Annotated in this window: 52 protein-coding genes and 2 tRNA genes (2 of these 54 running past the window's edge); 26 read left to right on the plus strand and 28 right to left on the minus strand. The window is 40.0% G+C overall.

What is annotated here, in order from left to right:
* Positions 1-252: the final stretch of an HD domain-containing protein gene (locus NU887_RS08755; protein WP_258422983.1), read on the plus strand. Its footprint begins 333 nt before the window's first position; only the last 252 of its 585 coding nucleotides appear in the window; its start codon lies beyond the left edge, outside the window; its stop codon occupies positions 250-252.
* Here the strand turns inward: NU887_RS08755 and rodA are convergent.
* Genes rodA through NU887_RS08780 form a run of 5 tightly spaced genes read right to left on the minus strand, consistent with a single transcriptional unit; the run spans position 249 to position 5707 of the window.
* Positions 249-1523 carry a rod shape-determining protein RodA gene (gene rodA / locus NU887_RS08760; RefSeq protein WP_258422984.1) on the minus strand — a complete coding sequence of 425 codons (1275 nt, stop codon included), beginning with the start codon at positions 1521-1523 and terminating at the stop codon, positions 249-251. The genes NU887_RS08755 and rodA overlap by 4 nt on opposite strands.
* A 1-nt stretch (position 1524) precedes the next feature.
* Complete coding sequence (gene mrdA / locus NU887_RS08765; RefSeq protein ID WP_258422985.1) at positions 1525-3324, minus strand: penicillin-binding protein 2; 1800 nt, start codon at positions 3322-3324, stop codon at positions 1525-1527.
* A complete protein-coding gene (locus tag NU887_RS08770) occupies positions 3324-3845 on the minus strand; it encodes a rod shape-determining protein MreD (RefSeq protein ID WP_258422986.1) in 522 nt (173 codons plus the stop codon). The genes mrdA and NU887_RS08770 overlap by 1 nt, the downstream gene beginning before the upstream one ends.
* A complete protein-coding gene (mreC, locus tag NU887_RS08775; RefSeq protein ID WP_258422987.1) occupies positions 3838-4671 on the minus strand; it encodes a rod shape-determining protein MreC in 834 nt (277 codons plus the stop codon). The genes NU887_RS08770 and mreC overlap by 8 nt, the downstream gene beginning before the upstream one ends.
* A 7-nt stretch (positions 4672-4678) precedes the next feature.
* Positions 4679-5707 (minus strand): rod shape-determining protein, encoded by a 1029-nt coding sequence (locus NU887_RS08780; RefSeq protein WP_084118681.1) that lies wholly within the window; start codon positions 5705-5707, stop codon positions 4679-4681.
* A gap of 212 nt (positions 5708-5919) precedes the next feature.
* Here NU887_RS08780 and NU887_RS08785 point away from each other — a divergent pair, with 212 nt between their 5' ends.
* The 6 genes from NU887_RS08785 to NU887_RS08810 all read left to right on the plus strand — a co-directional run bounded on the left by NU887_RS08785 (position 5920) and on the right by NU887_RS08810 (position 14247).
* The gene (locus NU887_RS08785; RefSeq protein ID WP_258422988.1) at positions 5920-6390 is read left to right on the plus strand and encodes a ribosome maturation factor RimP; all 471 of its coding nucleotides are present in this window, start codon (positions 5920-5922) and stop codon (positions 6388-6390) included.
* 5 nt (positions 6391-6395) lie between these two features.
* The gene (gene nusA / locus NU887_RS08790) at positions 6396-7640 is read left to right on the plus strand and encodes a transcription termination factor NusA (protein WP_258422989.1); all 1245 of its coding nucleotides are present in this window, start codon (positions 6396-6398) and stop codon (positions 7638-7640) included.
* Between the two features lie 65 nt (positions 7641-7705).
* A complete protein-coding gene (gene infB / locus NU887_RS08795) occupies positions 7706-10666 on the plus strand; it encodes a translation initiation factor IF-2 (protein WP_258422990.1) in 2961 nt (986 codons plus the stop codon).
* A 350-nt stretch (positions 10667-11016) separates the two neighbouring features.
* A complete protein-coding gene (locus NU887_RS08800) occupies positions 11017-11565 on the plus strand; it encodes a hypothetical protein (protein ID WP_258422991.1) in 549 nt (182 codons plus the stop codon).
* 206 nt (positions 11566-11771) lie between these two features.
* Positions 11772-12692 carry a transporter gene (locus NU887_RS08805; RefSeq protein ID WP_258422992.1) on the plus strand — a complete coding sequence of 307 codons (921 nt, stop codon included), beginning with the start codon at positions 11772-11774 and terminating at the stop codon, positions 12690-12692.
* 13 nt (positions 12693-12705) lie between these two features.
* Complete coding sequence (locus NU887_RS08810; protein WP_258422993.1) at positions 12706-14247, plus strand: vanadium-dependent haloperoxidase; 1542 nt, start codon at positions 12706-12708, stop codon at positions 14245-14247.
* A 71-nt stretch (positions 14248-14318) separates the two neighbouring features.
* Here NU887_RS08810 and NU887_RS08815 read toward each other — a convergent pair whose 3' ends face one another.
* Entirely contained in the window at positions 14319-15953 is a 1635-nt protein-coding gene (locus NU887_RS08815; protein WP_258422994.1) for a carbon starvation CstA family protein, read from the minus strand.
* A gap of 227 nt (positions 15954-16180) precedes the next feature.
* Between NU887_RS08815 and accD the strand changes: the two genes are divergently transcribed.
* The 8 genes from accD (at position 16181) to NU887_RS08855 (ending at position 23702) form a co-directional block, all read left to right on the plus strand.
* Positions 16181-17023, plus strand: a complete 843-nt coding sequence (accD, locus tag NU887_RS08820) for an acetyl-CoA carboxylase, carboxyltransferase subunit beta (protein ID WP_258422995.1) — start codon at positions 16181-16183, stop codon at positions 17021-17023.
* Positions 17024-17160: 137 nt separating this feature from the next.
* On the plus strand, positions 17161-18465 hold the full coding sequence (nqrF, locus tag NU887_RS08825) for an NADH:ubiquinone reductase (Na(+)-transporting) subunit F (RefSeq protein ID WP_258422996.1): 1305 nt from the start codon (positions 17161-17163) through the stop codon (positions 18463-18465).
* An 89-nt stretch (positions 18466-18554) separates the two neighbouring features.
* Entirely contained in the window at positions 18555-19706 is a 1152-nt protein-coding gene (locus NU887_RS08830; protein WP_258422997.1) for a formimidoylglutamase, read from the plus strand.
* A complete protein-coding gene (locus NU887_RS08835; RefSeq protein WP_258422998.1) occupies positions 19706-19936 on the plus strand; it encodes a cytochrome b5 domain-containing protein in 231 nt (76 codons plus the stop codon). The genes NU887_RS08830 and NU887_RS08835 overlap by 1 nt, the downstream gene beginning before the upstream one ends.
* A 1-nt stretch (position 19937) precedes the next feature.
* On the plus strand, positions 19938-20780 hold the full coding sequence (locus NU887_RS08840; RefSeq protein WP_258422999.1) for an N-acetylglucosamine kinase: 843 nt from the start codon (positions 19938-19940) through the stop codon (positions 20778-20780).
* Positions 20777-21598 (plus strand): N-acetylmuramic acid 6-phosphate etherase, encoded by an 822-nt coding sequence (murQ, locus tag NU887_RS08845; protein ID WP_258423000.1) that lies wholly within the window; start codon positions 20777-20779, stop codon positions 21596-21598. Before NU887_RS08840 ends, murQ begins: the two co-directional genes overlap by 4 nt.
* Positions 21599-21701: 103 nt before the next feature.
* Positions 21702-21998 (plus strand): hypothetical protein, encoded by a 297-nt coding sequence (locus tag NU887_RS08850; protein WP_258423001.1) that lies wholly within the window; start codon positions 21702-21704, stop codon positions 21996-21998.
* A 411-nt stretch (positions 21999-22409) separates the two neighbouring features.
* A complete protein-coding gene (locus NU887_RS08855; RefSeq protein WP_420839735.1) occupies positions 22410-23702 on the plus strand; it encodes a pseudouridine synthase in 1293 nt (430 codons plus the stop codon).
* A 77-nt stretch (positions 23703-23779) separates the two neighbouring features.
* Here the strand turns inward: NU887_RS08855 and NU887_RS08860 are convergent, their stop codons facing one another.
* The 6 genes from NU887_RS08860 to NU887_RS08885 form a co-directional block, all read right to left on the minus strand.
* Entirely contained in the window at positions 23780-24373 is a 594-nt protein-coding gene (locus NU887_RS08860) for a hypothetical protein (RefSeq protein WP_258423002.1), read from the minus strand.
* Between the two features lie 429 nt (positions 24374-24802).
* The gene (locus NU887_RS08865; protein WP_258423004.1) at positions 24803-25282 is read right to left on the minus strand and encodes a DUF4252 domain-containing protein; all 480 of its coding nucleotides are present in this window, start codon (positions 25280-25282) and stop codon (positions 24803-24805) included.
* A gap of 15 nt (positions 25283-25297) precedes the next feature.
* The gene (locus tag NU887_RS08870; RefSeq protein ID WP_258423082.1) at positions 25298-25831 is read right to left on the minus strand and encodes a DUF4252 domain-containing protein; all 534 of its coding nucleotides are present in this window, start codon (positions 25829-25831) and stop codon (positions 25298-25300) included.
* On the minus strand, positions 25831-26262 hold the full coding sequence (locus NU887_RS08875) for a hypothetical protein (RefSeq protein WP_258423005.1): 432 nt from the start codon (positions 26260-26262) through the stop codon (positions 25831-25833). The genes NU887_RS08870 and NU887_RS08875 overlap by 1 nt, the downstream gene beginning before the upstream one ends.
* Positions 26252-26740 (minus strand): RNA polymerase sigma factor, encoded by a 489-nt coding sequence (locus NU887_RS08880; RefSeq protein ID WP_258423006.1) that lies wholly within the window; start codon positions 26738-26740, stop codon positions 26252-26254. The genes NU887_RS08875 and NU887_RS08880 overlap by 11 nt, the downstream gene beginning before the upstream one ends.
* A gap of 208 nt (positions 26741-26948) precedes the next feature.
* Positions 26949-27021: transfer RNA gene (locus NU887_RS08885), tRNA-Phe, on the minus strand.
* A 105-nt stretch (positions 27022-27126) separates the two neighbouring features.
* On the opposite strand from NU887_RS08885, the gene NU887_RS08890 reads away from it, so the two are divergent.
* From NU887_RS08890 to NU887_RS08905, 4 genes are all read left to right on the plus strand, one after another.
* On the plus strand, positions 27127-28467 hold the full coding sequence (locus NU887_RS08890; RefSeq protein WP_258423007.1) for a 4Fe-4S dicluster domain-containing protein: 1341 nt from the start codon (positions 27127-27129) through the stop codon (positions 28465-28467).
* A gap of 228 nt (positions 28468-28695) precedes the next feature.
* Positions 28696-29487: a (Fe-S)-binding protein gene (locus NU887_RS08895; protein WP_258423008.1), complete on the plus strand. Its 792-nt coding sequence runs from the start codon at positions 28696-28698 to the stop codon at positions 29485-29487.
* Positions 29488-29646: 159 nt separating this feature from the next.
* A complete protein-coding gene (locus NU887_RS08900) occupies positions 29647-30138 on the plus strand; it encodes a hypothetical protein (RefSeq protein WP_258423009.1) in 492 nt (163 codons plus the stop codon).
* A gap of 51 nt (positions 30139-30189) precedes the next feature.
* Positions 30190-32115 carry a CHU_0125 family OmpA-like outer membrane integrity protein gene (locus tag NU887_RS08905; protein ID WP_258423010.1) on the plus strand — a complete coding sequence of 642 codons (1926 nt, stop codon included), beginning with the start codon at positions 30190-30192 and terminating at the stop codon, positions 32113-32115.
* Between the two features lie 113 nt (positions 32116-32228).
* Here the strand turns inward: NU887_RS08905 and NU887_RS08910 are convergent, their stop codons facing one another.
* The 3 genes from NU887_RS08910 to NU887_RS08920 are packed head-to-tail and all read right to left on the minus strand — an operon-like array spanning position 32229 to position 34065.
* A complete protein-coding gene (locus tag NU887_RS08910; RefSeq protein WP_258423011.1) occupies positions 32229-32684 on the minus strand; it encodes a nuclear transport factor 2 family protein in 456 nt (151 codons plus the stop codon).
* Positions 32681-33361: a head GIN domain-containing protein gene (locus NU887_RS08915; protein ID WP_258423012.1), complete on the minus strand. Its 681-nt coding sequence runs from the start codon at positions 33359-33361 to the stop codon at positions 32681-32683. The genes NU887_RS08910 and NU887_RS08915 overlap by 4 nt, the downstream gene beginning before the upstream one ends.
* 26 nt (positions 33362-33387) lie before the next feature.
* The gene (locus tag NU887_RS08920) at positions 33388-34065 is read right to left on the minus strand and encodes an SDR family NAD(P)-dependent oxidoreductase (protein ID WP_258423013.1); all 678 of its coding nucleotides are present in this window, start codon (positions 34063-34065) and stop codon (positions 33388-33390) included.
* 61 nt (positions 34066-34126) lie between these two features.
* Here NU887_RS08920 and NU887_RS08925 point away from each other — a divergent pair, with 61 nt between their 5' ends.
* The 3 genes from NU887_RS08925 to NU887_RS08935 all read left to right on the plus strand — a co-directional run bounded on the left by NU887_RS08925 (position 34127) and on the right by NU887_RS08935 (position 35810).
* Positions 34127-35002: a mechanosensitive ion channel family protein gene (locus tag NU887_RS08925; protein ID WP_258423014.1), complete on the plus strand. Its 876-nt coding sequence runs from the start codon at positions 34127-34129 to the stop codon at positions 35000-35002.
* Positions 34992-35333 (plus strand): MGMT family protein, encoded by a 342-nt coding sequence (locus NU887_RS08930; protein ID WP_258423015.1) that lies wholly within the window; start codon positions 34992-34994, stop codon positions 35331-35333. Before NU887_RS08925 ends, NU887_RS08930 begins: the two co-directional genes overlap by 11 nt.
* A 111-nt stretch (positions 35334-35444) precedes the next feature.
* Positions 35445-35810, plus strand: coding sequence for a helix-turn-helix domain-containing protein (locus tag NU887_RS08935; RefSeq protein ID WP_258423016.1), 366 nt, complete (start codon positions 35445-35447; stop codon positions 35808-35810).
* Here NU887_RS08935 and NU887_RS08940 read toward each other — a convergent pair whose 3' ends face one another.
* Complete coding sequence (locus tag NU887_RS08940; RefSeq protein WP_258423017.1) at positions 35811-37253, minus strand: sodium:solute symporter; 1443 nt, start codon at positions 37251-37253, stop codon at positions 35811-35813.
* Between the two features lie 53 nt (positions 37254-37306).
* Here NU887_RS08940 and NU887_RS08945 point away from each other — a divergent pair, with 53 nt between their 5' ends.
* The 3 genes from NU887_RS08945 (at position 37307) to NU887_RS08955 (ending at position 38364) form a co-directional block, all read left to right on the plus strand.
* Positions 37307-37600, plus strand: a complete 294-nt coding sequence (locus NU887_RS08945) for an ATP-dependent Clp protease adaptor ClpS (protein ID WP_258423018.1) — start codon at positions 37307-37309, stop codon at positions 37598-37600.
* Between the two features lie 13 nt (positions 37601-37613).
* Positions 37614-38234 carry a recombination mediator RecR gene (gene recR / locus NU887_RS08950; RefSeq protein ID WP_258423083.1) on the plus strand — a complete coding sequence of 207 codons (621 nt, stop codon included), beginning with the start codon at positions 37614-37616 and terminating at the stop codon, positions 38232-38234.
* Positions 38235-38290: 56 nt separating this feature from the next.
* Positions 38291-38364: transfer RNA gene (locus NU887_RS08955), tRNA-Ala, on the plus strand.
* A 124-nt stretch (positions 38365-38488) separates the two neighbouring features.
* Here the strand turns inward: NU887_RS08955 and NU887_RS08960 are convergent.
* The 5 genes from NU887_RS08960 to clpB form a co-directional block, all read right to left on the minus strand.
* Complete coding sequence (locus NU887_RS08960) at positions 38489-38875, minus strand: DUF805 domain-containing protein (protein ID WP_258423019.1); 387 nt, start codon at positions 38873-38875, stop codon at positions 38489-38491.
* A 338-nt stretch (positions 38876-39213) separates the two neighbouring features.
* A complete protein-coding gene (locus NU887_RS08965; RefSeq protein WP_258423020.1) occupies positions 39214-40305 on the minus strand; it encodes a hypothetical protein in 1092 nt (363 codons plus the stop codon).
* A 59-nt stretch (positions 40306-40364) separates the two neighbouring features.
* A complete protein-coding gene (locus NU887_RS08970) occupies positions 40365-40940 on the minus strand; it encodes a Pycsar system effector family protein (protein WP_258423021.1) in 576 nt (191 codons plus the stop codon).
* Between the two features lie 75 nt (positions 40941-41015).
* Positions 41016-41588 (minus strand): pyridoxamine 5'-phosphate oxidase family protein, encoded by a 573-nt coding sequence (locus NU887_RS08975; RefSeq protein ID WP_258423022.1) that lies wholly within the window; start codon positions 41586-41588, stop codon positions 41016-41018.
* Positions 41589-41719: 131 nt separating this feature from the next.
* On the minus strand, positions 41720-44335 hold the full coding sequence (clpB, locus tag NU887_RS08980) for an ATP-dependent chaperone ClpB (protein WP_258423023.1): 2616 nt from the start codon (positions 44333-44335) through the stop codon (positions 41720-41722).
* 487 nt (positions 44336-44822) lie between these two features.
* On the opposite strand from clpB, the gene NU887_RS08985 reads away from it, so the two are divergent.
* On the plus strand, positions 44823-47996 hold the full coding sequence (locus tag NU887_RS08985) for a histidine kinase N-terminal 7TM domain-containing protein (RefSeq protein ID WP_258423024.1): 3174 nt from the start codon (positions 44823-44825) through the stop codon (positions 47994-47996).
* A gap of 24 nt (positions 47997-48020) precedes the next feature.
* Here the strand turns inward: NU887_RS08985 and NU887_RS08990 are convergent, their stop codons facing one another.
* From NU887_RS08990 to NU887_RS09020, 7 genes are all read right to left on the minus strand, one after another.
* Positions 48021-48278, minus strand: a complete 258-nt coding sequence (locus tag NU887_RS08990) for a DUF4834 family protein (RefSeq protein WP_258423025.1) — start codon at positions 48276-48278, stop codon at positions 48021-48023.
* A 72-nt stretch (positions 48279-48350) separates the two neighbouring features.
* A complete protein-coding gene (gene carB / locus NU887_RS08995; protein WP_258423026.1) occupies positions 48351-51170 on the minus strand; it encodes a carbamoyl-phosphate synthase large subunit in 2820 nt (939 codons plus the stop codon).
* A 282-nt stretch (positions 51171-51452) separates the two neighbouring features.
* Positions 51453-51938 (minus strand): peptide deformylase, encoded by a 486-nt coding sequence (locus NU887_RS09000; RefSeq protein ID WP_258423027.1) that lies wholly within the window; start codon positions 51936-51938, stop codon positions 51453-51455.
* Positions 51939-52364: 426 nt separating this feature from the next.
* Positions 52365-53762 carry a dihydrolipoyl dehydrogenase gene (gene lpdA / locus NU887_RS09005; RefSeq protein WP_258423028.1) on the minus strand — a complete coding sequence of 466 codons (1398 nt, stop codon included), beginning with the start codon at positions 53760-53762 and terminating at the stop codon, positions 52365-52367.
* 271 nt (positions 53763-54033) lie between these two features.
* Positions 54034-54270 (minus strand): four helix bundle protein, encoded by a 237-nt coding sequence (locus NU887_RS09010; RefSeq protein ID WP_338080990.1) that lies wholly within the window; start codon positions 54268-54270, stop codon positions 54034-54036.
* Between the two features lie 164 nt (positions 54271-54434).
* Complete coding sequence (odhB, locus tag NU887_RS09015; protein ID WP_258423029.1) at positions 54435-55967, minus strand: 2-oxoglutarate dehydrogenase complex dihydrolipoyllysine-residue succinyltransferase; 1533 nt, start codon at positions 55965-55967, stop codon at positions 54435-54437.
* 55 nt (positions 55968-56022) lie between these two features.
* Positions 56023-57671, minus strand: the 3' portion of a protein-coding gene (locus NU887_RS09020; protein ID WP_258423030.1) for a 2-oxoglutarate dehydrogenase E1 component. It continues 1150 nt past the right edge of the window; the window shows 1649 of its 2799 coding nt (coding positions 1151-2799); its start codon lies beyond the right edge, outside the window; its stop codon occupies positions 56023-56025.

The raw sequence follows: 57671 nt of genomic DNA on the forward strand, positions 1-57671 counted from the left end.
AAAACCGATTTGCAAAAGATAATCTGTGATTCAGATCTTGATTATCTTGGGAGAAAAGATTATGTGGAAATCAGTGGCAAGCTTTATCAAGAATTAAAATCTACCAATGTGATCAAAACCAGAGAAGATTGGGTGGAGCTTCAGATCAGATTCTTGAACAGCCACACTTTCCATACTGAATTTGCAAGAAAAAACCGTGAGCCAAAAAAGCAGTTTTGGCTTAATTATATCTTAAAAAACGAAAATTATTAACCTATCCTACTAAGTAACTGAATCCTGTGAGAATCAAGTTTAATAAAAATGAAAAGTAGAATGGTGAAAGACCAAAGGGACGAACCTCCATAGCTAAAGAAAGGCAGAGGTATCCCTACAACAGGAAATAACCCCACTGTCATCGCAATATTGATCATAAAGTGAAACAGCAAAATTGAAATCACACAATACCCATAAATTCTTGAAAATCTATTTTTTTGCCTCTCTGCTAGCATAACCAGCCTTATCAATAAGGCGCAAAATAATCCAATAACCACAAAGCTGCCAAGCCAACCAAATTCCTCTCCTAGCGTACAAAAAATGAAATCCGTATGCTGCTCAGGTACAAAATCAAATTTGGTTTGGGTACCTTCCAAATACCCTTTTCCGAAAAATCCTCCTGACCCGATGGCTATTTTCGATTGTGTTACATTCCATCCAACACCAAGGGGGTCAAGGTTAGGATTGAACAATACCATGATTCTATTTTGCTGATGCTCCGGAAGCTTAGATACTACATAGTCAATACTGTAGGAATACCCTACAATCAATATCCCTATTCCAATTAGGCTAAGAATTCTTGGGATCTTCTTTTTCCCAAGTAAGATCAGGATCAAAATGATCACTCCTACTGCAATTGCGAGGTACAAATTATTTTCAATACCAAGAGAAAGTAAAGTAATTGCTACAAAAGATAATCCCAAAACATAATACCACTGAGGCATTCCTTCTCTGTAAAGCATGATAAAAAATGCAAAATAAACCATCGCTGTTCCCGTGTCAGGCTGAAGCATGATCAATATGACTGGAACCATAATCACTGCAATGGCTTGAATCTGGTATTTTATTTGGCCTAAATCAAAAATCGGCCTTTCCATAACTTTAGCAAGTGCTAATGCAGTAGCAAATTTAGCGAACTCCGCAGGCTGGATACGGAAATTACCGAATCCGACTGAGAGTATCTGCCCATTAACTTCCTTTCCTATAAATGGGGTAATAATGAGAAGGATGATAAAAAACCCATATAAAATCAAAGCAAGATTTTCAAAAAGGCGGTAATCAGCCACCATAATGACTGTTATCAAAAGGACAGCAGTACCAATCCAAACCAATTGCTTTCCTGAATTGATCGAAAAATCAAAAATGCTCTTTATGGATTGCTCGTCGTAGACTGCCGCATAGATATTGATCCATCCAATAATAACCAAAACGGCATATATGGCTATCGAAATCCAGTCAATTTTGTTGATGTAAAGGTCGTCTTGTCTCACGTTACATAAATTTCCCTACCAAGACATATTCCTCCAGAGCGAGTCTTTTCACTTCTCTTCTGATATACTTTTCTATCATCAAACTTGCAGTGCTCGCCGCTGCTCTTCCTCCCCAACCGGCATTTTCGACATATACAGCGATGGCTATCTGGGGATTTTCTTTGGGTGCAAATGCTATAAAAACAGAATGATCCTCTCCTTGGGGATTTTGGGCAGTACCAGTTTTGCCTGCAATAGTAATATCCGGGATAGCAGCTCTTGCAGCAGTACCGTATATGGCTTCTGCCATAGCATCCTGAATCATGTCAAAATGATGGGCATCCACACCTACATCTTTTCGGGTACGGAATTCTTCAGGAATTTTGTTTGGATCTCCATCAATGGCTTTGATCATATGCGGAGGATAATAATAGCCTTTATTAGCAAATATCGCGGCTAGGTTGGCCATCTGAAGTGGAGTAACCAGCATTTCCCCTTGGCCTATCGAAAGTGAATAAATTGTAGAATATTTCCATCTTCCCTCTCCATATTTCTTATCATATAAAACTGAGGAAGGTATTGATCCCCCTTTTTCATTTTTCATATCAATACCTAAAGGTGATCCCAATCCAAATTTCAACACAGATTCTCTCCAGGTATTTAAGCCAAGTTCTGTGTCTTTGAAGGTGTTGGAGGACACTTCCCTGTTTATCATTGCCCTGTATGCTTGGTGATAATACGGATTACAGGAATTTCTGATGGCTCCAAATAAATTTACCGGACTAGGGTGATTGTGGCAAGCCACAAGAGACCTGTTACAACTGTAGGTAGTATTTGGAGTCAATACACCCATCTGAAGGCCGACTAAAGATTGAACAATTTTGAATATGGATCCGGGAGGATACATGGCCATTATTGGCCTGTTGAACAATGGCTTGCTTTCATCCCTGTTCAATTCCATATAATTATTACCAAAAAGGGCTCCTGTTAACAAATTAGGATCATATGTCGGAGCTGAAATCATGGCAAGCACTTCACCTGTTTTTGGCTCTATTGCCACCACAGATCCTCTTTTGCCTGCCATAAGCATCTCTCCATATTGTTGCAGTTCAAGATCAATAGTTGAGACAAGGTTTTTTCCTGCAACAGAAGCTGTATCAAATTCTCCGTCTTTGAAAGATCCTTTGTCTACACCCCTGACATTTACAAGTTTGTATTTTACGCCCTTTACTCCACGGAGCTCATTTTCATAATAGCCTTCGATACCGCTCAATCCAACATAGTCTCCTTGTTTATAATACTTTGAAGAATCTTTCTCAAGTTGATTTGAGCTTATTTCACCGATATATCCCAAGGCGTTGGCAGCGCTTTGCTGAGGATATGACCTCACAGAACGGGTCATGACAAACAAGCCGGGGTAATCAATCAAAAAATCCTGAATTCTCGCAAAATCCGTAGTCGAAATCTGTTTGATCAAAGGTGAAGGTTTGACTGAAGAATATTTCTTAGCAGCAGTGTAGGTCTCAACAAGGTATTCCTTACTTATCTTAAAAATCTCACAAAACCTTGTAGTATCACCTACTTGAAATTCTCTCGGTATGACCATAAGGTCAAAAATCGGATAGTTGTATACCAATATTTTGCCTGTACGGTCATACACCAAACCTCTGTAGGGATGGTCTACCACTCTTTGAATCGCGTTACTTTCTGCCTTTTTTAAAAAACTATCGTCAACAACCTGTATCAAAAATAATTTTGTAAGGAGCACCGCTCCAATAATGATGATGATGATGATAATTGTAATCGGCCTTTGCTCGTTCATTAAATCCCTCTCCTTCTCCTGTAAAATAACAGTTGAACAATAATACTCATTACCAGCACAAAAATAACACTAGCAATTACTTTTTGAAGAGATGTGAGGAATAAATCTGTACCCAAACTTTCGATATAAAAAAACAAAACATGGTGAATAAGTATCAATGGCACGCTGTAAGACAGGAACCAACCTAAGCCCATATTCAACATGCTTGGCTGAAGGTCATCTTCATACCCTCCTGTAGGCACCAATACCAGAAGCCATCTGTGCCTGATAAAAGCTATAACCAATAAGGCAGCGGTATGAATCCCCAAAGTATCATAAAACAGATCTACACCTATCCCCAAGAAAAAGCTGATTAATAACACAGGGATGGTTTTAATGTCGAGAGGGAGTAAGATAATATAGGTTACATATAGAAAACAAAAAGCCGTTCCGAAAAGGACAAGATTTTTGAGTACCAATATTTGAAACAACAGATAAAGGAATCCGGAAAGCAAGATTGAAATTACCCTGATACTATTCATTACTTATTCCAGTTGATTGGTAAAGAGAGTCAAGCTCTTTCTGTTGAAAACTTTCCACCAAATAGACATAAGATATTTTTGAAAAATCTGTGTCTAGCTTTAAAGTTATATCAAGGTAGTTGGTATCAGTTCCGGGCTTTACTTCAATCACTGTTCCAATCGGAATCCCCTCCGGAAATATTGAATTGTATCCTGAAGTGACAACCTGATCTCCAATCTCTACCACGACATGTCGAGGAACATACATGAGTTTGGCTTGCTGTGGATTTAGACCATCCCATTTTGTGGAGCCGAATACATCATTTGTTTGAATTTTGGAGGATACCAATAACTCGGTGTGTAAGAGGGATATGATTGTAGAAAAATTGCGACTCACGCTTTTAACCCTTCCCACTACTCCTTGTTCATTGATGACGCCCATACCTGTCCTGACCCCATGATTGGATCCTTTATTGATGGTAAGGTGATTTTGAGATAGTCTTAATGAGTTATTGATTACTTTAGCGCCTTTAAACTGCATTGTGGCATACATTGCAGTATCGAGAGGAATAAAAATGGAATCCGCGGGTTTTCTGAGCGCTTCTAATTCGCTTAACAACTGTGCGTTTTTTTCCATCAGGCTTTTGTTCACAGAAGAAAGTGAAAAATAATCAACTATATTGCTCTGAGTCTGAAAAACAGATCCGCTCAATTCATTGGAACTATTAAAGAAAGCGGAACCTTGTTGAGTATTATTTGAGACGATCAGCGAAATGGCTATGGCCTCCAATAATACAAACAACAAAAACGCCCTTATTCGGTATAAAAATAGGAATATCCGCTGCATCCAATCATTAAGTCATCAGAACTGTTCTGAAATTATTGATGTTTTTCAGTGCTGTACCTGTCCCTCTGACTACAGCCCTAAGTGGGTCTTCTGCAATGTGAATCGGCAATTTAGTTTTTTGGTGAAGCCTTTTATCAAGACCTTTCAGAAGTGCCCCTCCACCAGTAAGATGGATTCCATTATCATAGATATCAGCAGAAAGTTCCGGAGGGGCAATTTCCAATGCTTTCAATACTGCCTCTTCTATCTTAGAAACTGATTTGTCCAAGGCAAAAGCGATTTCGGAATAGGAAACCTTAATTACCTTTGGAATTCCTGTCATCAAATCCCTTCCCCTGATTTCATAATCCTCGGGAGCATCATCAAGTTCAGTCAATGCGGATCCAATAGCGATTTTTACTTTTTCAGCTGAACGCTCACCTATCAACAAATTGTGCTGCCTTCTCATATAATCCAGGATATCCTTGGTAAAGGTATCACCTGCTACCCTGATTGATTGGTCCGCCACTATGCCTGACAAGGCGATAAGCGCAATTTCAGTAGTACCTCCTCCGATATCCACAATCATTGAACCCATCGGCTTTTCAATATCAATCCCAATACCTATGGCTGCCGCAATAGGTTCATAAATCATATATACTTCTTTTGCCCCTGCATGCTCTGCAGAGTCCCTGACGGCTCTTTTTTCAACTTCAGTAATTCCAGAAGGGATGCAAATTACCATTCTGTGGGATTTGGGAAACATTCCTTTTTTGTGCCCAGGGATCATTTTGATCAATCCACGGATCATTTGCTCTGCAGCATAGAAGTCTGCAATCACACCATCTTTAAGAGGTCTGATCGTCCTGATATTTTCATGCGTTTTTTCATGCATGTTCATTGCGTCCTTTCCCACTGCAAGGACCCTGTTATTTGTCCTGTCAATTGCAATGATTGATGGTTCATCAACCACAATTTTATCCTTGTGTATAATTAGGGTATTTGCAGTACCTAAATCTATAGCGATATCACTTGAAAAAAAATCGAATAATCCCATTATTTTTTGATTGAGTTGATGATAGATAATCTTATAAATTTAGCAATGAAGCGCAGAACTTCTAACGTGGGTGGGCAAAATTATTATCTAATTCCCAATTTATTACAAGAATCCAATTTTTTTTTGTGGGAATAAATTTATTACCTTTGCATTGTATTACCAGAATTGAGGGGGGACACAAGTCCCCTCTTTTATTTCATATACCTGAACAAATGAGCTTAAAAAGTACACTTGAAGAGATTGTTTCTAAACATCTTCCGGATGAGTCCTACTATTTAGTAGACGTCCAACTGGTAGAGAAAGGTCCAAAATCTCAACTGACAATCCTCATAGATGCCGACCACGGTGTCAGTATCGAGGCTTGTGCCAAGGTAAGCAGACAGGTAGCTGAGGAAATCGAAGCAAAGGAACTTTTGTCTGATGCCTACATTTTGGAAGTTTCCTCCCCGGGTTTGGACTTTCCGCTGTCTTCCAAAAGACAATATACCAAAAATGTGGGAAGAAAATTGAAGTTGACCTTAAATGACGGAAAAGAGCTGGAAGGGCAACTCGAGGAAGTAGGGAATTCAGAAGTAAAAATTCTTTGCAAAATAAAGGAAAAAGGAAAAAAAGCTGAGGACAGGATTATCAACATCCCCCTCGATGAAATAAAAAAATCAATCGTGTTAGTCTCTTTCAAATAAACAAAATGGATGCTAAAGTACTCATAGAATCATTTGCAGAATTTGCAAAGTCTAAAAATGTGGACCGTCCCACCATGATCCGCATACTAGAAGACGTGTTTAGGGCGATGATTCGCAAAAAATTCGAAACCGATGAAAATTTTGATGTAACCATCAATGCAGACAAAGGTGACCTCGAAATCCTGAGAATCAGGGAAATTGTTGATGACAATTCCGAAGACATTTGGGATTTTGATAAAATAAGCCTCACTGATGCCCGGAAAATAGAGCCGGATTTTGAGGTAGGTGAAGATGTCTATGAGAAAATCGAATTAGAAGAATTCGGAAGACGCGCTGTGATGATGGCAAGGCAGACTTTGATCCAAAAAATCAAAGACCTTGAAAAAGATTTACTCTTCAATCAATATGAAGAATTGGTAGGTGAAATCATTTCAGCCGAAGTTTATCAAATTTTGGGAAGAGAAACCCTTTTGATAGATGGAGAAGGAAACGAACTCATCCTTCCAAAAGGAGAGCAGATTCCAAAAGACCGTTTCAGAAAAGGCGATTCCGTCAGGGCTATCGTCCATAAAGTAGAAATGGTGAATGGCAATCCGCGGATAATTCTTTCAAGAACATCCCCTATTTTCTTGGAAAGATTATTTGAAAACGAAGTTCCTGAAGTATTCGATGGCCTGATTACCATCAGAAAAATCGTCAGAGAACCTGGTGAAAGGGCAAAAGTCGCAGTAGAATCTTACGATGACAGGATTGATCCTGTAGGTGCTTGTGTCGGTATGAAAGGAAGCCGTATCCACGCAATCGTCAGGGAACTTCAGAATGAAAATATCGATGTCATCAACTACACCGACAACCTTGACCTATATGTATCAAGAGCATTGAGCCCCGCAAAGGTCTCCTCATTGACCGTTGATAAAGAAAATAAAAGAATTTCAGTCTACTTGAAGCCGGACCAAGTCTCTATGGCCATCGGAAAAGGTGGATTTAACATCAGACTTGCCTCAAGATTGGTCGGATTTGAAATAGACGTATTCAGAGAACTCAATGACTATGAAGAGGAGGATGTGGATCTTGAGGAATTCGGTGATGAAATCGACAATTGGGTAATTGACGAATTGAAAAAAACCGGTTTGGATACTGCAAAGAGCGTTCTTTCACTAACAAAAGAAGATCTTTTGAGAAGAACAGAACTTGAAGAAGAAACAATTGACGAAATATTCAGAATATTAAAACAAGAATTTGAACAGTAATTTAGGTCAGATTTACCCAATAATTGGCCTATATTTGCCATCAAATTAAGAAAGTGCTTTAGTGTATGTCAGAAGAAAAAACGATGCGACTGGGCCAGATAGCCAGAAAACTCAATGTAGGTATATCTACCATTGTGGAATCTATGGCTAAGAAGGGCTTCGATGTCGAAAATAATCCCAACTCCAAAATCAGCCAGGAGCAATTTGATATGCTGGCCAAGGAGTTTAAATCCTCTGCGCAGGAAAAGGAAGAGGCCTCTCACCTTTCGATAGGTAAGAGACACCATGAAACTTTTACCATAGAAGCAGAATCTGAAGTAAAAGAGGAAAAGAAAGTTGAACCTGTTGCAGAAGTAAAGAAACCTGAGCCGGTAAAGCCTATCATTGAAACTCCAAAAACTGAAGAACCGCCACTTGAGAAAGTGGAAATAGAGGCTCCCAAATTACAGGGAATAACAGTTTTGGGAAAAATTGACCTTGATGCCCAAAAGCAATCCCAAAAAAGGGAAGAGGTTAAACCTCAGCCTCAAGCACCTGTAATACCTCCTGCAACTCCTGTTGAAAAAGAAGAAAAGCCGGTCCAAGAAAAAGTGGAACCGAAACCTCAGGCTGTGAAGCCTCAGACTGAAGACATCACTAAAAAAGTCCAGGAATCTCCAGTTCCTGTAAAAGCACCTCTTGAAGAAAAACCAAAAGTCGTAAACCCTATACCTAAACCAGTTGTAGAGAAGGTCGAAAAAATAGAAAAACCTATTGAGATAAATGAACCTAAGCCTGAGGAGAAAGTGATAGCAGCCAAAGCAGATGCTTTGAAGGGGCTTACTGTATTGGGTAAAATTGAACTTCCTGATGACAAATCAAAGAAAAAAGGGAAACCTGTAGCTTCTTCTGACGAGAAAGGAAAGGATAAGAAAAAAAGAATACGAAAAAGAATTGATAAAAAAGGCGGTCCTGCACCAAAAGGTCCTGAGACAGATGCCAATAAGCCTAGACCTGCCGGTCAAGGTCAAGGAGGACAAGGACAAGGAGGACAACCTTCCGGTCCTGGCCAAAGGGATAGAAAACCAATGCAACAGCGTCCACAAAGACCGGGGCAGCCTCAGCAAAATACTAATAGAATACAAAAAGCGGAACCTACTCAAAAGGAAATCCAAGATCAGATTAAACAAACCCTTGCAAGATTGCAGGGAGGTGGTAAATCAGGCGGCGGAAAATCAAAGAGGAGAGACAAGAAAGCGGAACGGTACAGGGAAGAACAGGAAGGAATCGAAGATTCTAAAATTCTTCGTGTAACAGAATTTATTTCTGCCAATGATTTGGCTTCACTTATGGATGTGTCTGTAAATGAAGTAATTTCTGCATGCCTTTCTCTGGGTATGTTTGTTTCCATCAACCAAAGACTTGACGCCGAAGCCATCACCATCATTGCAGATGAGTTCGGCTTTGAGGTGGAATTCACCAAACCTGATGAAGAGTTTGAAGTAGAAGAAATCGCCGATACTGCAGAAGATCTTCAAGAAAGAGCTCCTATAGTGACCATAATGGGCCACGTCGATCATGGAAAAACATCCTTGCTTGATTTCATAAGGAGATCAAAAGTAACAGCCGATGAAGCAGGTGGAATTACCCAACACATCGGAGCATATGATGTGACTACTGCTGACGGACACAAAATCGCTTTCTTGGATACTCCGGGTCACGAGGCCTTTACGGCAATGAGAGCAAGGGGTGCCAAAATCACAGACGTTGCCATCATCGTAATTGCGGCTGATGACAGCATCATGCCTCAAACCAAGGAAGCTATCAACCATGCTCAGGTAGCAGGTGTCCCAATGATCTTTGCGATCAATAAAATTGATAAGCCAAATGCCAATCCTAATAAAATCAAAGAGGAATTGGCCAATATGAATCTTTTGGTAGAAGAATGGGGTGGAAAATACCAGTCCCAAGACATTTCTGCGAAAACAGGATTAGGAGTAGATGACCTTCTTGAAAAAGTATTGTTGGAAGCTGAAATTCTTGAATTGAAAGCCAATTACAACAAAAAAGCAGTTGGTACTGTCATAGAAGCTTCTCTTGATAAGGGCCGTGGTTACGTGACTACAGTAATGGTTCAGGCAGGAACTTTGAATATCGGAGACATTATGCTTGCAGGCCCACACTATGGCCGTGTCAAAGCGATGACTGATCACAAAGGAAAGAAACTTACCAAAGCGGGTCCTTCAACACCGGTTCAGGTATTGGGATTGGCAGGTGCACCACAGGCCGGTGATACTTTTAAAGTTTACGATTCTGAAAGAGAGGCCAGAGAAATCGCCAATTCAAGAGAACAGATTCTTCGGGAGCAAAGTATGCGTACGAAGAAGCACATTACTTTGGACGAAATCGGAAGGCGACTCGCAATCGGAAGTTTCAAAGAACTCAACATCATCATCAAAGGTGATGTGGATGGGTCAGTTGAGGCACTTTCTGATTCATTGTTGAAACTTTCCAAAGAAGAGGTATCTGTCAGTATCATCCACAAAGGTGTCGGTCAGATATCCGAATCAGATGTCCTTTTGGCGTCCGCTTCAGATGCGATCATCCTAGGATTTAATGTGAGACCATCTACCAATGCCAAAAAACTTGCGGAGCAGGAAGAAATTGAAATCAGGCATTACTCCATTATCTATGATGCCATCAACCAGATCAAAGATGCGATTGAAGGTATGCTTGAGCCTGAGTTTGAGGAAATCATTACAGGAAACGTACTTGTAAGAGAGGTATTCAAAATTTCTAAAATCGGAACTATCGCCGGGTCTTATATCACCGACGGTTTCATCACCAGAAAGAATAAAATCAGGATCATCCGTCAAGGAATCGTAATTCATGATGGAGAAATCGACCAATTGAAGCGATTCAAAGATGATGTCTCAGAGGTGAAAGCCGGCTACGAATGTGGTATTTCCATCAAAAATTTCAATGATATCGAAATCGATGATACCATGGAAGGCTACATGATGCAGGAAATCAAAAAGAAGAAGTAAAACATTTATAATGATTTAAAGAAAAAGGAACGGTGTAAACTGTTCCTTTTTTTATTTTTGAGCCTTATGTTGAATGCATTACACATATTAATCCAAATTCTGATTTGCCTCTCATTTATTTGCCTTTTTTTAGGTCTTTATCGGCCTGTTTTGGTCCTATGGTTTTTAGATAGATTCAACAGACTAAAAGTTTTAAAGATGTATGGAACAATTGCTATTATCTTAATATTGATTTTGATGGCATTTGATTTTTTTTCCAACCTGCCTTAAAAGTAAGATTATAAAAACCTGACAAGGATCATTTTTTTTTGGAAAAAAAGTCTAAATTTAAATTCCTATAATCAATTCTATTGAAAAAAGTCATTTCCATATTCCTTTTGTGCTGCTTCGCATTGTACCATTTTGGATATTATGTGGCTTATTTTTCTTTTCGCTTCCAAATCGAAAGCGATTGGATGGAGAAAATCTACAGTGACAATCAGGAGGGTTTGGAAGAAAAGTTAATGGAAATCCCCCTCTCTGTGCCCTACATGGCTGATGAAGAGGATTTTAGGCCAACAAACACCTCATTTGAAAAAGATGGAAAAACTTTCAGAGCAATCAAACAAAGATACGTAAACGACACCCTTCAGATTGTTTATGTCCCTGATACCGCCAAAAGAATATTGGACAATACCATCAAGCAGTGGGTAAGTTCTCTGGTTCAAGACGATCTCCCAGACGCAGGAAATAATTCTTTATTGGTAAAGCTTTTCATTAAAGATTATACTCCGGTATCGAATGATTTCGATTATTCTCCGGTTGCTTCAGAACTTGAACAAGATTTCATAGGTTTCATTTTTTCATCTTACGAAAACAATTATTTCCATCTTAATTCCCCTCCCCCTGAGTTAGCCTGATTTGAACCTTTTGGGCTTCACATTTTCTATTCTTCTTAAGACAAGCATTGACTCTATACCCAAGTTCTCATTTTTTGAGAATCTAGGCGGGTACAGTTTCATTTTGATGTGTCTGTTAATGATTTGAATTTTAAGAAAAAAGCTGCCCGAAACCCCTTTCTAAAGAATAGGGGTAAATAATCTATCATTCTAACCAACATCAAAAGATGAAAATATTTATACGCTTAACTGCAATAGCGGCGACAACAATATGTCTTAGCATGGCTTCTTACGCCCAAACCCCTTGGGATGAAGTCATGATGGGCAAGGGAGAAATCTGTACAGCATTGATATATGAACATTCCTCATGGGATCAATATTGGGAAGGCACATATCTCCGTGAAAACGCCAATATCGGCACTTTTACCCGTCAGACAATAATGCCAATGATAGCCATGGGCATCTCGAAAAAAATCAACATTATAGCAAGTTTACCCTATATCAATACTAAAGCTTCGGGTGGAACCCAGGCAGGACAGTCAGGAATCCAGGACCTAAGCATCGCTGCAAAAGTGGATTGGCTTCAAAAACAAGTGGGAAAGGGTAAACTTCTTTTTCTCACCAATGCACACTTTAGCACCCCCTCCAGTAATTACCTTTCAGATTACATGCCATTTAGCCTTGGCGCAGGAGCTCCCGAAATCGGTTTAAGAGGTATAGGAGGCTATAAAATGGATAATGGAATTGTATTCAGGGCTGCTGCTGCTTACTTATGGCGTGGACAGACTGAAGTGGAAAGGGATTACTACTATGAAAATGGCAGTGTGTATTCAACTTTTATGAATGTCCCAAATGCACTGAATTTACATGCAGCGGTTGGGTATTGGGCTTTTGATAACAGGCTTAGAATGGAAGCGACATTCATGAGTCTCAACTGCCTCACAGGAGATGACATCCGTTCGTACAACAGGCCTCAGCCAACCAACAAAATGGAAGTAAGCCAAGTTGGAGCTTGGGTCCAATATTTCATCAAATCTGATCGGGGTTTGGGTGCTCTAGCTTATTTCAATCAAACAGTCAGTGGCAGAAACATGGGTAAAGCCACCACATTTGGTATCGGACTCACTTATCAGTTCAAAGCATTTTAATCTCAATGAATCAATGAAAAATCTAAATATATCTTATCTATATCTGACGTTAATTTTGTTAACAACAGGTTCCTGCATAGAGGAAACTCCAAATTACTTCGAATTTGAAGGATATCAATTTGAAAATCTCGATGCACAAGGAGGATCTTGGAAAACAATTTTGGTAACCGATCCATCCCTAATCGATATTCCACAACCAGAATCGACTAACTCATCACTATACCAAGCTGAATTGTCAGCATTGAAACAACAGATGTCAGGATTGTCACCTACACAAACCCAAGCTGTCAAATATTGGACAAACAATCCTGTCTTGAGATGGAATGAAATTGCTTTAGAGTTGGCAGCTAAGTATAATTTGATCCCGGGTCCAAATGCTGATGGCACCTATACACTTCCAAATCCAGCCAATCCTGTTGGTCCACCTGCATTTCCATTTGCTCATCCACCTTACACCAGCAGAATGTTGGCGTATTTAAGCGTAGCACAATTTGATGCCTTGGTAGTTACATGGCATTACAAATTCCAATTTAACAGACCCGCCCCTTACTTGACCGACAATACGATAAAGCCGGCATATGCGTCAAGCCAACTGCCTTCCTATCCATCAGATGGAGCCACGGTAGCTACTGTCTCAAAAGAAATACTGAAGTTAATGTTTCCCCTTGAAGCCAATTATCTTGAGGATAAATACCAAGAGCATATCGAAAGTCTTGTCCATGCTGGTATCAATGTCCAAAGCGATATAGATGCAGGTAATATCATCGGATCGGAAGTCATCAAATTAGCAAAACAGCGTGCCTCTTCGGACGGCATGGCAAAAGCCCAAACTCCAAAGAATGTATCAGATTCCATAGCCAATGCAGCTTTCGAGAGATTTGGATGGAAATGGGAAAATATGGAAACTCCAAAAAGGCCTGTTGGATTGACACCACTTTTTGGTCAAGTCAAAATGTGGAATGTGCCTTCGGTAGAAGAAGTAAGGCCAGGACCGCCACCTGCTCCGGGATCAAAGGAATTTGAAACCAACGCCGCAGAAATAAAAAAATTTGCAGCCCATATGACCATCAGTCAGCGTAGGATTGCCAATTGGTGGGAAGATGGAATAGGTTCTTATACACCTCCTGGACATTGGAACAAGTTTGCTAAAGAAGCAATTGTGAAGGCCAAACTCAATCCACTTCGGTCTGCAAGGGTATTTGCTTATATGAATACCGCCATCATGGACGCGGGAGTGGCTTGTTGGGATGCAAAATACTACTACCATTATCCAAGACCGATTGAAACAATTTCAGGATTCAAAACAATCCTTGGTACTCCAAACTTCCCTGCATATACTTCAGGCCATAGTACATTCTCTGCTGCAGGAGCTGAAGTACTCGCCCATTTCTTCCCTGCCGATGCAGCACAATTCCGGGCATGGGCAGAAGAAGCTGCAGTCTCCAGACTTTATGGAGGAATCCATTACAGGTTCGACGCTGAGGTGGGAATCACCCAAGGTAAAAACGTAGGTGCATATGCGGTCAATCGGGCAAAAAATGATGGCGCTCAGTAAATAATTAAAAAGGGTTTGATTACTTTACAACCCCGGTCATTTGCTATCCAAGTAGACCGGGGCTGTTTTTTTTATCCAACTTTGACAGGCTGATCTATTTCCTTTCTAAGGCTCTTAGATGCCAATACAATCAAAGCAATCGAAAGGACAAAAAGTAAGGCAGCAATTATTGACAGCACATATACTTCCTGCTTGAAATTATTCCAAGCAAATAGTCCCAAAGAGGTCAACGTAACAGTGAACATAAAAAACATAGGAATCGTCACGAAAGTAGCATTGACCTTTTGTCTGATCAGCCAAACAGCAATTGTTAATAATGCCAAAGCAGCTAACAATTGATTTGCGGAACCAAAAATCGGCCAAAGTGTAGTAAAACTCCCTGAAGCCAAAAGTAGCACCGATAATATGACGACCACTGAGGTCGAAACGTATCTATTTTGGGAAATTTTTGTCCCTACGGGATGTTTTACATCTTCAAAATATTCCTGCAAAGTAAATCTAGCCAATCTCGTGCAGGTATCTAAAGTCGTTAAGGCAAAAGCAGAAACAGTGAGGGCGACAAAACCTATTGCAAATTGTTCTGAAATTCCCATCGTAGAAATCATTCCTCCCAATCCTGTTGAAAACAAGCTTACAGGCCCTTCACTCCCAAGTCTGCTCAGGTATTCTCCCCTACTCAAAACTACCACTGCGCCAACCGAGATAATTGCTAAAAAAGATTCAATCAACATCCCGCCATAGCCGACTATTTTGGCATCACTCTCTTTGTCAAGTTGCTTGGAGGTAGTACCTGAAGCGACCAAAGAATGGAAACCTGAAATCGCACCACAGGCAATGGTCACAAACAAAACCGGAAACAAATACCCCAAATTATCTGCTGAAATATGGATTTGGTTGTCCATTTTGATTTCAGGATTGGAGATAAATACTCCGATAACAGCAGAAATCATCAACCCGTATAGTAAAAAACTATTCAAATAATCCCTTGGTTGAAGCAAAAAAGTCACAGGAGTTACTGAAGCAAAAAAAGCATATCCAAGCAACAAATAAACCCAAAGCTGGTAATCAAGAGCAAATGGAAGCTGCATTCCCAAATACACAAAATAATACATTAACACGACACCAATGGTGGTATTGATGATAAATGCAGTTTTGCTTCCTCCAAAGAATTTGTTGACATAACCAAAAACAATGGCAAGCACCATGAATAAAATGGAGGCAGAAGCCACACCGGGATTACTGACAAAGGTCTTGGCAATAATATCCGAAAAAACACCAATAACCAGAATCAGTGTAGAAAAACTGAAAATTATGAAAAGCTGTTTACCGCTTTTCCCAATATTGTTTTGAATTATCACTCCGATTGATTTTCCTTGGTTTTTCAAGGATGCAGCCATACTTCCCAAATCGTGTACAGCACCGAAGAAAATCCCTCCAACCAAAATCCAAATCACAGCCGGAATCCAACCAAATGTCACTGCTATAATTGGACCTACGATAGGTCCCGCCCCGGCAATAGACGCAAAATGATGCCCTAAAACCACAACGGGTTTACTTGGGACATAATCAATACCGTCATTGTAAAGGTGAGATGGAGCTTTTCTTTTGTCATCTAGGCCAAACCTTTTATAAGCAAATTTCCCGTAAGTAAAATAAGCTACCACAAGGATAACTCCCGATATGATTAATAAAACTGGTAAGGTCATTTTTAATTGGGTTAATAAACCTTGAATTTCCTTCAATTCAATCAAATAACAAATATTATTCTCAGGTTTTAAGCCCGGGAGTATAATAAGTACTGAATTTCCCTCTTTCAACCACTTGCATAGACCAGTTTGAAAAAATGAAGTTCCTTACCAAATTTTATTTAATGGATAATAGCTATAAATTTGTACTCCCCGAAACGCAGCTTTTGGTCTAAATAAAATATAATATGGCTTGGTTCAAAAGGACAGACAAAGGAATAAAAACCTCAACAGAGGAAAAAAAAGACACTCCGGATGGTTTGTGGTTTAAAACACCCCAAGGAAATATCATCCATACAAGAGAGCTCAAAAATAATTCATATGTGTGTCCTGATGATGACTTCCATGTCAAAATCGGTTCAAAAGAATACTTTGAAATTCTTTTTGATGGAAACAAATTTAAAGAACTTGATGCAGATATGAAATCAGGTGATCCACTGAATTTTGTGGATACCAAACCTTATAAAGGCAGAATTACTGCGACTATACAAAAAACAGAGTTGAATGACGCGGTCAGGACGGCAGTCGGAAAGATGAATGACTTGGATCTTGTCATAGCCTGTATGGATTTCAATTTTATCGGGGGGTCAATGGGTTCTGTTGTGGGTGAAAAAATCGCTAGAGCTATCGACCATTCCTTAAAAAATAAAATTCCATTTTTGATGATTTCTAAGTCAGGCGGTGCTAGGATGATGGAAGCTGGATTCAGCCTGATGCAGATGGCAAAGACCTCGGCGAAGCTGGCATTATTGGAAAAAGCTGCTATCCCCTACATTTCTCTTTTGACCGACCCTACCACAGGTGGGGTGACTGCTTCCTATGCCATGTTGGGAGATTTTAATATTGCTGAGCCGGAGGCATTAATTGGATTTGCAGGACCAAGGGTTATCCGTGAGACGATCGGCAAAGATTTGCCAAAAGGATTTCAAAGCTCTGAATTTGTGTTGGAACACGGGTTCTTGGATTTTATCATCGATAGGAGGCAGTTGAAAAACAGATTGACTACACTTCTAAACCTTCTGAGGAATTAGGAAGTTATCCATTCAAATCGGAAAAAAGGATTACCTCAAAAATCAGGGTCTTTTTGGTCGATTATATTGATTAATAAATATATTTGTGTTCCCGATTCGGGCTTAATACTGAAATTAAAAAGTAAAATAATCATTAAATGGGTTCAGTAATTATTACCTCAATAGTAGCATTTACGCTTATCATATTGCTACTCGTTTTTATCCTGTTGTTTGCCCAGTCTAAGCTAGTTGCTTCAGGTGATGTCAAAATCATTGTAAACGGGGACGAAAGTAACCCGATTGTTGCGTCAGCGGGCTCGACCCTTTTGAGCACACTTGGAGGCAAAAAAATCTTCTTGCCTTCTGCCTGTGGTGGTGGTGGTACTTGCGCCATGTGTAAGTGTGTCATCGAAGAAGGCGGTGGTGAAGTTCTACCTACAGAAGAAGGACACTTAAGCCGTGCTGAAAAACAAGGCAATGTGAGACTCTCATGCCAAGTTAAGGTCAAACAAGACATGAAGATCAGGATTCCAGAAGAAATCTTCGGAATCAAAAAGTGGGAATGTGAAGTTATGTCCAACTATAACGTCTCTACTTTCATCAAAGAATTTAAAGTGAAATTACCAGAGGGTGAAACACTTCATTTCGAATCCGGTGGATATATTCAGATTGATGTGCCTGTAATTACAGTCAATTTCAAAGAAATGGACATCACTCCTCATCCGGATTTAGGACACCCTGCAGATGTATACAAAAGTGATTGGGATAAATTTGGTCTTTGGGATTTGGTGATGAAAAATGATGAAGAGCTCTTCAGAGCCTATTCAATGGCCAACCACCCTGCTGAAGGAAACATCGTAATGCTAACCATTCGTATAGCAACCCCGCCTTGGGATAGAGCCAACAACAAATGGATGGATGTCAATCCCGGTGTGTGTTCTTCTTATGTATTCTCAAGAAAACCCGGTGATAAGGTAACTATTTCAGGTCCTTATGGTGAATTCCACATCAACCCAACACAAAGGGAAATGATTTATATTGGTGGTGGTGCAGGTATGGCTCCATTAAGATCTCATATCTTCCATTTGTTTCACACTGAAAAGACCGACAGAAAAGTGTCTTATTGGTATGGAGGAAGGTCAAAAAAGGAATTGTTTTACACCCCCCAATTCCGTGCCATTGAAAAAGATTTCCCAAATTTCACCTTTAATATCGGTCTATCAGAGCCCTTACCGGAGGATAATTGGAAAATCAAAAAAAACCTCAATGATGTTGAAGCCGACGGATATGTAGGATTTATCCACCAAGTGCTTTATGACAACTATCTGAAAAACCATCCTGAACCAGATGAAATCGAATATTACCTTTGCGGTCCTCCATTAATGAATGCAGCAGTTCTTAAACTGTTGGACGACATGGGGATTCCTAAAGAGAATATAAGGTTTGATGACTTTGGAGGTTAATCCAAAATGATAGAGTCCCGCAATAGCGGGACTTTTTTATTTCTCTCTGGATTTTTTAATTATTTTTGGATAGCCTTTACATCAAGTCCATGAATATTAGACAATACTTTGATCCAATACCTGAATTCATCACCACGCAGAAATACAGCTCCAATTCTTTTTTCAATTTTATTCACTTTCACGGAGAAACTTTCCCAGATTTGAAAGGCTTACAAATAGCCATAATAGGGCTTGTCGAAAATCGGGGCATACCAAAAGGTGAAAGTATAGAAAGGAGTGCTTCTGAGGTTCGCGATAAACTCTTCCACTTAAAAAAAGGACACGGACTTTACAAAATAGCGGACTTGGGGGATTTGAAAATGGGGCAAACCAGAGAAGAATCCATACAAATCATGGCTGTTGTGGGTGAATATTTAATCAAAAAACAGATTTTGCCGGTGTTTATAGGAGGTACACACGACCTGGATATGGGCCAATATCTTTCCTATCAAAACTTGGAAAAGCTTGTTTCTATGGTGACTGTCGATGCAAAAGTAGACATGGAAGAGGAAGGAATGCCATCTGACAACCATTCACAGGAAATTATTTTGCACCAGCCTAACTTCCTTTTCAATTACAGCCACATAGGCTATCAGAGTTTTTTGGTTGACAAAGACCTTACCGGAGTGATGGAGAAGCTATATTTTGACCATATCCGATTGGGACATCTGCGGAGTAATTTCAAGGAAATAGAACCCATTATCAGAAATTCAGATTTGTTGAGCTTTGATGTTTGTGCCATTCAATCCTCGGATGCACCCGGTGCTGCAGATGCCCAGCCATTTGGGATTTCAGGAGAGGAAGCTTGTCAGATCTGTAAGTTTGCAGGTATGAATGAAAAACTTTCCTCTTTTGGGGTTTTTGGATACCAACCCTACTATGACGACAACAGAAATAAGACTGCCTCTGTCATTGCTACCATGGTTTGGTATTTCATTGAGGGATTCTATGACAGAAAAGACACCCTATCATTCAAAGGCAATGACTATGTTAAGTACACTGTATCTCTAGACCTAAAACCATCGACTTTGGTTTTTTACAAAAGCAAAAGAAGTGAAAAATGGTGGATGGAAATTCCACATCAAGATCAGGATAAATTTGATCGAAATACAATCATTCCTTGTAGCTACCAAGACTACCAGTTGGCCCAATCGGGAGAAATCCCTGAAAGATGGATTAATGCCCAGTTAAAGCTTCTTTGATGAAAACTTATACAAGGCAACAATTGGCACTTCGCAATGGTCAGGACAAACCTGAAATTTGGGTGGCATACCGAGGGGAGATTTATGATGTATCAGATTCCAGACTTTGGAAAAACGGGAAGCATTATGAGCATTGGGCAGGCCAAGACCTTACCGATGAACTTCCGGATGCACCACATACAGCTGAGGTATTTAGAAAATTTAAAACTATAGGGCTTTTGACAGAATGATATGATATTGATAGCGGATAGCGGAGCCAGTAAGACAGACTGGAGAGTCATAAACAAAAATGGTGAAATCAGTCAACATCGGGGTATTGGATTCAATCCAAATTACCAAACGGCTGAAGAAATGGCGAATGAGCTACAAGACGATTATTTATTGAACCTAAGAGGTCAGATCGACACCATTTATTACTACGGTGCCGGATGTACTTCTCAAAAAAACAGGCTTCAGGTAACGAATGCACTCCGGAGCATTTACAAAAAAGCTGAAATAAATGTGGACCATGACCTTATGGCTGCTGCCAGAGCGACCTGTGGCAATCAACCTGGAATTGCCTGTATTTTGGGAACTGGATCCAATAGCTGCGATTATGATGGTGAAATTATCATCAACAAAAGACCTGCACCGGGGTATATTCTGGGCGATGAAGGGGGAGGTGCATATATAGGAAGAAAATTCCTTCAAGATTTTATCCATGAAGAGATGCCGAAAAAACTCAGAGAAAAAGTCTTGCAGAAATTTCAGCTTGATAACCAAACCATCATAGAAAATGTCTACCAAAGACCATTTCCCGGCAGATACATGGCGAGTTTTTGCAGATTCATCACCGAGCATGCAGCAGATCCATATTGCTATATGCTTTATTATAATTCTTTTCAGGATTTTTTCAAAAAAACAGTCATGAAATATGATGATTATAAAAAAAAACCTGTCAGCTTCGTCGGTTCAATTGCATTTTACAACAGTGACATTTTGAGAAATGCTGCTTATGATGCAGACATTCAAGTCAATTTAATTTTGGAAGGACCGATTGCAGGATTAACCCTATACCACAAAGAACTACTATGAACACTACCGAAAGCAGCTCTCTCTATGACAATCTTGAACAGATGGATATTTTTTCATTATTGGAAAAAATCAATGAGGAAGATAAAAAAGTCGCATTTGCTGTCGAAAAACAAATCAAAGAAATAGAAGCCTTGGTGGAACAGATCGTTCCAAGAATGAAAAAAGGCGGTAGACTTTTTTATATCGGGGCAGGTACAAGTGGAAGACTTGGAATCCTGGATGCTTCAGAATGCCCGCCAACTTATGGCGTACCCCATGATTGGGTTGTAGGTATCATTGCAGGCGGTGACACAGCCATCAGAAAGGCAGTCGAAAATGCGGAGGATGATTCCAATCAAGCTTGGCCTGATATCCAAAAATTCGGTTTCAACAAAGAAGATACAGTCATCGGTATCGCAGCATCGGGAACAACACCCTATGTGTTAGGAGGAGTAAAAGCAGCAAGAGAAGCAGGCTTAATTACAGGATGCATCACCTGCAACGATAATTCACCACTTTCAAAAGCAGTTCAGTTTCCCATTCAAGTAGTAGTAGGACCAGAGTTTGTCACAGGTAGTACAAGAATGAAAGCAGGGACCGCCCAAAAACTGGTGTTGAATATGATCTCAACCTCGACGATGATCAAATTAGGAAGGGTGAAAGGCAACAAAATGGTGGATATGCAACTTTCCAACAAAAAGCTGGTTAACAGAGGAATCCGCATGATCATGGAATCAACAGGCAGCCCCGAGAATGAAGCCAAGGATCTGCTTTTGAAATATGGATCCGTACGTGCCGCAGTAGAGGCCTTTTTCCAAAAGAGTGGAACCGGACTCTGATTATAATCTAACTTTTCTTATCTTTGCATCCCTTTTAAATTCAGCGACTTAGTACCTGAATCAAAAAGATTACATCTTAATACAGCAGAGATGCTGCAACACAATGAAAAAAGACAATAACAGAAGTTCGGGCTCAAGAAACGATGGCAGCCCAAAGCCCTACAAGGGAGGAAACTCCGGAGGAAAAAAGAGCTATTCTGACAAAAAAGATTTCGGTGGTTCTAAGCCAACCGGAGAAAGAAAATTTGACAAAAAACTTGGTTATTCCAAAGGCGAAGGTTCACCCCACCCTTACGGAGACAAAGGTAAATTTGAAGGAAAAAAAGACTATTCCGACCAAAAGGAATACAGCGGACCAAACCCAGACGGAGCTAGAAATTTTGACAAGAAACCTAGTTAGTCCAAAGGTAAAGGTACTTCCCGTCCATATGGCGACACAGGAAGATTCGAAGGAAAAAAAGACTATTCCGACCAAAAGGAATTCAGAGGACCAAAACCAGACGGAGAAAGAAATTTTGACAAGAAACCTAGTTATTCCAAAGGTAAAGGTACTTCCCGTCCATATGGCGACAAAGGAAGATTCGAAGGAAAAAAAGACTATTCTGACAAAAAAGAATTCAGAGTACCAAAACCTGACGGGGAAAGAAAATTTGACAAAAAACCGCGTTATTCCAAAGATGAAAGTTCATCACGTCCTTATGGTGACAAAGGGAGATACGAAGGAAAAAAAGATTATTCCGAGAAGAAGCCTTTTTCAAAATCACAAGGCGAAAAACCTGAAAAAAGGTTTGGAAGCAGAAACGATGCCCCATTGGCTAAAAAGAGATCAGATGAATTTGATGAGTTCGAAGATTTCAATGAAACTTCAAATAAAAAAGGTCCCAGAAAACCTAGATTGGATGAGGAGAGGGCAGCAAAAAGGGCAGAAAGCAGAAACGAATATCCCAAATTAGAACGGAAGCCTTTTTTGGATAAAAATGAAGAGGAGTTTGAAGGGATAAGAGATCTCTCTGAAAAAAAAGGGCCAAAGAAGTCAAAATATGAAGGACGATTCCCTGATAGAAAAAAAGAAAGCTCATCAGATAGATCGGCCGAAAATACTGATTTCAAAAAACCAAACCGTTTTTCGAAAGAAGATAAACCTGCATTTGGAAAAAGAGACTCAGAGGGAAATTTTAACAAAAAACCTGCATCTGAAGAAGATTTCAAAAGTGTATACAGGGGAAGAGGCAAGGATGAAAAACCCATTTATGAAAGGGTTTTAAAAGCAGATCTTCCAAAAGAAATAGGATTTCAAAAAAAAATAAGAAAGCCTTTTACTGACGATATCTCTGGGGAAAGGCCAAAATACAATTTTGAAAAACTGGAGAAAAATCATAATCCAAAAATTCAATCCGATTCACTCAGGTTGAATAAGTTTATCGCCAACTCCGGAATATGTTCCAGGAGAGAAGCGGATGTTTTAATCCAACACGGAGAAATCCAAGTCAATGGAGAGGTGGTAACAGAATTGGGTCATAAAGTAAACAGGACCGATAAAGTAATTTACAAAGGCAAAAACATCAATCCCGAAAAGCCGGTTTACCTGCTTTTGAACAAGCCTAAGGATTTTATTACGACTACAGAAGACCCAATGGACAGGAAAACGGTCATGCACCTGATTTCCAATGCATGTGAAGAAAGAGTTTTCCCAGTAGGACGATTGGATAGAAATACAACAGGTTTGTTGCTGTTTACAAATGATGGTGAACTCGCCGCCAAACTTTCGCATCCTTCCAATAATGTGAAGAAAATCTATCAGGTCACTTTAAACAGGCCGTTGACCGCAAATGACGAAAAAGAAATCCTCGAAGGAATAACTTTGGAAGATGGACCTGCAAAAGTGGATGACATGCAAGTGCTGTCCAAAGACAGGACTATTCTAGGCTTGGAAATCCACCTTGGCAGAAACAGGATTGTAAGAAGGATTTTTGCCCATTTCGGATACCAAGTGGAAGCTTTGGATCGGGTTATTTTCGCAGGTCTGGACAAGAAAGACTTACCTAGAGGAAAATACAGGTTCCTTACTGAAAAAGAAGTCATTCAACTCAAATATTTCCTTTGATCAGTAAAATAAGCAAAAAATAAGGCCTTGGATCTCTCCAAGGCCTTTCTTTTTTATAGTTGGTTTAGTAATCAAGATTACTTCGCCGCCATCAATTGGGAAAAGCCATCGCTGCTTCTTACGTAGAATTCAACCCTTGCAGAAGGATTTACTCTCTCCATTCTGTATAGTTTTTGAAAACCAATGGAATTGTCAACTTTTTCTTCATGGACTAATCTATCATTTTCAAAGATCAAAACTGACAAATCAGAAGGAAGAAGTGCATTTACAAGTAACTTGTAACTGTTATTCTCAAGTTTCTCAAGTTTGGTATAGACCAAAGGAGAAGGCACTGCCACATTGAGGTCCACTTCCAATTTATCCATGACAACATTATCTTCATAAACTGCCATAGAATAAACTCCTGCTTTTAGTTTTGAAAAATCATAATACTTCGCAAAGGCATTATCGGACACAATTTTGTCTTTTTGGACAAGGAAATTGTTTTCGTCAAAAATCTTTACTGTTACTGTTTTCGCTTCGTTCAGTCCATAAATTAGCTGAACTTTGCTTTCATCCACTTTTCTAAGTGTTACCGGTGATTTTGCAGTTTTCTCAAAATCTGTCTCGTTTGCTATAGCGCTTACTGAAACGCTTGCAGCAAGAATCATTGTTGCAATGAATGCTTTCATGGTAATAAAATTTAGTTGGTTTAAGAAATTTTTTATGATGTTAACCTCGGTTGGATTTCTCCATTTTTAAACAATTTGAGGTCGGTTACTCGGGGGTGAGTTGAAGTCATTTTGTATTTGACTTCGATACAAACTTAGACAACATATTCGTTCATTGCAAATATTTCAACAAAAAATATTTTTATTGAATATTTGGTAATAAAATAAAATAAATTTTAATGATTCAACAATTAACTTTTATTTTCTCGGAATCGATGTCATTTAAAACCGATATGTTGTATTTCGGGAAAAAACCAAATAATATTTTTTTATGTATAGACATATAAAATCAAAAAGAAATAATTCCAAATACCTTCAAAATCAAAAAAAAGGAGCAAAGTACTGTTACTTTGCTCCTTGTAGGTTAATGTATTTTTAACTTTTTCAGCTTTATTTTATCCCTTTTCCGGCTTCTGCCAAAGCCTTGGAATCAAAATTTCCAAGCAATTCTACCACCATCAGGTCACCCTCTTTGTCATTAAGAAGGACGACCACATCACTTATCATCCTATCTCCTTTTGTAAAAATCAATAATCCATTTCCCTTATCTGAAGTTTCCATCATCAATTCATACTTTTCTCTTTCCAAAGCTTTATGCAAAGTTTTGAACTCTGCCTGACCTGTAGGGCTGTTTTCGGGAAGTTTGAAAAGTTTAACCCTTTCAAGGGATTTAACGATACCTTCTACTTTAGCTTCATCCAATTTCACATTGAATCCTTCGGCAAAATTCATAAAGTTGCCTCCTATATCCATATGAAAGAAATCTTCATTGGCTTTGTACTTTTGATATAGTGCATCCACACTTTTACTTTGGGCCATGGACAAGTGGGTAAACATGGCAAGAAAGATAATTAAGGGTAGTTTTTTCATTGGTTTATAGTTTGTTTATTTCTTTTTATTTCCGTCTTGATACTCTTTTATGCCAGGCATGTTTGTTTTTTCTGCTAGCATATTGAGGTCTTGGTATGTAAAATTTCCTAACATACTCAGCAAAGTGAAACTTTCGCCTGAACCGGATATCATCAGAAATTCTTTGACCAAACCATTTTCCTCCCTGACCATAAATTTGACATTTGATCCTTTGTCAGCCACATCCATCAGGTCTTCATATTTGTTTTTGTTAAGGGTATTCATAGCCTCTTGGTAAAGGCTTTTCCCATTGGTTGTTTCAGTGGAAAGGATTCTTATCCCCCTTACTTTGGATATCAATTCACCCAAATCTTCTGCTTCCTGATCTGAATCCTCGCTGGCAGATTTCAAAAATCCACCGGCCATCTGCATCATTTTTGGACTGATGTATACCCTTGAAAAATTCTCGTCTTCCATATATTTAGAAAAAAACTTGGAGATGGCATCATCCTGTGCATTGACCCCTGTCACCAAGAGTGTCAGTACTATAATTGGGATTATTCTTTTCATCATTTTTCTATGTCATTTAAATTGAATATTTCTTGTGTCGTATTCAAGTGCTTCATCTCACCCATCACTCCAAGGCTTTGGGTTCCTTTTTGCATATTGGTTTGAATCATGTTGAAAGCCTGCATTACCTGTTCAAAAGCCTCTCTTTCAGCCTTTTTTTCTTGGTATCTGAAAATAGCAGCACCTACAGCGAGGAAGATGATAAATATCGCTGCGATTTTTAACCACAACCCAAATCCCTTTTTACTCTTCTCCAATAATGCAAATTCCTCAGGTTTTTGATTTGCAAAAATTTTAATCCCTTGGAAAAACCTTTTTTCAGATTCATAACCCTCAGTTTCTTGGAGAAGGGTTTTTATTTCTTTTTCCTCTTCAAGGGAAGTATCTCCCTCCCAATATTTATCTAACAAACTATCTAGCCTATTTTTCATTTCGCTGCTCTAACAAATATTCTTTCAAAGTCTTTCTCGCTCTATGTAAATTGACCTTCACCTGATCCATGGAAATTTCGAGGTACTCCGCGATTTCCTCATAAGTCAATCCTTCTACCTCTCTCAACTGAAATATTTCACGTTGTTTTTCAGGAATTGATTCCAAAAACCTGAAAACCATCTTCACTTCCTCACTTTTGTCAGGACTTTCGCCTTCATCCGACTGCATATCAAAATCCCCGATAACCTCAAACTTCTTGGCATTCCTGAAATGTTGTAAACTCTCATTTTTAAGACTTGTCACCATCCAACCAACGGGATTTTCCATTTTTTGAAGCTCCTCTTTTCGAAGCCATGCTTTCTCAAAAACAACCTGCAACACGTCCTGAGCCACATCCCGGTCTTTGACCCATAGGAAAGCCATGCGATACAGTTTATTTTTTAGCGACCAGATGTGTGCTTCAAAAAAAGTTTTCATTCGGGTAGATAATGATCGGGAAATTGGAATGTTACAGCAAGTTGTAAAAAATATTCAAACTTTAGATTGAATTTAAATTAATCAAAAAATAGTATGCATGCCTACTATTTATTATTTTGCAATGCAAAGTTTCAATAAATGAAAACCAATCATGAGCATAAAAAATACCAATTGGGCATAAAAAAAGCCCTGAAATATTCAGGGCTTGTGGTGATAAGTGGACTCGAACCACCGACTCACGGATTTTCAGTCCGATGCTCTACCAACTGAGCTATATCACCGATTCCGTTAAAGTGATGCAAATGTAGGTATTTGAACCATTGATACAAACCATTTGATTAAAAAATTTAGACTTATTCCAACCCAAAAACGCTAATACAAACAATATGAGCATTTTACCACAAGTAATTTTTCTCCTTGTTTTTGCGGTAGCAGGCTATATTCTTTTCAAAAGAATCAGCTTCCTCCGAAGAAACATTTTCCTAGGAAAAAGAGAGACTAGAAATGACCTCCCAGATCAACGATGGAAAACCATGCTATTGGTAGCATTTGGACAACAGAAAATGTTCAAAAAGTTAACTCCGGCTATTTTGCACTTGATGATATATGTGGCTTTTGTCATCATTAATCTAGAAGTGTTGGAATTTGTAATTGACGGGATATTCGGAACGCACAGGGTTTTTGCTCCTTTCCTAGGATCGGCCTATGGAGTGGCAATGAATATTTTTGAGTTTCTGGCCATCGCCGTGTTGGTTTCTTGTGTAGCTTTTTTAATCAGGAGAAATGTCACGAAGGTAGAGCGCTTCACCAAACCTGAATTGAACGGTTGGCCTGCCATGGATGCCAATCTCATTCTGGTTATTGAAATCATTTTGATGTTTGCCATTCTCACCATGAATGCCACGGATCAAATCCTGGCTTCCCGCGGAATTCCGCATTATACGCTATTGAATGGATTGTTTTTCAGCAGTTTCCTTCAGCCGATATTTCAGGGAATGTCTGATGGATCATTGGTATTCATTGAGCGTTTTGCCTGGTGGTTTCATATCGTAGGAATCTTGGCTTTTGCGGTTTATGTGACTTATTCCAAGCATTTGCATATTTTCCTGGCATTCCCCAACACTTGGTATTCCAACCTCAAGCCCAAAGGTGAAATGATCAACATGCCTGAGGTAACCAACGAAGTCAATATGATGTTGGGAATAGCTTCAGAAACGAATCAGGAACCCCCTACTGAAATAGGGAGATTTGGAGCCAAAGATATCAATGACCTCTCTTGGGTCAATATCATGAATGCCTACAGTTGCACTGAGTGTGGTCGCTGTACAGCAGAGTGTCCTGCCAATATCACCGGCAAAAAGCTTTCTCCAAGGAAAATCATGATGGACGTAAGGGACAGGGCTGAGGAAGTTGGGAAGAGCATGGACTCAGGTGGACCGGGATTGGCTGACGGCAAATCCCTGCTTGGGGATTATATCAGCAAAGAAGAAATCAATGCCTGTACTTCCTGCAATGCCTGTGTGGAAGCCTGCCCGATCAATATTGATCCGCTGTCCATCATCCTTCAGATGAGAAGATATGTATCCATGGAAGAATCCGCAGCGCCTGCACAATGGAACTCTATGTTTCAGAATATGGAAACAGCCTTTTCCCCATGGAAATTTCCTCCTTCAGACAGGTTCAATTGGGCAGAAAAAGTAAAAAATGAAGAAATAAAGGAGAATTGAGACTTGAGATTAGAGATTTGAGATTTTACGCCATTGAGGTTTAAAATATTCTTGAATCCCAAACCAATTGTTCAAATTTCCAGGACCCCATTTCACCACTTATCAATCAAAAATTCTAATTGAAATACGTTCCAATGATTCATTCTTGATTTCAATGTCTTGTTTCTCTGATCTCGTTTCTTGTTTCTAAGGTCTCATATCTCACATCTCAAGTCTCTTATCTATATCATGACAACATATAAAGTACCAACCATGGCCGAAATGGCCTCGTCCGGTCAAACTCCTGAAATTCTTTTTTGGGTAGGCTGTGCGGGTTCATTCGATGAACGTTACAAAGCTGTGACCCAGGCTTTCGTCAAAATACTAAACAAAGTCGGAGTAAGTTTCGCAGTATTGGGTCCTGAAGAAGCTTGTACCGGTGACCCTGCAAGAAGGGCAGGAAATGAATTCCTGTTCCAGATGCAGGCAGTTTCCAATATTCAGGTGATGAATGCCTATGAAGTCAAAAAGGTGGTGACGGCTTGTCCCCATTGCTTCAATACTATTAAAAACGAATATCCTGCCCTTGGAGGCAACTATGAAGTGATCCACCATTCCCAATTTCTCCAACAACTGATCAATGAAGGGAAAATTGTCCTCCAAGGTGGCGGTGAATTCAAGGGCAAGAAAATCACCTTTCACGATTCCTGTTATCTCGGAAGAGCAAATGAGGTCTATGAAGCCCCAAGGGATGTCATCAGGGCATTGGATGTAGAACTTGTAGAAATGAAGCGCTGCAAGACCAAAGGGCTGTGCTGCGGAGCCGGCGGTGCACAAATGTTTAAAGAGCCTGAGCCAGGAAAGAAAGATATCAATGTGGAAAGAGCAGAAGAGGCCTTGGCAACAGGAGCTACCACCATAGCCGTTGGCTGTCCTTTTTGCCTGACGATGATGTCTGACGGAGTCAAGAATAAAGAAAAAGAAAATGACGTAAAAGTCTATGACCTGGCAGAAATGTTGGCCAAGGACATGGGCATCTGAAAACCTGAAAATTCCAAATCAAAACCCCAAGTTTAAAATTTGGGGTTTATTTTTGACTTTTGTTTGATTAAAAGAACCAATTCCTCAAAAATTACCGTTAGGTTAAAGAAATAAAAGTAGTCCGAAATACTTTACTGTAAATACTATCCGACACAAATTATGTACAAGCCATTTGATCAGATGCCTGCCCACTCCAGAATCTGGACATATACATCAAACAGGAAATTGAACGCAAGTGAAGTGGAGATTTTATCTTCGAGATTGTCTGCTTTTTGCGAGCAATGGAATACGCATGGTGCATTGATGCCCACATCATATGAAATCATGTTTGATCAGATAATCATATTAGCTGTAGATGAAAGCCAATTAGGCGCAAGTGGCTGCTCTATAGACTCTTCAGTCAGAGTTTTGAGGGACATAGAAAATGAAATGGACATCGACCTGCTCAATCAAGGGAAAGTTTCATTTATCAAAAGTGAAGGGGGCTTAGAAGTAAATTCTATCCTCGGGATCAAATCAAAAGTAACAGAAGGAATCCTTCAGGCCGAAACAATCGTATTGAATCCTGTGGTCCAAAGTAAGTCGGATTTGGAAAAAAACTGGAAAATCAAAGCCAAAGAAAGTTGGTTGGGCAAATTCTTTGAAAATTAATTTTATAAATCCCCTATATTTAAATCGTTTAGAAAACTATCCAAGATATCTATGAAGCGAATTGCTTTATTTCTTGTTTTGATACCCATACTGCTAGGTGCATGTACAAGTATGTACCAAAAAGGCCAAAACCAGTTTGCTTCCGGCGAATACCAAGTGGCAATCAACACTTTTTCGAAGGTTCTTGAAAAAGAACCTGAAAACAAGCAAGCCAATTTTTATGTAGCAGAAAGCTATAGACTTACAAACAGAGTTGAGGAAGCCCAACAATACTATGAAAAAGTCGTCGCTTCCGAAGAATCTTATGAAACCTTCTTTCGATTGGGTCAAAGTCTAAAAGGCCAAGGCGAATATGAAAAAGCAGCTGAAGTGTTTGAAAAAGCCAAAGGTCTGACATTAGATGACAAAAACCTTCAGATCGTAGACTTGGAAATTGCCAATCTCAAAAAAATCGGTGAAATCCAGAATTATTGGGAATTCATGCAAGTGGAAAATTACAAGTTGTTGAATACACCGCTTGCTGAATATTCCCCTGTAGTAAACGATGGTTTGCTGTATTTTACAAGCAATAGACAAAGCAGCGGAATGTACCTTGCCACAGGCACACCGTACCTAAAAATGTTTAGGACGAGAGCAGAAGGGATCAAAGTAGATGTTCAAAGTGTACAACAATTGCCCGAATTCAGGAATGAAGAAAACCTCAACCAAGGTTCAATGGCGGTAAGCCCGGACGGAAATACCCTTGTCTATGCTAGGGGAAACTCCACTTCAACGAAAGACCTGCCTGATGTACAGCTATTTGTTTCCTACTTCCGAGGAGGAGGATATACCCAACCAATTTGGATGCCTGTAAACGAAGATGAATTTTATACCAACACTACTCCTGCGTTCAGTCCTGAAGGCAACGAGTTATATTTTTCTTCTTTGAGACCTGATGGCAAAGGAGGTTTGGATTTGTATAAAGCAACCAAACTCGCCAACGGAGATTTTGGAAATGCAGTGAACATGGGAAACCAAATCAATACTCCTGGCAATGAAATGTTTCCTTACCTCGCACCTGACGGAAAGCTATTTTTTGCTTCTGACGGGCATGCCGGTTTTGGAAAATTGGACCTTTTTGTAGCTGAAAAAACTGAAAAAGGATGGGAAGTGACTAACCTAGGTCCCAACATCAATTCTGTGGCAGATGATTTTGGAATCTTTTTTTCAAAATATCCGACAGATGGATTCCTTTCTTCCAATAGGGAAGGCGGTTTGGGAGATGATGATATTTACTTCTTTGAAGACAAAACACCGAAACCAAAAATCGTCAACGTTTTCTTAAACGTGACCACCAAAGAGAAGAAAGACGACGGAACTGAGGTCATTTTGCCTCAGACTAGGGTAGTATTGTATGACGGCGCAAATAAAAATGTTGGGGGGGATTTCTCCAACCAAAACGGAAGGTTGAGATTTACGCTTGCTCCTAATGCAAACTTCTCCATTATTGCTTCCAAAAGCGGTTATTTCAGCAAGAGTATCACTTACTCCACAGTCGGCAAAACCCCAAGAACTGAAGACCTGATCCAAGAGGTAACCAATATTACACTTGACACCACAGTGGTATTGGATGCTTTGATTTTGGAAAGATCCATCGTGCTTGAAAATATTTATTATGACCTTGACAAAGCGGATATCCGTGCCGATGCAGCATTGGAGTTGGATAAATTGGTCAAGATCCTAAAAGACAATCCAAGTATCCGAATAGAATTGAGTTCGCACGCTGATGCAAGGGCCACAGATGAATATAACGATGCCCTGACACAAAGAAGGGCTGAATCTGCGGTGGCTTACCTTGTTTCTCAGGGAATAGATGCGAGCCGGTTAGTGGCTAAAGGTTATGGCAAGCGACAACTCATTATCGAAAATGCCCAAACCGAAGAAGAACATCAGACCAATAGAAGAACGGAATTCAAAGTAATTGAAATCAAAGAATGAAATATTTAGCAATAAGATTAACATAAAAAAGGAGAGGGATGACCTCTCCTTTTTTCGTTTATGTAGGATTAATTATCATTCCAATTAGATGGATACTTAATCAAAATTTGAATTTATTTGCAACCTTCTTTCCTTCGTGTGTCGATGATATAAGTGATTTTCCAACCTTCCGTTGTTTTGATCAATTGGAATGAATTGACCCCGCAATGGCTGAAATTGTCATTGACATAAAATTCATAAGGTGTCCAAGCAGCTGCCATGTCCCCATCGACTTTGATTTGATAGTCAAGAATCCGTTCGTCCAAGATCGTTGTGGCAGGAGAAGAACCAATCCTATTTACAAAATCCGCCACCGAGTTAGATCCCAATTCAGATCCGTTTTCTCCACTTTTCACAGTCTGCATAGTCGCATCGGGATGAAAAGCTGCTTTTATCAAATCAGTATTTTTTGACTTCATTCCCTCAAAAATCGAAGCAATCACTTGCCTTACCTCCTCACTTTGCTGTGCAAAAAGGTTTGTTGAATAAAAAGAAAATACAATCAGCGAAGCTATAAAGATCCTTTTCATTTTTTCTTGATGCTTCCTCCTGTGCCTGTTTTGACATTCACTTCTGATGGATTGCCATCATATACAATTTTGGCAGCAGTAGCCAAAGAACCATTGATGGAAGACGTTGCTGTAAAACTGATACTCGCCGTGGTATTGCCCAATACATTGACTTTTTGAGCCACGAGATTCATTCCGTCCACCTGTGCATTGGTGTAGGCGTTTACTTCAAGTTGTTTGACATTTCCTTTTATGAAAATCCTTGAATTGGTAGCTGCCTCTAGATTTAGCTTATCCGCTTCAACGTTAGCCTCCAGATAGGCATTATTAGAAGTAGCCAAATACGCTTCCAATGCTTCGATCTTACTTTTGGCCACTACCTGTGCACTTGATGTAGCTTCTACTCCCTGAATATCCACATAAGTCACTACGACTCTTACGGAATGATTTCTATAATTGCCCCTTGCCAACCTCACTTCCAATGCATCTCCTACCACTGAGGTTTCTACTTTCCCGACATCAATTCCACTCGCAGTGATTTCTACTTTATTAACATCTCCTTTGACCAATTCTGCCTTGATGGCATTGGAAACTTTTACAACATTAAAATCGCGCAATTGCCTGCTATCATTTTGAGTTTGGGCATTTGAAATCCCTAAAGTTGCTAAAAAGGCAATCAGAATGAGTTTAATTTTCATATTCATATTCATATTTAAAGTTTGGTTTAGATTCCACCATATAGTTTGAATGTCATATTCCTTAAAGAAGGATTATTGACCGCATAGTGCATCGCTTCTGCGATCTCAGCAGGACTTACCCACTTTGAAAAATCGGCATCAGGCATTGATTCCCTGTTTGCCTGCGTATCGATGATACTTGGAACAAAGACATGTGCCCTAACCTTTTTATTTTTCGCATCTTCGGCTACAAAATTGGCAAGTTCTACCACGAGTCTTTTACTCAATGCATATGCCACAACGTTTTTTGCATCTTCAGGTTGCAGGGCAGGACGGGCCCCAATGAATAAAAAATCTCCAAAATCCGCTTTCTTCATCAAAGGCAAAAAGTTTTTGACCATGTTGAATGCTGAATAAAAATTGAGTTTGATCATTTTATCCAAGTCTTCCAAACCGGTATGCTCGATATCTCCTCCTGCATATCCCCCAACCAATAATCCAATAGCATCAACCTCTCCATATTGCATGACATAATCATTTGCAAAATCCTTTACGGCCGTTTCATCCGTGACATCCACCTCATAGACATCGTCGGCTTCCTCTACGGTCTCGCCCGAACCAGGCAAAACGGTCGCAATTACTCTATAACCTTCCCTCTTAAATTTTTCAACGACTGCTTTACCCAGATTTCCTGCAGCACCCGTGATAATTAAATTCCTTTCCATAAATCAATCTTTTTTTTGTTTCTATTACTTTTACTAAAGTTAACCTATACTTTTCTTTTCCATGGAAATACAAAAATCCCTACTTCAAACCATCGAGTCCAAAAAGAAAAGGGTCTTTATTCTGAAATTGGTCATTTACCTGTTACTTCTTTTGGGTGCAAGGTTAATTCCCGAAATTCAGGATTACCTCAGCCGATATCCCAATCTGAACAGTATCCACCGAGCAATGCTTTTTTTACTGGGAGGCAATATCCTCATTTCCTTGGCCAGACTGCTTACCGCCCGCATTTATTTAAGAAAAAGCATGGACGAAAAGATCCACAGCAACTTCCTCCTTGGAATAGCTTGGATTTCGAATATACTCAATTCAGTGGTTTTTGTCATAGCATTGATGCTTGCTTTTGATATCAGACCCTTGGAATTTCTTACAAGCCTGACTATCGTGGCTGCAGCAATAGCCATCCTTACCAAAGATTACGTCAATAATATCATCAATGGTTTGATCATCATGTTTACCGATCAGTTTTCTCTGGGTGACACCATCAAAATAGGTGAAAACACAGGGGTTATTGAAGACATCACCCTTCTAAATGTAGTGATCAAAAAAGACGACGGATACAAAACCATTATCCCAAACAACCTTGTTCTTGGCGTTCAGGTGACCAATTTAAGCAGATTGGACCACAGAAAAATTGATTTTCATATGGAATTGCCCTATCATCTAAAGTTTAATCTTGCCGGAATAGAATCGAACTTATTGGCGGGTTTTGGAAAAAGAATAAAGGAAAAAGAAGTCGCTAATATCAAAGTTGAATTGGTGGCCATCCAAAAGGAAGTCTATACCATCAAAGTTTCATTAGAAGCCGCAATCCATCAGGAAAATGAAATAAAATCAGAACTCCATCAGCACCTTTTAGATCTAGTAAATGAAAACTGACAAGGAAAATTATTTTGATCTGGTATATCAGGTCGTCCGGTTGATTCCAAAAGGGAAGGTGACTTCGTATGGAACCATTGCCAATTATCTTGGATTGAAAAGCGGTGCAAGAATGGTTGGATATGCCATGAACGCCTGTCACTCGCAACCTGATGTTCCTGCCCATAGGGTCGTTAACCGGGCAGGTCTTTTGACCGGAAAACACCACTTTTCTTCCCCTGAAAGGATGCAGCAGCTCTTAGAATCAGAAGGCATCACAGTAGTGAATGATAAAATCCAGGATTTTGAACTTCATTTTTGGAATCCTTCAGAAATAAAATTAGACGAATAAATCATCTTTTTTAAGCCAATTAAGCAGGTTTTCTGTTTTTTTTACAAATTTTTATCCACTAAAACACAAAAGTGTATGCTTTTTGCAATATCCAATCAAAATTCATTGATTATGGAAACAGCATTGAAAAGTCATATCGCAGAAAACCTAAGGAAGCACAGGGTGCTTAGAGGTTATACCCAGGAATACATCGCCGAATACCTTGGCAAAAAGGATTACACAGCTTATTCTCGCTATGAACAAGGCAGATCCAATCTCAAAATGGAAGATGCTATCCGACTTGCCGATTTGTATGAAGTAGATGTACAGGAATTGATTTCAAAAATTCCATCCGTCAATAATGGACATGAAACACAAAAAAAACAAAGCGGATTGGTTTCAATATTGGTGGACTTGGATGGCAGTTCAGGGAAATTGGAAAGCAATATTCAAAGATTGAAGAAAATCAATGAACTGATCGCAAAACAAGAACTCTGATTATTTTTTTCTGATCAAATAAAGACCTAAAAACATCAGAAGCCCATTGAGGATCAAAACTTCAAAACCAAACTTATAACCCCAAAGCAGCTGTTGTGAATTTTGGCTGATCGTAAAGGTCAAAAGGGGTGCTGCAACAGCAAGGTAAGGCACGAATTTATCCTTGAGTTTCCAATTGGTAAATAAGCCAAATGCATATAGGCCAAGTAACGGCCCATAGGTATACCCTGCAATGACAAAAACTGAATTAATGACACTTTGGTCATTGATCCACCTAAACATCAAAATCACAAAAAACATCAGGGCGGTAAAACCGATGTGAACCCTTTTTCTGACCTTAACCTGATCCTCTTTTTTATATTTTTTTTCGATTTCCAAAAAATCATAACAAAAAGAAGTTGTCAAGGCTGTAAGTGTGGAGTCTGCACTCGAATAGGCAGCCGCTGTAATACCCAAGATAAAAACAATTCCAACAAAAGAGCTGAAATAAGAAGTCGCCAGCAAAGGATATAAATCGTCTGATTTGGAAGGGATCGCTATCCCATTTGTTTCAGCATATAGATATAACAAAATTCCCAATGACAAAAAGAGTAAATTGACTACCACCAGGATGATGGTAAACCAAAACATGTTTTTCTGGGCATCCCGAATATTGCGGCAGGTAAGGTTTTTTTGCATCATGTCCTGATCCAATCCTGTCATCACGATGGTGATAAATGCACCTGAGGCAAACTGCTTGAAAAAATTGGTACCCGATTTCCAATCCCAATTGAAAATTTCGGACCGGGGATCATCGGCAATGGTTCCTATGTATTGTTTGATTGTCAAAATTCCCAAATCCTTTCCTATCAGGTAAATGCTGATGACCACTGCAAGCAACATAAACAGGGTCTGCAAGGTATCAGTCCAAACCACTGTTTTGATACCTCCACGGTGAGTATATAACCAAATCAAGGATACTGTAATCAATACAGAAACCCAAAACGGAATGCCCCAATTGTCAAACAATACCAATTGCAGAACTCCTGCCACAAGAAAGACCCTGATAGAAGAACCCAATGTCCGGGAAAGGATAAAGAAAAAAGCTCCCGTCTTATATGACCAAAATCCGAACCTCTCATCCAAATAGGAATAAATGGAAACAAGGTTTAACCGATAGTACAATGGAAGCAGCACTTTTGCAATCACAAAATACCCCAAGGTATACCCCAAGACGACCTGAAAATAATGAAAACTCGTATTGCCCACTTCTCCGGGTACGGATATGAATGTCACTCCTGAAAGCGAGGCACCTATCATCCCGAATGCAACCAAAAACCAAGGTGATTGTCTGTCTCCTGTAAAAAAAGTGTCAGTGGAAACATTTCTTGAGGTAAACCAAGAAATCAAAAACAAGAGCGCAAAATATGATGTTATGACGATTAAAACTAACTTTGGGTCCATAGTGGCTTAAGGGTAGATTTCGCTAAATTGCCCATAATTATTAAATTTGCAAAATGAATTACCATACACAGGCATATCCAATGCAGGAAGAGGTTGAAGTCCTTTTGGAGGAATTGATCGACATTGAAGAGTGTGAGTTGGTAGTGTTCAATGATGATGTCAATACTTTTGAACATGTCGCCAAGATTCTCATCAAAGTATGTCAGCATACTCCCGAACAGGCAGAACAGTGCACTTTGATTATTCATTACAAAGGAAAATGTACCGTCAAAAAAGGAAGCCGTTCCAAATTAAAACCCATGTGCGAGGCAATTTTGGATGCCGGCATCCAAGCAGCCATCGTCTAACCCATCCGGAAAAGTGAATTTCCCCTCCAAACTGATTGAAGAAGCAGTCAATGAAATCAGCCGTCTGCCGGGAATAGGCAAAAAGACGGCGCTTAGGCTTGCACTTCACCTCCTCAAGCAAAAAGAAAATGTCACCGAAGAGTTGACAAAATCTTTGCTTTCCCTCAGAAAAGACATCAAATATTGTGGCATTTGTCATAACATCTCCGACTCCGATGTATGCAGCATCTGTGCAGGTAAGCGGAGAGAAAGAGGCATTATCTGTGTGGTAGAGGACATTCCGGATGTCCTTGCCATCGAAAACACCTCCCAATACAATGGCTTATACCATGTTCTCGGAGGGGTAATTTCTCCCATACAGGGCATTGGGCCCGATGACTTAAAGATCGAAAGCCTGATCAACAGAATCGCCCAAAGTCCGGAAAATGAAAAAGTTAAAGAAGTCATCCTTGCCCTTCCCGCTACCATGGAAGGTGACACCACCTCATTTTTCATAACCAGAAGACTTAAGGAGTTTGGCATCAAAGTCAGTACCATAGCGAGGGGAATCCCTGTAGGCGGAGAATTGGAATATACCGATGAAGTGACCTTAGGAAGGAGTATTCTGACACGTGTAAATTATTCGGCCGAATAGCGATTTTCTTTTGTCTGATCCAAAAGCATTTCTATATTTGCAGACCAATTAAAAACGGGGGATTAGCTCAGCTGGCTAGAGCACTACGCTGGCAGTGTAGGGGTCATCGGTTCGAATCCGTTATCCTCCACTAAAAGACTCACAGAAATGTGGGTCTTTTTTTAATTTACTGCTTGAGAAAAGCACAAATTGAAATCCAAAAAAAAGCCTGATACCCTTGCGGCATCAGGCTTTTCTGATTTTTTGAGAAGATTCTACGAAAGTGCCACTTCATTCCCAATTCCTTTGGGGTTTTTGCCATATTTATTTCGGCCGGGCTGACCGTCTGTCACCATCAATACCAATAACCAAACGCTCCCAATAATCGGAATGAGAACAATGAAATAAAACCATCCGCTTTTCCCCACATCGTGAAGCCTTCTCACTGTTACCGCCAAGCCCGGAATGATCATGGCCAATATCGATACAAAGTAAAGAGGCCCGATTCCGGTGTCCTCGATGGTAATGCCAAGCAAATTGTCAAGTATTACAGCCAAAACAAGGAAAATAAAATAAAACAAATAAAAAAACCAATACTCGCTCCTTCTTGCTCTTCCGGTAAAAGTCGCATAATTTTTCATTGCACTGATGAAATAATCCATAACACTAGTTGGGTAAAATCTTTTCCTACTCGTATGGCTTTTCGGATACGCCCCGTTTGTTATGGTCTCTGGACTCCATCTTAGATTAAGGTATCGGGGCAGCGGGCAATGTTGGCTTGACAAAGTCCAAAAAACAGACTTCCTATTCCTAAAGTAGGAAGTATTCAATAACCAAACAATAGTTATTCTGCTTTTACAGTAAAGTTTTCCTAAAATTCTTTTATAAGATGAATTGAAAAAAATACATTGATTCTATTCGGGATTTTTTAATCAAAAGCCCTTTTGCATAAAGGCAAAACAAGCCATCGTGGAAAGGAAGATGAATGGAGTCAGATGGTTTATTTCCTACAATTGGAATAAATATTGTCCCTGAATTTTTTGTCGTCTTTGAGGATATCAAAATAGGCAGTCAGGAATTTTTTGGTGGCTTCCTGTTCATTCGTACTCAATAATGAAGCTATTTTCCCATAGGAATCCCAGATATTTGGCTCTATGGACAGGTAATATTCTCTGGTGTTTTTAAATAACTCCTCCTCTCTGCAGACCCCCCAATAGTAGCGTTCGGTCACGGAATTGATCGGAATCAACGGATTGACCACGGCATAGGGGGCATTTACCAATCCCGACATGTCAAAGTCGTAGCATAAGGGAATGTAATCTTTGTTGGCGAGCTGCATGACAGCAATGTTATGTTGGACTACAGTGGACCAATCTGTATTTCCGATCATGTATTGGAAAAAATCCTGTCTGATCGAAACCGTGTCCTTGAATCTGTAGGGATTCAGTTGAACGTCTTTTTTCATGGTGGCCTCAAACCTATCCGCAATTTCAGAATCATCTTCAATCAAAAATGCTTTGATTTCAAATGACTTTTCTTGCTTTCCGCTTCTGTCAGTAATAGTGAGGTTCACCAATCGGGTATGGAAATGATAGGGCGAGACCTCCTCATACATTTTGTAGATCATGTATTCTTTTAAAGTCAGGTCATCTGCTGCTTTGTTGTTTTGACATGGCATTACCAATTTCAATGTTTTGTTTCCTTTAAAAACAGTCCCTTCCCTTTCCTTTTTGTCTATCTTGATTTTGAGGGGTGTGAAAAAGCAATGGTCTTTGCGGAAGTTTCCTCTGGCAAACAATTCAACCTGGAGTGAATCCCACTCACCGGAATTGTCTTTGTAATACAGCCATTCTTGGGAAACGGAAGTTTCTTTATCGGATTTTTTCACATCCTTAAAAGAAAAACCCAACCTGATATCCAATATCTCTTCTGTCCTGAAAAGTTTTGATACGTCATCTTCCTGAGAATTGGATTCTGAAATTGATCCCAAAAAGGCAAAAATTAAGAAAGCGGGAAAAATCCATGTAGGTACTTTCAGGATTTTGGTTGGTTTAGAAATCGAAAATGCCGGTACTAAAAATGATTTTTCCATAAGTCATTCATATATTAAATACTGTGAAAATCTGAATTCATTACCAAAGTCCCATCCAATCATGAAGCCACGATCAGATGGACCAAAAATGTAACCACACCTACTCCCAATCCTAGGATGAAAACGTTGTAGGCATGTCCTAGGAGGTTATATTTTCTGTTCAAAACTTTGCCTTGATAAAAAAGTGCAATTGACATTTGTTGGTTTATTTCCTCCTTCGATGGTAAAATCCTATCGATTTCTTTGAGGTATTCGTCAAGGTTATAGGTAGCACTCTCTCCAAAAAACAGCATACTTGATTTTCCTTTTTCTTGGGTCTTTTGGTTTTTGCCTAAGATTTTTGGTTTTGCAGCACGGACAGCGAGAATGGTTGAGGCAAGGCAAGTGGAAAGCAATAACAAAATGGGGATAAGCGTCATGGGTCCCCGTACATCCAATTGGTGGGAAATCGTACCGTATCCTGTGATGGCAATAATCGAGGAAATGACGAGCGCATTGATGCTGATGATCATATTGGCTTTGTTATCCGCGATCTGGAGGAGGTTACAGTTGTTTTTGAAAGTTACCCGATAGAAAGTCTGTCTTTCTCTTTCGGTTTTATCCTTTTCTTTCTTTACAGGTATTATTTCTTCCATTGTTTATTGTTTTGTCAATCCTGAATTTACAAAATAATTATTCAACAAATCCAGCGTTGGCTTCATTTTCATTTTTTAAGGGGCAATCCAAGAAATATCCCAATTTCCTTCTTTTGAATTCATGACAATGCGGAGATGCTCCATGCCATTCAGCTGCAATGCTTCTATTTCTGTTGGTGTGATTTTGATAAGGGTAAAATTGGAATCTGTTAATGGTTCATTCCATGTAAATGCTTCTCTAGGATCCTGAATCGCAGTCCCAGGGGCAAGGACTTGGTTATATGCTTTTCGCGCATCACCCTGGATTTTGGACCAAAAGGTAGCTGTCAGCTCATCGTTTCTTTTGATTTCAGCCTTGCCGGTAACCTTTACCTGAATCCTTTTGGCAGGATGGTAAAACAACAAGACCGCGTCAGGAAAAACGGTCAACTGCTGTACTTTTGAGGTTCGGGCATCAGTAAAAAGATAAAAATTCAACGCTTCATCCACTGATCTCAAAACAAGATACCTGGCATCAATACCATTTTCAGATTTGGTGGCAAGTGTAACAAAACGAAACGGATGCTTTGGATCCAAAGCTCCCCTGTTTAATTCATGTTTTATTGATTGGAATATTTCTTCCAATGAATTCTCTTGGGTGAAAAGCATAATATTTGTAGGACGACGTAAAATCAAAACTCCAACCAAAGGTATTGGTTTGAATGCCAAACAAAAAACCTGCACTGAATCAGATTCCGTGCAGGTTTTTGCATCAAATTTACCTTTACCGCTTTAGTCGATTAGACTACTTCGACATTTTCTACATTTTTGAAATAGACCTGATGGTCAGCATCCAAATCCACCAAGACAGCCGAGTCATTTTTAATATATCCTGAAAGAATCTGTTTGGATAGTTCATTCAAGATCAGTTTTTGGATAGTCCTCTTCAATGGCCTTGCACCAAAATTTGGATCAAAACCAACTTCTCCCAAATAATCCAAAACTTCTTTGGTTGCCTCTATCTCAATATTGGACTCAGCCAAGCGTTTTTGGATCTCTCGCCATTGGATATCGACGATTTTTCGAATTACCTTTTTATTCAAAGGTTCAAACATGATCGTCTCGTCAATCCTGTTGAGGAATTCAGGCCTTACGGATTTTTTGAGCAAATCATAGACTTCTGATTTGGTTTTTTCCATAATCTCTTCTTTATTCCATTCTTCCATTTCGGCAAATCGCTCCTGAATCAGGTGTGACCCGATATTGGTGGTCAAGATGATAATCGTATTCTTGAAGTTGGCGATTCTACCTTTGTTGTCAGTCAATCGCCCATCATCCAATACCTGAAGCAGAATGTTGAAAACATCGGGATGGGCTTTTTCGATTTCGTCCAAAAGCACCACAGAATAAGGTTTTCTTCTCACGGCCTCAGTCAATTGCCCCCCTTCATCATACCCCACATATCCCGGAGGTGCTCCTACCAATCTACTTACGGAATGCCTTTCCTGATACTCAGACATGTCTATTCTCACCATGGCATTGTCGTCATTAAAGAGATATTCAGCCAGGGCTTTGGCCAATTCTGTCTTTCCGACACCCGTTGTACCCATGAAGATGAATGATCCAATTGGTCTTCTTGGATCTTGCAATCCTGCCCTGCTTCTCCTGACAGCATCCGACAAAGCAACGATGGCTTCCTGCTGTCCTGCCACTCTTTTTCCAAGCTCATCCTCCAAGTGAAGGAGTTTTTCTCTTTCACTTTGGATCATTTTGGAAAGCGGGATTCCCGTCCATTTGGAAACAACTGCTGCGATATCCTCATTGTCGACTTCTTCTTTCAATAACGGAGATCCTTGCTGCATTTCCTCCAGTTGGAATTTGAAACCTTCCAATCTTTTTTCAGACTCTACAATTTTTCCATACCTGATTTCTGCAACTTTACCGAAATCTCCTGCTCTTTCAGCCTGTTCGGCTTCAAGTTTGAGTTTGTCGATATTTTCTTTTTCATTCCTGATGCCGACGATCACGGCTTTTTCACTTTCCCATTTTGCTTTGACATTCTGTCTTTTTTCAGAAAGTTCAGCGATTTCTTTACTCAGGACAGTTTCTTTGTCCTTGTTGTTCTCTCTTCGGATGGCTTCCCTTTCGATTTCAAGCTGCATGATTCTCCTGTTGAGTTCATCCAATTCCTGTGGAAGTGAGTCAATTTCCATTCTCAGTTTTGCGGCAGCTTCATCCATCAAGTCAATTGCCTTGTCAGGAAGAAACCTGTCTGAGATATACCTTTGAGAAAGCTCCACGGCTGCAATAACCGCATCGTCTTTGATTCTGACACCATGATGGAGTTCATACTTGTCTTTGATTCCTCTCAAAATTGAGATCGCATCAGCGGCATCCGGTTCATCGACCATGACAGCCTGAAATCTCCTTTCGAGGGCTTTATCTTTTTCAATATATTTTTGATACTCCTTTAAAGTGGTAGCACCGATGGCATGCAATTCGCCTCTTGCCAAAGCCGGTTTCAGTAAGTTGGCAGCATCCATCGCACCTTCTCCTCCTCCGCCCGCGCCTATCAAGGTGTGGATTTCATCGATAAACAGGATGATCTCACCTTCTGAGTCCGTCACTTCCTTGATGACCGCTTTTAATCTTTCCTCAAATTCACCTTTGTACTTGGCACCTGCCACAAGTAAACCCATGTCAAGTGAAATCAAAGTTTTTGTTTTGAGGTTTTCGGGCACGTCTCCACTTACGATACGTTGGGCCAAGCCTTCCACAATGGCAGTTTTACCCACACCCGGCTCACCGAGGAGAATGGGGTTGTTTTTGGTCCTTCTTGCCAAAATCTGTAAAACTCGTCTGATCTCTTCATCCCGGCCAATAACAGGGTCAATCTTTCCTTTCTTTGCCAGTTCATTCAGGTTTTTAGAATATTTTTCCAGAGCCCTATACTTTGATTCTGCGTTTGGATCGGTCACTTTATTTCCTTTTCTAAGTTCTTTTATTGCTTCAATTAGCGGTTTTTCGGATAGACCATTTTCTTTTAGGACCTGGGCGGTCTTATCCGATCCTCCCAATATAGACAAAAGCAGGTGCTCAATGGCCACAAACTCATCCCCGAATGTCTTTAGAAAATCCTTTGCCTTAGACAAAACCTGGTTGGAGGCATTGGAAAGATAAGGCTGTTGCCCGCTTACCTTTGGAAATGACTTGATAATGTCATCCGTTTTTTGAGCAATTAATCCTTTATTGACATTCAGCTTTTTAAACAAAAAATCAGTGACATTCTCATCTTCCGAGAATATTCCTTTAAGCATATGCGCTGGCTCAATCGCCTGTTGCTGTTCGGCTGAAGCCAGTTCAGCAGCCTTTTGGATGGCCTCCTGTGATTTTATTGTGAATTGTTTAAAGTCCATATTATAGTTGGTTAGGTTGGTTAATTAGCTGATTATTTCTTGCATTTAGGTTACAATTGCCCATCAATCAAAATGTTAACCAAAGGTAAAAAAAGCCCGAAATCGGAAATTATGTCTTAAAATCTCTTGGAAAATTGCAAAAAATAGACTTTTTGACATATAAAGTTTCTTGAAAGAAGAATTAAGGGGAGGAATCACTTGAGAAGAAATGAATAAAGAATTTGGCACTAGTCAATTGTTAAAATATATTTATGTTTGATATTAAAACAACTAATACATAAGAAATCAAAGCAAAATTAACAGTACTATTAAATTCATTTTACTTAAATTTTATAATCAAAAATTAAGTTGTACGGTAGGTTTATTTTAAAAATTTTAATTTTACCTTATATTGTTTTTTTAAGATGGTAAAAGAATTATTTTTACTAAGTTTAATCTACAAAATCCCAATAGTTAAATTCCTTCTTCTTTTGAATTTTAGCGATTTATGAACCTCGAATTTTCTTATAATCCCTTTGCCACTCCGATATTTCTGACAAGTTTGCTATTTGTGACTTTGGCATTTTTTTCCTTCAGTAAAGACAACCAACACGGAGAACGATATTTTTCATTCTTCATGTTAAGTTGCTTTTTTTATTCTTTCTTTTACGGTATCGAGTTAATTTCCACTACCCCCGAAGGGATCAAGTTATTTTACATTCTTGAGTTTATCGGAGGCACATTTGTCACTCCCTTTTTATTTCTCTTTGTATTAAAATATACTGACCGCGCGAAGTTCATCAGCAATAATTGGTTGGTTTTGATTTTTGGGATTTCAGCATTTTTTCTTTTAATGGTATTTACAAATGACTATCACAACCTTTTTTACAAGGAAATATCTGCCGCACATAATTCCTACTTTTTGTCAGTTTATTTGGATCGGGGTCTTTTGCATTGGATGTACGCCAGTTACAATTCGATACTAATCATATTCTCTAACCTTCTGCTTTTCAGAATGCTTTTTTCAATTCCTGAAATTTACAGAGGCCAGGTGTTGATCATGCTTTTTGGAACTTTGATACCATGGATTGCTTATTTATTTGTCGTTTTTGGTTTTTATCCTTTCGGCTTGGATCCTGTTCCTTTCTGTCTTGCCATCAGCGGGGTAACTTTATTTTGGGCGTTGTTTCAATACCAACTGTTCAGAGCCAATCCAATTGCCTTTAAAACTATCTTCGAAAACATCTCTGACGGAATTTTGATTTTGGACAGACTAGGTGATGTAGTAGCATTGAATTATGCGGCTAGAAAATTTTTCTCAAAGCTAAGCCCTCAGAAAATCTACAAAAAAGACCAATTGATCTCAATTTCTTCAGATTTTGAGGGCCTGTTTACTGCCAATTCCCCTAATTATAAAATTGAAATTGCTATTCCCGAAGAGAAGAAAATCTTTGAAGTTTACCTTAAAAATATTGAAAAAGATTCTTTTGATCTGGAAACACCCAATTTTCAATACTTATTCTTGAGGGATATTTCCGAGCAAAAATCAACAGAAGAACTGATTAAGGCTAATGAACTGACTTTACAGAATGTAAACAGCAACCTGATCAGGAATGAAAAAATGCTGACCTCGATTGCATTTGCAACGAAGGAACTACTCTCGAACCACGATTTTGCGACAGCGACCCAAAAAGCCATTACTTTGCTAGGGGACGGGGCAGGAGTAGACAGGGCGTATCTTTTTGAGAACAGCCTCGATGAAAACGGAAACTTACTCAGTTCACAAAGATTTGAGTGGAGCGCTTTGGGAGTACCTGCAGAAATCGACAATCCTAACCTGCAGGGTCTTCCCATAGGTTTGTTTGGTGAAGGATCGCGGGTAATGGCTCAAAACAAACTGTACCAAGCCATAGTAGACCAAATGGAGACAGACCCTGAACTTAAAGAACTTCTTCAAAGTCAGGATATCAAATCCATTCTTTTGATTCCAATTTATGTGGAAGATTACTTTTGGGGATTTGTCGGATTCGATGATTGTACCAATGAAAGAAAATGGAGTGAAGCAGAAACAGCCTTATTAATAAGCTTTGCGGACAGTATTTCCAATGCCATAGAGAGGAAAAACATGGAAAGAAACCTCGTACAATCTATGGAAGCGGCAAATGAGGCAAGTATTGCAAAATCAGAGTTCCTGGCAAACATGAGTCACGAAATCAGAACTCCGCTCAACGGAGTCATTGGCTTTTCGGATTTATTGATGAAAACCAATCTGGATGAAAACCAGAGGGGTTTCCTTCAATCTATCTTACAGTCAGGCACATTGCTCTTGGACCTGATCAATGACATTCTTGATTTTTCAAAAATAGAAGCCGGCAAACTGGAATTGAGCCCAGAATGGGTCAATATTAAGGACTTGGTTTCAGATACCCTGAAAATCATTCAGCCGATCGCTACCGAAAAGAATCTGAAACTCAACCTGAATCTGGATGAAAAACTTCCCAAATCTGTTTTTGTAGATTCTACAAGGGTCAAACAAGTACTGATAAACCTGCTCAGTAATGCCGGAAAGTTTACCCATCAAGGTTACATAGAGTTGGGGGTTACCCTTGATGGTACCGAAACTGAGGATGGAGTCATGCCGATTGTCTTTTACGTGGAGGACACGGGAATCGGGATCTCAAAAGAAAAAGAACGGACAATTTTTGAAGCATTCGCACAGGAAGATAATTCAACCACAAGAAAATACGGAGGTACAGGTTTGGGCCTTACCATTTGCAGCAAGTTGCTGGAATTGATGGATAGTAAACTTGAACTTCAAACCAGCCTTGGTAAAGGAAGTAAATTCTATTTCAAGCTTGAACTTTCTGTCTCTGAAGAAACGGTACAACCAAAATTTGAAGAGAAAATGAATGGCAGTAGTATGCCTATCACTTCTAAAAAAGAAAAAGTATCTTCTTCTATCTTCAAAGTTTTGTTGGTAGATGACAATCCGGTCAATATGCTATTGGCCAAAGCGATTGTAAAAAAACTCCTTCCTACCTCAGTTATCTTTGAGGCATACAATGGTCTGGAAGCTTTGGAAGAATATAAAAAAGAAAAACCTGATCTGATTTTTATGGACATTCAAATGCCGGAAATGAGCGGCTATGAAGCTACAAAAGAAATCAGAAAGATTGAGACTGAGGTCAGGACTCCTATTGTTGCCTTGACTGCAGGTACAGTGAAAGGGGAATATCAAAGGTGTCTAGAGGCAGGCATGGACGATTACCTCAGCAAGCCTGTTTTGGTTTCAGATATTTCCGGAATGATTGAAAAACACCTCGGATCTGCTCCTAGCGCAACACAGGTTATCGCCTCGTCCAAATTTGAAGAATACAGATTATCTGATCCTGAATTTTTTAAAGAATTATTAGAGGTAAGCATTTCAAATATCGAAAAGCTTCAAAAAACCTTGATATCTAATCTGGAAGAAAACCACCTCCACGGGGTCAAGCAAACTGGGCACGCGCTCAAAGGAGTGGGATTGAACTTAGATTTCAAGGAACTGGTAGCTACTTCCTCGGCTGTGGAATTGTTGATCGATTTGGAGGAAGAAAGTAAATCGGTGGTGACCACCACCATCATGGAAGTATCCAAAATCCTAGACAGTCTTAAATCTGAATGGGAATCTATCAAAGACTAAAGGATTATAAAAAAAAGTGAAGGATTATTCCTTCACTTCCTCATAATCGATATAATCACCGCCTTTGATTTCCATTGACCTTTTTTGTTCGTATTCCTTTGGAATATGGTCCACATTTACATTTGCTCCTGGCGGTTTTCTCCTCCTATCATCCTCCCGCTTTAGGTCATTGGCATGGTCTACAAACTGCTTGAGTTTACTTTTTACAAAGAACTGTAGCAACTTGGAGAAGATCCAGGAAAGGGCAATCGCTATAAGAAGAAATTTGAAAATAAATCCCATTTTTTAGACTTTTAGATTTTAGAAGCGAGAATCGAGAAAAATCCCGGTTCTCGCTTCTCGGTTCTTGGCTCTTTATCTACTCAGGTAAAGGTTTCTCTCAGAATAAATCTTCAAGAAATAATCATCCATCAAATCGTCGATGAAGTATATCGCTTCACCGGTTGACTTCATTTCAGGACCCAATTCTTTGTTGACATTGGGGAATTTGTGGAAGGAGAAAATCGGTTCTTTGATAGCATAACCCTTTTTGACCGGATTGAATTCAAAGTCAGTTACTTTTTTCTCACCCAACATCACCTTTACGGCATAATTGACATAAGGTTCCTGATATGCCTTACAGATAAAAGGAACTGTCCTTGAGGCCCTTGGATTGGCTTCGATGACGTAGACCTTGTCGTTTTTGATCGCAAATTGGATATTGATCAAACCGACTGTGCGGAGTGCCAAGGCAATTTTTTTGGTATAGGTTTCAATCTGTCGCATGACAAAATCTCCAAGATTGTATGGAGGCAGCACCGCATAAGAATCTCCCGAATGAATTCCGGCAGGCTCTATATGTTGCATGATCCCAATGATATAGACATTCTCCCCATCACAAATGGCATCAGCTTCTGCTTCAATTGCATTCTCCAAGAAATGGTCCAAAAGGATTTCATTGTTTGGAATATCTCTGAGCACTTTTACCACATGCTCTTCAAGCTCTTTTTCATTGATGACAATCTTCATTCCCTGACCTCCCAATACATAGGAAGGTCTCACCAAAAGCGGGAACCCGATGGTCTTACACAATTCCAAGGCTTCGTCAGTATTGTGGATAGTTCCGAATTCAGGATAGTGAACCTCATTTTCCTTCAGCAAGGTGGAAAATCTTCCCCTATCTTCTGCCAAATCCAATGCTTCGAAGCTTGTACCGATGATCTTGATTCCGTATTTATCCAACTTCTCTGCAAGCTTCAAAGCAGTCTGCCCACCCAACTGTACGATCACACCCAAGGGCTTTTCGTGCAGGATGATTTCATAGATATGTTCCCAAAAGACCGGCTCAAAATACAGCTTGTCAGAGATATCAAAATCCGTGGAAACAGTTTCAGGGTTACAGTTGATCATGATGGTTTCGTAGCCGCATTCCTTGGCTGCCAACACACCATGGACACAGGAGTAATCAAACTCAATCCCCTGTCCTACCCTATTGGGGCCTGAACCTAAAACAACCACTTTCTTTTTGTTGGAAACCGGAGATTCATTTTCCTCCCCGAAGGTAGAATAGTAGTAAGGTGTCTGTGCATCAAATTCAGCGGCGCAGGTATCTACGAGTTTGTAAACCCGCTTGATGCCCATTTCATCGTAGCGTTTGGTAAAGACTTCACTTTCCAAACAACCCAATAGATGAGCCAATTGACGGTCAGCATACCCTTTTTTCTTGGCTGTATCCATCAATTCCCTAGGGATGGTATTGATATTGAATTTCTCTATCTGGTCTTCGACATGGATCAATTCCTCAATCTGTCTTAAGAACCACTTGTCTATTTTGGTAAGGTCGTGGATGGTTCTGAATGAAATGCCCAATTTGAAGGCATCGTAAATATGGAAAAGCCTGTCCCAACTTGGGTTGGCAAGACTATATAAAATCTTCTGTTGGTCACGGAGTTCTTTGCCATCGGCTCCCAATCCGTTTCTTTTGATTTCGAGTGATTGACATGCTTTTTGCAAAGCCTCCTGAAAATTGCGCCCTATGCCCATCACTTCTCCGACGGCTTTCATAGACAGTCCCAATCTCCTGTCCGAACCTTTGAATTTGTCAAAGTTCCATCTTGGGATTTTGACAATCACATAGTCAATCGCAGGCTCAAAAAACGCAGAGGTATTTCCAGTAATGGAATTCGTCAATTCATCAAGATTGTATCCAACTGCTAATTTTGCTGCTACTTTGGCAATTGGATATCCGGTGGCTTTGGAGGCTAATGCAGACGATCGGGAAACCCTAGGGTTGATTTCGATACCGATAATCTGGGTATTGTCAGGACTGACAGAGAACTGTACGTTACAGCCTCCGGCAAAATTCCCGATGCTGTTCATCATCGTGATGGCGTAATTCCTCATCCTTTGGTAAACCGTATCTGGTAAAGTCATCGCAGGTGCTACAGTGATGGAATCACCGGTATGCACGCCCATGGGATCGAAGTTTTCGATGGAACAGATGACAATCATGTTGCCGATATTGTCCCTCATGACTTCAAGTTCGTACTCCTTCCAGCCCATGATACTTTGCTCGATGAGCACCTCATGAACAGGTGAAGCCTGAAGTCCGGCGACAAGAGCTTTTTCAAAATCTTCTTCTTTTTCAACAAATGCACCGCCTGCACCACCGAGTGTATAAGAAGCCCGGATGATCAATGGAAACCCGATTTCTTGGGCGATTTCTTTTCCCTGAAGAAAAGAAGTAGCGGTATCTCCTTTGCAGACACCTACACCGATTTTTTCCATCAGTGCTTTGAATTTTTCTCTGTTCTCGGCTGTATCGATCGCATCGATATCCACGCCGATCATCCTGACACCGTATTTTTTCCAAATGCCTGACTTGTCGCAATCAATGGCAAGGTTCAACGCTGTCTGTCCACCCATAGTCGGCAAAACAGAATCAATATCCGGATGCTCTTGCAGGATTTTGATGATGGATTTTTTGTCGAGAGGCAACAAATACACATTGTCTGCAGTCACCGGATCCGTCATGATCGTCGCAGGATTGGAATTGATCAAAGTGACTTTGATGCCTTCCTCCCTGAGTGACCTTGAAGCCTGCGAACCGGCATAATCAAATTCGCAAGCCTGACCGATGACAATGGGGCCTGAACCGATGATGAGTGTGTGCTTGATGCTTGTTTCCTTAGGCATTCCAAAAGAGGTTTTAAGAGGTTTAATTACTTACGGCTAAATTGGTCCAAAATTAGGGAAATAATTTAAAGTAGCCCGACCATATCCAAAAAAAGGGCAGAAAGATTATGTGAATGGAGACGATTTGTAAATCGGAATATTTGGAACTATCTTTTGTTGGAGGAGAGGATTTCCCTATTGATTGGGATAGGCGATTTAATTCCAATTGCATCCCGATGGCTATCGCATAATATTTCAGCCCACTTCCGGGCTGTTGGTCAAAGAGCCAAAACCTGAAAAACTTCACTCCTTCCACTTAAACGACTTATCATCAATAGCCCGCATGGTACAGAGTACGCCGTTTAGGTGATCGTATTCATGTTGGATAAGTTCTGAGATGGCACCTTCTACGGTCCAAGATTGCTTTTTCCAGTTTTCATCCAAGTATTCCAAGGTCAGGGATTGGTGTCTTTTGACTTTGACGAGCAGATTGGGAAAACTCATGCAGTCATCCCAAAGCTCAAACATGTCCTTGCTTGGATCGGTGATTTCGGGATTGATGATGATGTAGGGTTTGTCAAGATTGAGGTAAAAAAGCCGTTTCATAATTCCCAATTGCGGTGCAGCAATCCCTCTCCCAAACCCATATTTCCTCCGGATATCTTGCATGGCTTCGTGCAGGTCTTTCACCCAATTTTCTACCAAAGGAAGTTCGTCATGGGTCAGTGGCGCACAATTTTCATAGAGGCGGGGATCACCGAGTTTGAGGATATTATCAACTGTTATCATGGATTCGAAGATAATTGGATTTTCAATCTTTTATCCTTGAATGAACCTTAAAAATGGATATTCATGGATATTGGATATTGATTGATATTTCCCAGCAGGTGATGTAAATGAGGATATGGTGAATAGAAAAAAAATATGAGTATCCGCAATATTGCACGTTCGGTTTTAAGAGGCTTTATCGAATACGGATACTCGTCCACGGACAACAGTCCACTGTCCATAGTACCACCAAATCGTTCTCCAACGACTATTTGTTTGGCGACTTGCATACATACGGATACACATAAAAAAAATACTTTAAATAGATTCCAAAAAAACCTGTCAGAATTGAATGCTGACAGGTTAAGATGCCCTCCATTTAAAATTGAAGGTTTTTTATTTTTTAAAAACCTTCGAGGTCAAAAAAAGACCTCAAAGGTTTAGGTTCTATATATGCAAAGCCCTGTTGTCCGTTGCGGCCAGGCAGGCTTCTTTGAAAGCTTCTGTATAAGTGGGGTGCGCATGGGACATTCTTGCAATGTCCTCAGCCGATGCCCGGAATTCCATCGCAACGACCGCCTCGGCTATCATGTCGGCAGTCCTTGGTCCGATCATGTGTACACCAAGGATCTCATCTGTATTGGCATCAGCCAAAACTTTGACTACGCCATCCGTATCCATGGAAGCCCGTGCACGGCCTGAGGCCATAAAAGGGAATTTCCCGGTTTTGTATTTGACTCCCTGTTCTTTGAGTTGCTCCTCGGTATATCCTACGGAAGCCACTTCCGGCCAAGTGTAAACTACCCCAGGAATCAAAAGGTAATTGATATGTGGCTTTTGTCCGGCGATAGTTTCTGCTACAAAGACGCCTTCCTCCTCTGCCTTGTGTGCCAACATCGCGCCTTTGACCACGTCTCCGATGGCGTAGATATTTGGCACATTTGTTCTCAGATGTGCATCCACCTCGACCAATCCCCTTTCGGTGATCTTCACTCCTGCCGCCTCGGCATTCAGTCCTTCAGTATAGGCTTTTCTTCCAATGGAAACCAAGACATAATCTCCTACGATTTCGATGGTTTCTCCTTTGCTGTTTTCTGCTTTGACGATTACTTCTTTACCGGTGTTTTCTACAGCAGTTACCTTGTGCTTCAGATAAAAGTCAAAATTCAATTTTTTCAGTGACTTCTGAAGTTCCTTGCCCATAGTACGGTCCATGGAAGGAATGATGGCATCGAGGTATTCTACCACCGATACTTTTGCTCCGAGTCTGCCATAGACAGAACCCAATTCCATACCGATCACTCCACCGCCGATGACGATCATGTGCTTGGGAATTTCTTTCAGTTTCAACGCTTCGGTAGAGGTGATGACCCTGTCCTTGTCGATATTGATAAAAGGCAAAGAAGCAGGCTTAGAACCTGTTGCAATGATGATGTTTTTTCCTTTGATCTCTTCAGATGAACCATCGTCTTTGGTCACCTTGACAGTGTTGGCATCTACAAATGAACCCAAACCATGGTACACTTCGATTTTGTTTTTCTTCATCAAAAACTGGATGCCATCCACGTTTTGCTTGACCACTTCGGATTTGCGGGCAATCATCTGCTCGAGGTTTACCTCCAAGTTGTCAAGGTTGATACCGTGGGTTTTAAAAGTATGGGCGGCATTGTGGTAATGCTCCGATGAGTCCAAAAGCGCTTTGGAAGGGATACAGCCTACATTGAGGCAGGTTCCTCCGAGCGTAGGGTATTTCTCAATGATGGCGGTTTTCATACCCAATTGTGCTGCCCTGATGGCTGCTACATATCCTCCCGGGCCTGAACCGATTACTATGACGTCGTACATTTTTTAATAGATTTTAGACATGAGACACAAGACGTGAAACTTGATATCACTGAAGATTGAATTTTGTTGATGGATTTGGTACCAAGTACTAAGTACTAAGTACCAAGTATATAGAATCTTGCTGACGTATTCCGGATCAAGAATCGAATTAAGTATCAATGTTCAAACTCATTTTGAGCTTGACAATCATATTTTGCACATACTCCAATTCTTTTTCAACATTTTTGAAATCTTCGTCATTCAGATAATTCAGATGGTTTGAGATTACCAATTAGGTATCCAATTGGAAAGGCGATCCAAGTGCAACCCTTAAGAAATTGTTGAACTCTTTTTTTCCGTTTCTTCCTGCACCCTCTGCGATGTTGGAAGGAATAGAGACTACTGCCATGTTCATTTGGCTAATCAAACCAAATCTTTCATCTTTTGGTAATTTCTCGGTTATCTTATAAACTTCAACTGCTAAGTCTATGGCCTTTTGCCAAACTTTTAATTCCTTATATCTGTGCATTTTCCTTGGAATTTTAGTGAAGTGATAATTTAACTGAATTTTAAATATCCGTCACTCCTAAACTTTGTCAAGGCGCCAATTTATTCGACTATTTAAATACTTGGTTCTTGGTACATAATACTTTGTACTTTTTGATCACCTTTTACTTCCTACTTCCAACTTTATCAAACTCCAAAAAGCAGTCTTGTCGGATCTTCGAGCAATTGTTTGACACGCACCAAGAAACTGACTGACTCTCTACCATCGATGATTCTGTGATCATAAGAAAGGGCAAGATACATCATTGGCAAGATTTTGACTTCACCGTTTACAGCCATTGGTCTTTCCACGATATTGTGCATTCCAAGGATTGCAGACTGAGGTGCATTGATGATCGGGGTAGACATCATGGAACCAAAAACACCGCCATTGGTGATGGTAAAAGTACCTCCGGTCATCTCTTCTATCGACAATTTGTTGTCTCTAGCCTTGCCTGCCAATCTTACTACTTCTTTTTCAATCTGATCAAAGCTCATAGCTTCAGCATTTCTTATCACCGGTACCACCAATCCTTTTGGAGCAGAAACTGCGATGGAGATGTCGCAGAAATCATTGTAGATGATTTCGTTGCCATCGATCATGGCATTGACAGCTGGCCATTCCTGAAGTGCCACACAAACAGCTTTGGTAAAGAAAGACATAAAGCCAAGGTTGACACCATGCTTTTCTTTGAACTGGTCTTTGTATTTCTTACGGATATCCATGATGGGTCCCATGTTGACTTCGTTAAAAGTGGTCAACATTGCAGTTTCATTCTTCACTGCTACCAATCTTCTGGATACAGTTCTTCTCAAAGAAGTCATTTTTTCTCTCCTGCTTTCCCTGGATCCTGCAACTTTTGGAGCTGAAGGGGCTTCTACTTTCGGAGCTGAAGGTTTTGCCTCAGCAGCTTTTGGAGCTTCTTTGGCTTGGGCACTGATGGCATCCTCCTTGGTGATGCGGCCATCTTTGCCTGTTCCTTTTACATCTTCAGCGTTTATCCCTTTTTCAGCGATAATTTTGGCGGCAGCCGGAGAAGCATGTCCGGTAGCATAGGTTTCATTTCCTGAAGCAGCAGGTTTGATTGTTTCTCCTGCAGCAGGACTGGCAGCAGTTGCAGCCTGTGCACCTCCCTCAACCACTTCGATTTTACAGATCAAGCCGCCAATTTCCAAAATGTCTCCTTCTTTGGCAACGTGCCGAAGAATTCCATTGGCTTCAGCAGGCAATTCAAAAGTAGCCTTATCGGAATCAACTTCAGCGATGATTTCATCCAAAGTCACATAATCACCGTCTTCTTTTAACCAAGAAGCCAAAGTCACTTCAGTGATTGATTCTCCGACGGTAGGGACAATCATGTCTTTAATTTCCCCTGTTTTGCCTCCTTGGCTTGATTTTGCTGCTTCCATAACAATTGTTTTTTCTTCTTTGCTTTCTGAATTTGATGCTGAATCAATCACACAAATAACTGCCCCGATTTCTAAAGTGTCCCCTTCTTGGGCTTTGATTTTCAATGTACCTGCAGCTTCCGCTGTCAGCTCAAAAGTGGCTTTGTCGGATTCCAACTCACAGATCACCTCGTCCATTTGGACTTGGTCACCGTCTTTTTTAAACCACTGACCAATGGTAACTTCGGTTATTGACTCCCCTACGGTAGGGACTTTCATTTCTAGGTTCATTATTTTGTTTTTTTTTATGCCAAGAATGGCCAAAGTTTTCTTAATACCACTCAGGTTATGAAAGTTTCAAAGCCTTCCTGACAATCTTGCCCTGTTCTTCGACATGGACTTTATTGTAACCTGTGGCAGGTGAGGCAGATGGTTTTCTGGAAATAATGTCCATTGGAAGTTCCTTGTACATCATTCTCAACATGTAGTTCCAATACCCCATATTTTCAGGTTCTTCCTGCACCCATAAGATTTCTGCATCTTTATATGCCTTAAGGGCATCCAATATCTGTTTTTTCGGAAAAGGATGTAATTGCTCAATTCTGATAATTGCCACATCAGTCACCTTTTCTTTTTCTCTTACCTCATCCAGGTCATAAAAAATCTTTCCTGAACACAGTAGGACTCTTTTTACATCATTGGCCTTAACAGACTGATCCAACAAAATCTCTCTAAATTCACCTTTTGTAAACTCTTCCAAAGGAGAAACCACTTTTGGATGTCTCAACAAGGATTTGGGAGACATGACCACACATGGTTTTCTGAAATCCCAAGCTTGCTGCCTTCTCAAAAGATGGAAAAAGTTAGATGGCTCAGTAATATTGGCCACCACCATATTGTATTCTGCTGATAGTTGAAGGAATCTTTCGGGTCGGGCGTTGGAATGCTCAGGTCCCTGACCTTCATAACCGTGAGGCAATAGCATGACAATACCGTTCATCTTACCCCATTTTGATTCTCCTGAAGAAATAAACTGGTCTATCATTGTCTGCGCACCGTTGGCAAAATCCCCGAATTGAGCTTCCCATATTGTAAGAGAATGTGGACTAGCCATTCCGTATCCATATTCAAACCCGAGTACTGCATATTCTGACAGCAGGGAGTTATAAATGTGAAACTGACCTTTGCTGTCTTTCAGTTCTTTTAGGAAATTGTAGGGCTTATTGGTATTTGCATCGTGGACCACAGCATGTCGGTGGGAGAATGTTCCTCTCTGACAATCCTGACCGGTGATTCTTACTGTTTTGCCTTCGAGAAGAAGAGAACCATATGCTAACAATTCGGCAGCTGCCCAGTTGAGGGATTTGGCCGTAAAGAACATGTCCTTCCTTTGTTTGAGCTGCACTTCAATTTGTTTGATAGGCTTGAATCCTTTTGGGATTGTAGTCAAAGCCTCTGCTACTTTCTCTATTTTATCAATAGAAATACCAGTTTCAGGAGATTGGTCAAAATCCTCAGGAGTGGATCTTCTCAATGACTGCCATTCCCTTTCGAATTTGGTGAATTGGTAAGGCAAAGGTTTTTCTTTGACCAGATTCAGTCTGTCCTGAAGCAATTGCCTGAATTCTTCATCCATGACCTTGGCTATCTCTGCATCGATATCTCCTCTTTCAGTCAATCTCTTGACATAGATTTCTCGTGGGTTTGGGTGCTTAGAGATGATATTATAAAGTTCCGGTTGGGTAAATTTAGGTTCGTCTGACTCATTGTGTCCATGCCTTCTATAGCATACCATATCGACAAAAATGTCTTTCTTGAATTTCTGTCTGAACTCAGCTGCGATATTAGCGGCAAATACCACCGCTTCGGCATTGTCCCCATTTACGTGGATAACCGGAGCATCGATGATTTTGGCTACATCTGTACAATAAATAGAAGTTCTAGCATCATCAAAATCTGTGGTAAACCCAACTTGGTTATTGATGACAAAATGAA

The organism is Aquiflexum gelatinilyticum (genome assembly GCF_024741135.1).
Lineage (GTDB): Bacteria > Bacteroidota > Bacteroidia > Cytophagales > Cyclobacteriaceae > Cognataquiflexum > Cognataquiflexum gelatinilyticum.

What these genes read in the sequence shown, in the direction of transcription:
- NU887_RS08990 (WP_258423025.1), bottom strand. Translation starts at nt 48,278, where the DNA reads ATGGGATTTATTTTCAAATTTCTTCTTATAGCGATTGCCCTTTCCTGG.
- NU887_RS08965 (WP_258423020.1), bottom strand. Translation starts at nt 40,305, where the DNA reads ATGGAAAAATCATTTTTAGTACCGGCATTTTCGATTTCTAAACCAACC.
- NU887_RS08805 (WP_258422992.1), top strand. Translation starts at nt 11,772, where the DNA reads ATGAAAATATTTATACGCTTAACTGCAATAGCGGCGACAACAATATGT.
- NU887_RS08895 (WP_258423008.1), top strand. Translation starts at nt 28,696, where the DNA reads ATGACAACATATAAAGTACCAACCATGGCCGAAATGGCCTCGTCCGGT.
- NU887_RS08875 (WP_258423005.1), bottom strand. Translation starts at nt 26,262, where the DNA reads ATGAAAAATAGGCTAGATAGTTTGTTAGATAAATATTGGGAGGGAGAT.
- NU887_RS08930 (WP_258423015.1), top strand. Translation starts at nt 34,992, where the DNA reads ATGAAAACTGACAAGGAAAATTATTTTGATCTGGTATATCAGGTCGTC.
- NU887_RS08985 (WP_258423024.1), top strand. Translation starts at nt 44,823, where the DNA reads ATGAACCTCGAATTTTCTTATAATCCCTTTGCCACTCCGATATTTCTG.
- NU887_RS08910 (WP_258423011.1), bottom strand. Translation starts at nt 32,684, where the DNA reads ATGAAAAGGATCTTTATAGCTTCGCTGATTGTATTTTCTTTTTATTCA.
- NU887_RS09010 (WP_338080990.1), bottom strand. Translation starts at nt 54,270, where the DNA reads ATGCACAGATATAAGGAATTAAAAGTTTGGCAAAAGGCCATAGACTTA.
- nqrF (WP_258422996.1), top strand. Translation starts at nt 17,161, where the DNA reads ATGGGTTCAGTAATTATTACCTCAATAGTAGCATTTACGCTTATCATA.
- murQ (WP_258423000.1), top strand. Translation starts at nt 20,777, where the DNA reads ATGAACACTACCGAAAGCAGCTCTCTCTATGACAATCTTGAACAGATG.
- NU887_RS08810 (WP_258422993.1), top strand. Translation starts at nt 12,706, where the DNA reads ATGAAAAATCTAAATATATCTTATCTATATCTGACGTTAATTTTGTTA.
- NU887_RS08850 (WP_258423001.1), top strand. Translation starts at nt 21,702, where the DNA reads ATGAAAAAAGACAATAACAGAAGTTCGGGCTCAAGAAACGATGGCAGC.
- lpdA (WP_258423028.1), bottom strand. Translation starts at nt 53,762, where the DNA reads ATGTACGACGTCATAGTAATCGGTTCAGGCCCGGGAGGATATGTAGCA.
- NU887_RS08905 (WP_258423010.1), top strand. Translation starts at nt 30,190, where the DNA reads ATGAAGCGAATTGCTTTATTTCTTGTTTTGATACCCATACTGCTAGGT.
- NU887_RS08835 (WP_258422998.1), top strand. Translation starts at nt 19,706, where the DNA reads ATGAAAACTTATACAAGGCAACAATTGGCACTTCGCAATGGTCAGGAC.
- infB (WP_258422990.1), top strand. Translation starts at nt 7,706, where the DNA reads ATGTCAGAAGAAAAAACGATGCGACTGGGCCAGATAGCCAGAAAACTC.
- NU887_RS09000 (WP_258423027.1), bottom strand. Translation starts at nt 51,938, where the DNA reads ATGATAACAGTTGATAATATCCTCAAACTCGGTGATCCCCGCCTCTAT.
- NU887_RS08925 (WP_258423014.1), top strand. Translation starts at nt 34,127, where the DNA reads ATGGAAATACAAAAATCCCTACTTCAAACCATCGAGTCCAAAAAGAAA.
- NU887_RS08770 (WP_258422986.1), bottom strand. Translation starts at nt 3,845, where the DNA reads ATGAATAGTATCAGGGTAATTTCAATCTTGCTTTCCGGATTCCTTTAT.
- NU887_RS08880 (WP_258423006.1), bottom strand. Translation starts at nt 26,740, where the DNA reads ATGAAAACTTTTTTTGAAGCACACATCTGGTCGCTAAAAAATAAACTG.
- NU887_RS08815 (WP_258422994.1), bottom strand. Translation starts at nt 15,953, where the DNA reads ATGACCTTACCAGTTTTATTAATCATATCGGGAGTTATCCTTGTGGTA.
- mrdA (WP_258422985.1), bottom strand. Translation starts at nt 3,324, where the DNA reads ATGAACGAGCAAAGGCCGATTACAATTATCATCATCATCATCATTATT.
- NU887_RS08940 (WP_258423017.1), bottom strand. Translation starts at nt 37,253, where the DNA reads ATGGACCCAAAGTTAGTTTTAATCGTCATAACATCATATTTTGCGCTC.
- nusA (WP_258422989.1), top strand. Translation starts at nt 6,396, where the DNA reads ATGGATGCTAAAGTACTCATAGAATCATTTGCAGAATTTGCAAAGTCT.
- NU887_RS08960 (WP_258423019.1), bottom strand. Translation starts at nt 38,875, where the DNA reads ATGGATTATTTCATCAGTGCAATGAAAAATTATGCGACTTTTACCGGA.
- clpB (WP_258423023.1), bottom strand. Translation starts at nt 44,335, where the DNA reads ATGGACTTTAAACAATTCACAATAAAATCACAGGAGGCCATCCAAAAG.
- NU887_RS08945 (WP_258423018.1), top strand. Translation starts at nt 37,307, where the DNA reads ATGAATTACCATACACAGGCATATCCAATGCAGGAAGAGGTTGAAGTC.
- NU887_RS08780 (WP_084118681.1), bottom strand. Translation starts at nt 5,707, where the DNA reads ATGGGATTATTCGATTTTTTTTCAAGTGATATCGCTATAGATTTAGGT.
- NU887_RS08975 (WP_258423022.1), bottom strand. Translation starts at nt 41,588, where the DNA reads ATGCTTTTCACCCAAGAGAATTCATTGGAAGAAATATTCCAATCAATA.
- odhB (WP_258423029.1), bottom strand. Translation starts at nt 55,967, where the DNA reads ATGAACCTAGAAATGAAAGTCCCTACCGTAGGGGAGTCAATAACCGAA.
- mreC (WP_258422987.1), bottom strand. Translation starts at nt 4,671, where the DNA reads ATGCAGCGGATATTCCTATTTTTATACCGAATAAGGGCGTTTTTGTTG.
- NU887_RS08870 (WP_258423082.1), bottom strand. Translation starts at nt 25,831, where the DNA reads ATGAAAAGAATAATCCCAATTATAGTACTGACACTCTTGGTGACAGGG.
- NU887_RS08900 (WP_258423009.1), top strand. Translation starts at nt 29,647, where the DNA reads ATGTACAAGCCATTTGATCAGATGCCTGCCCACTCCAGAATCTGGACA.
- NU887_RS08840 (WP_258422999.1), top strand. Translation starts at nt 19,938, where the DNA reads ATGATATTGATAGCGGATAGCGGAGCCAGTAAGACAGACTGGAGAGTC.
- accD (WP_258422995.1), top strand. Translation starts at nt 16,181, where the DNA reads ATGGCTTGGTTCAAAAGGACAGACAAAGGAATAAAAACCTCAACAGAG.
- NU887_RS08970 (WP_258423021.1), bottom strand. Translation starts at nt 40,940, where the DNA reads ATGGAAGAAATAATACCTGTAAAGAAAGAAAAGGATAAAACCGAAAGA.
- NU887_RS08785 (WP_258422988.1), top strand. Translation starts at nt 5,920, where the DNA reads ATGAGCTTAAAAAGTACACTTGAAGAGATTGTTTCTAAACATCTTCCG.
- NU887_RS08865 (WP_258423004.1), bottom strand. Translation starts at nt 25,282, where the DNA reads ATGAAAAAACTACCCTTAATTATCTTTCTTGCCATGTTTACCCACTTG.
- NU887_RS08915 (WP_258423012.1), bottom strand. Translation starts at nt 33,361, where the DNA reads ATGAAAATTAAACTCATTCTGATTGCCTTTTTAGCAACTTTAGGGATT.
- NU887_RS08920 (WP_258423013.1), bottom strand. Translation starts at nt 34,065, where the DNA reads ATGGAAAGGAATTTAATTATCACGGGTGCTGCAGGAAATCTGGGTAAA.
- carB (WP_258423026.1), bottom strand. Translation starts at nt 51,170, where the DNA reads ATGCCTAAGGAAACAAGCATCAAGCACACACTCATCATCGGTTCAGGC.
- NU887_RS08830 (WP_258422997.1), top strand. Translation starts at nt 18,555, where the DNA reads ATGAATATTAGACAATACTTTGATCCAATACCTGAATTCATCACCACG.
- NU887_RS08860 (WP_258423002.1), bottom strand. Translation starts at nt 24,373, where the DNA reads ATGAAAGCATTCATTGCAACAATGATTCTTGCTGCAAGCGTTTCAGTA.
- NU887_RS08935 (WP_258423016.1), top strand. Translation starts at nt 35,445, where the DNA reads ATGGAAACAGCATTGAAAAGTCATATCGCAGAAAACCTAAGGAAGCAC.
- NU887_RS08890 (WP_258423007.1), top strand. Translation starts at nt 27,127, where the DNA reads ATGAGCATTTTACCACAAGTAATTTTTCTCCTTGTTTTTGCGGTAGCA.